Source organism: Pseudomonas sp. Irchel s3b6 (assembly GCF_900187415.1).
GTDB lineage: Bacteria > Pseudomonadota > Gammaproteobacteria > Pseudomonadales > Pseudomonadaceae > Aquipseudomonas.
Window position 1 is genome coordinate 111,906 of sequence record NZ_FYDM01000007.1, and the last position, 57,116, is coordinate 169,021.

Sequence of the window (57,116 nt, forward strand, 5' to 3'; positions counted from 1 at the left end):
AAGAGGATGTGCGGTGAAGAAGATCGCAGTGTTCGCCGATGTCCAGAACCTCTACTACACCGTGCGCCAGGCTTACGGCTGTCATTTCAACTATGCCGCCCTGTGGGCTGACATCAGCAAGCAGGGGCAAATCGTCGAGGCCTATGCCTACGCCATTGACCGCGGCGACAGCAAGCAGCAGCAGTTTCAGCAGATCCTGCGCAACCTCGGTTTCACCGTGAAGCTCAAACCCTACATCCAGCGCAGCGATGGCTCGGCCAAGGGCGACTGGGACGTGGGCATCACCCTCGATATCATGGACGCCGCCGATCACGTCGACGAAGTGGTACTGGCGTCGGGGGACGGTGATTTCGACATGCTGCTGGAGCGCATCATCAACAAGCACGGGGTAGAAGCCGTTGCCTACGGTGTGCCCGGGCTCACGGCCAACTCGCTGATTCGCGCGGCCACACGCTACGTGCCGATCGAAGGCGCGTTGCTGCTTAAAAACTGATTATTGAACGCAAGGAACAGGTTTGGAACGCATAGCCGTCATCGACTTTGAAACCACCGGGATCACCCCGAGCAGCAGCTGCCGGGCCACGGAAATTGCTGTGGTGATACTTGAACAGGGGCGCATTGTCGAGCGTTACCAAAGCCTGATGAACGCGGGCGTGCGGGTCCCGGCGTTTATCGAACAGTTGACCGGCATCAGCAATGCCATGCTGCGCACCGCGCCCAGTGCCGAACAGGTGATGAATGAGGTCAACGAATTCGTGGGCACCACACCACTGTTGGCGCACAACGCTGCGTTCGACCAGAAATTCTGGGACTTTGAGCTGGGGCGGATCAAGCGCACCCGCTTGCAGAACTTCGCCTGCTCGCTGCTACTGGCCCGGCGCCTGATGCCGACGGCACCGAACCACAAGCTCGGCACCTTGACCACTTTTGCTCGACTGCCCCACACCGGCCAGGCTCACCGGGCCATGGCCGACGCGGAAATGGCGGCCAACCTCGCCACGTATCTGGAGCAAGAGTTGCTGCAGAAGTATGGCGTGCGCGAGTTGTCCCATGATTTTCTGCGCAGTTTGCAGAAAGTCCCGGCGGCGAAAATCGACGAACACCTCAAGCGGCATCGCGGGCTCTAGCGGCAAACACGTCCACCGTGGGGCGAGCAGGCGCGCGCTCACGCGTGATCTATTTCCCGTTCCCCTCCAATTGCCCTAGCGGCACCCGCTTCTCGATGGCGCTGGACAACACAATCGAAGTCTTGCTGAACCCGAACGTGGCCACGCGGTTGATCAGCGCCTCCAGCTCCTGCATCGAACCCACGGCGGCTTGCATGATCACGCAGGGGTCACCCGTCACCCGGTGGCACTCGGTCAGCTGCGGGATTTTGATCAGATCATCGTAGGCTTTCTGGTTGCCGTGTTGGTTCAGGCGCAGTTCGATGACGCACTGGATAGGCAGCCCGAGCTTGGCCATGTCGACTTTTGCCGCGTAGCCGGTAATCACCCCGCAGGCTTCGAGCTTGGCCACGCGTTCGGCCACGGCCGGGGCGGACAGGTTTACTTTGCGCGCCAGCTCGGCGTAGGACGCACGACCGTTTTCCAACAGGGCGCTGAGCAACATGCGGTCGAATTTGTCCATTGTGCGGGTTCCTGAACATGACTGACTTTCGAAAGTACGGGTTACAGCGAAAATCTCCGTGCTTTTAAAAGTGTACTGGCCCGATAAACAGGTTTTGTAACTTATTTTCCAGTGTTGGCCTTTCTAGAATAGCTGCTCACATTGACCTGTCTTCGAGCTGACCATGCCTGGCCTACGTCGCTTTCCCTTACCGTTGATCGCCGCCTTTTTCGCGTTGTATGTGATTTGGGGGTCGACCTACCTGGTGATCCGCATCGGCGTGGAGTACTGGCCGCCGCTGCTGCTGGCCGGTATCCGCTTCGTGATCGCCGGGACATTGATGTACGCCTTCCTGCGTTGGAGAGGGGCGCCGGCACCGACCTGGGCGCAATGGAAAGCCGCCGGGATCATCGGGATTCTGCTGCTCAGCTGTGGCAATGGCGCGGTCAGCGTGGCCGAGCACATGGGCGTGGCCTCCGGGGTGGCGGCGTTGGCGGTGGCGACGGTACCGCTGTTTACCTTGCTCTGTGGCTATTTCTGGGGCGCACGTAATACCCGTCTCGAATGGGCCGGGATTGTGCTTGGCCTGATTGGCATTGCCATGCTCAACCTGGGGTCCAATCTGCAATCGAGTCCGTTGGGCGCGGCGCTGCTGATTTTCGCCGCAGCGACCTGGGCGTTCGGCTCGGTGTGGAGCAGACATTTGCCCTTGCCCCAGGGCGCAATGGCCAGCGCCGTAGAAATGCTGGTCGGTGGCGTGGTGTTGCTGATTGGCAGCGCGATTAGTGGTGAACGCCTGGAGAGCCTGCCGCCGATCGAAGGCTGGGCGGCGCTGGCTTACCTGACCGTGTTCGGTTCGATCATCGCCTTCAACGCCTACATGTACCTGTTGAAACACGTGCGGCCGGCGGCGGCCACCAGTTATGCCTACGTCAACCCGGCCGTGGCGGTGTTGCTGGGGATCGTGTTCGTCGGCGAGACCATCGGTATCGAGGAAGCGCTGGCCATGCTGGTGATCATCAGCGCCGTGGTGTTGATCGGCTTGCCGCAGTGGCGCCGGGGTGCCGATCGACCCGCCGCTGTCACGCCGACAGAATCCCGTGTGAATTAGGGTAAACTGCGCGCCATTGCATACCCGCGCTGATTTATTCCTACGGTACTCCCATGACTTTCGCCACTCTTGGCCTGATCGAACCCTTGCTGCGCGCCCTTGAGACGCTCGGCTACCAGACCCCGACCCCGGTGCAGGCGCAAGCCGTCCCGGCAGTGCTGGCCGGTCGCGACCTGATGGCCGCGGCCCAGACCGGCACCGGCAAGACCGCCGGTTTCGCCGTGCCGCTGTTGCAGTTGCTGGCCATGGAAGGGCCGAAAGTCACCAGCAACTCGGTGCGTGCGCTGATCCTGGTGCCGACCCGCGAGTTGGCCGAACAGGTCCATGAAAGCGTGCGCCAGTACGCCGAGCACCTGCCGTTGAGCACCTACGCGGTGTATGGCGGCGTCAGCATCAACCCGCAAATGATGAAGCTGCGCAAAGGCGTCGACCTGCTGGTGGCCACGCCGGGTCGCCTGCTGGACCTGTTCCGCCAGAACGCACTGAAGTTCAATCAGCTGCAAACCCTGGTGCTGGACGAAGCCGACCGCATGCTCGACCTGGGCTTTTCCGAAGAACTGGCGAACATTTACAAGGCGCTGCCGAAAAAGCGCCAGACCCTGCTGTTCTCCGCCACCTTCTCGGACCAGATCCGCCTGCTGGCCGGACAAATGCTCAACGATCCGCTGAGCATCGAAGTCAGCCCGCGCAACGTCGCCGCCAACACCGTCAAGCAATGGGTGGTGACGGTCGACAAGAAGCGCAAGCCGGAGCTGTTCGTTCACTTGATGCGCAAGAACAAGTGGAAGCAGGTGCTGGTGTTCGCCAAGACCCGTAATGGCGTGGACGCACTGGTGGAGAAGCTTCAGGGCCTGGGCGTGAATGCCGACGGTATTCACGGCGACAAGCCACAAGCCACTCGCCAACGTGCACTTGATCGTTTCAAGGCCAGTGAAATCCAGATACTGGTGGCCACTGATGTGGCTGCCCGTGGACTGGATATCGAAGACTTGCCGCTGGTGGTCAACTTCGACTTGCCGATCGTCGCCGAGGACTACATCCACCGTATCGGTCGTACCGGTCGTGCGGGTTCCACCGGCGAGGCCATTTCGCTGGTGTGCGCCGATGAGGTGAACCTGCTGTCGGCCATCGAGATGCTGACCCGTCAGGCCTTGACCCGCCACATGGAGCAGGACTTCGAACCGGAGCATCGGGTGCCGGACACCGACGCTAGCGGTCAGGTGATCAAAAAGCCGAAAAAGCCGAAGAAACCCAAGGCTTCGGGTGGCGGCAAACGCAACCTGGGCAAATGGGTGGACAGTGGCGAGACAGTGGCCGATGTGCCCGTCAAGCCGGTACGCAAGGTGCCGGTGTTCAACACCGGGCCGCGCAAGCGTAAGCCTTGAAAGCAGCGACAAGCGGCAAGTTTCAAGCTGCAAGAAAGGAGCAGGTCATGCGCCTGCTCTAGCTTATAGCTTGCCGCCGCTCCTCAGCCATTCGACCATCCCCATCCCCGCCGCGCGGCCACTGGCGAAGCAGGCTGTCAGTAGATAGCCGCCCGTCGGCGCTTCCCAGTCGAGCATTTCCCCGGCACAGAACACGCCGGGCAGTTGCTTGAGCATCAGCTGTTCATTCATGGCCTCGAAGGTCACGCCGCCGGCGCTGCTGATGGCCTCATCCAGCGGCCGGGTTCTGACCAGTGTCAGTGGCAGGGCCTTGATGGCATTGGCCAGTGCCAGCGGGTCGGCGAAGCATTCGGCGGCGGTCAGCTCACGCAGCAGTGCCGCCTTGACGCCGTCCAGACCCAGTTGGCTGTGCAAGTGCTTGGCCATGGAGCGTGAGCCGCGAGGCTTGTTCAATGCGGCCTGGATTTTATCCACAGGCCGGCCCGGCAGCAGGTCGAGGTGAACAGTGGCGCAAGCGTATTGATTGATGGCCTCGCGAATCGGTGCCGACAGTGCATAGATCAGGCTGCCTTCAATGCCGGTGGCGGTGATCACGCATTCCCCGAGTCGCGGCGTGTCGTCGTTCAAGCCCATGGCGATATTTTTCAGCGGCGCGCCGGCGAATTTGCTGACCATCAGCTCGCTCCAGGCGGTCACTTCGAACCCGCAATTGCTCGGCTGTAGCGGCGTCAGGTCGATACCTTGTTGTTCCAGCGCGAGCATCCATGCACCGTCCGAGCCTAGGCGCGACCAACTGCCGCCACCCAGTGCCAGCAACAGGGCATCGGCGTTGATCGTTTTCTCGCCGTCGGGGCTGTCGATGCGCAGGCTGCCATCGGCGTTCCAGCCCAGCCAGCGGTGGCGGGTGTGGATCGCCACGCCAGCATCACGCAAGCGTTTGAGCCAGGCACGCAACAGTGGGGCGGCTTTCATGTCCGTGGGAAACACGCGGCCAGAGCTGCCGACGAACGTGTCGATGCCCAGCCCGTGAATCCATTCACACAGCGCGGGCGCACCGAACTCACGCAGCAACGGCGCGATGTGCGGGGCGCGCTCGGCGTAACGCGAAAGGAACGCCGGGTAGGCTTCGGAGTGAGTGATGTTCATGCCACCGACACCGGCCAGCAGGAACTTGCGGCCCACCGAGGGCATGCCGTCGTAGAGGTCTACCTTGACGCCCGCCTGGCTCAATACCTCGGCGGCCATCAGGCCGGCAGGGCCGCCGCCGATGATGGCGACGTGATGAGGGCGGTTGGCGGAAGGCTGGGTCATGGCGTGCGCTGCGGTTCGGCGAAAGAGGGCCGGCATTCTATCAGCACCGCAATGTCATCGTCGTGGCGGCAGCTGATCAAAAAACACTCAGTGCCTTGCAGGCTATATAGGCTGTGGCCTGTAGGGACTTTCGCTCAGGTTATCCACAGGCCGTTACACAGACATTGTGGGTAAAGCATCCACAACTCAATGACAACCTGATGACTGCCAGACCCGTTGTGCACTGTGGTGCAGGATCCCGTGGCGTCGCGCCAGGGCTTGTCGATCCTTGCTGTAACCGCCGCCGATCACACCCATCACGGGAATATCCCGCCCCAGGCAATGGCGCAGTACGCTTTCATCACGTGCCGCGACGCCGGTATCGGTCAGTTTCAGGTAGCCCAGTGCATCGTCCTTGTGCACATCGACACCGGCGTCATACAGCACCAGGTCCGGCTGGTAGAGCGGCAGTAGGTAATTGAGCGCGTCATCCACCACCTTCAGATAGTCCGCATCGCCCATGCCCATGGGCAACGGAATGTCCCAGTCGCTTTTGGCCTTGCGTGCCGGAAAGTTCTTTTCGCAGTGCAGGGAAACCGTCACCGCATCCGGGGTATGTTCGAGAATCCGTGCAGTACCATCGCCCTGATGCACGTCGCAGTCAAAAATCAGCACCCGACCGACCCGGCCGCTTTCCAGCAGGTAATGGCTGATCACGGCCAGGTCATTGAAGATGCAGAAACCGGCGGGGTGATCGTAATGGGCGTGATGGGTGCCGCCGGCCAGATGGCAGGCCAATCCGTGTTCCAGTGCCTGCTCGGCGGCCAGCAATGAACCGCCGACCGCCCGCACGGTGCGCCGGGCCAGCGCTTCGTTCCAGGGCAGGCCGAGGCGCCGCTGGTCTTCGCGGGACAACTCGCCACCCATATAGCGTTCTATATAGGCAGGGTCGTGGGCCAGGGCGAGGATCTCGGGTGGGCAGATGTCGGGGCGCAGCAAGTGCCGGTCCTGGGTCAGGCCACTTTCTACCAGGTGATCGCGCAGCAACCGGAACTTGTCCATGGGGAAGCGGTGTTCCGCCGGGAATTCGGGGCTGTAGTCTTCGTGGTAGATCAGCGGTAGCGACATGGCAACTTCAGGGCGTGAATGAGTGAAGGATCCTACCAGCGATGTAGACTTGTTTGCAGGGAAACGGAAGGGGGGAAAGATGGAGCCGATACTGCAACTGGAGAGTGCGCGACTGTTGATGCGCCAGTGGCGCGACGACGATTTGCCGGCATTCGCGGCAATGTGTGCCGATCCGCAGGTCATGCGCTATTTCCCGGCACCCTTGAGCCGGCTGGAAAGTGCGGCATTGATCGGGCGAATCCGTGGGCATTTCGCTGAGCATGGTTTCGGTTTGTGGGCGCTGGAGCGCAAGGACACGGGGGCGTTCATCGGGTTTACCGGTTTAGGCGTGGTCGGGTTCGAGGCCTCCTTCACCCCCGCGACCGAAATCGGCTGGCGCCTGGCGCGCGAGCATTGGGGCCTGGGCTACGCCAGTGAGGCGGCCTGGACCGCTCTGCGTTGCGGCTTTGACCGGTTGCCCCTGGACGAAGTGGTGGCCTTTACCACTGAGACCAATTTGCCGTCGCAGAAAGTCATGCAGGCCATTGGCATGCAGCACGACCCGGCGGGGGATTTCGAGCACCCCAGGCTGGAGCCCGATCATCCGTTGCGCCGCCACGTGCTGTACCGCATCAGTCGCGAGCAATGGTTGGAAACCTTGCATGGCTAAGCTGGCCGGGATGTTTACAATGTGTCCATCAGTTGGCCCGGGCCAACGTCTGAATTGACCGACGCAGCCAAGACTGCGCGGCATTGCTCTGTGTGAGGAGAGTCTGAATGAGCCATGTGTTGGATGATCTGGTCGACTTGCTGACCCTGGAGCCGATCGAAGAAAACCTGTTTCGCGGTCGTAGCCAGGACCTGGGGTTTCGTCAGCTGTTCGGCGGCCAGGTGCTGGGCCAGTCCCTTTCCGCGGCCAGCCAGACGGTCGAGGAGGCACGTCACGTGCATTCGCTGCACGGCTATTTTCTGCGCCCGGGCGATGCCGGACTGCCGGTGGTCTACCAGGTGGACCGGGTGCGTGATGGCGGCAGTTTCAGCACGCGCCGCGTGACCGCCATTCAGAAAGGCAACCCGATCTTCACCTGCAGTGCATCGTTCCAGTACGACGAAGAAGGCTTCGATCACCAGACCGCAATGCCACAGGTGGTGGGTCCGGAAAACCTGCCCTCGGAACTGGAAATCACCCAGCAGCGCGCGCACCTGATCCCGGAGCACATGCGCGAGAAACTGTTGTGCCCCAAGCCGATCGAGGTGCGCCCGGTCACTGAAAAAGACCCGTACAACCCGCAAGCGGCCGACCCGATCAAATATGTCTGGTTCCGCGCCGATGGCACCTTGGCCGACTCGCCGGCCCTGCACAAGTATCTGCTGGCCTACGCCTCGGACTTCGGATTGCTGACCACGTCGATGTTGCCGCATGGCAAGTCGGTCTGGCAGAAAGACATGCAGGTCGCCAGCCTGGATCACGCCCTGTGGTTCCACGCCGACCTGCGCGCCGATGACTGGCTGCTCTATGCCATGGACAGCCCATGGGCCGGCAACTCGCGTGGTTTCTCCCGTGGCAGCGTGTACAACCGCGCGGGCAAGCTGGTGGCGTCGGTGACCCAGGAAGGCCTGATTCGTCATCGCAAGGATTGGGCATGAGCCTGTCCTGCGTGCAGCACTGGGTGTTCGACATGGACGGCACCCTGACGGTTGCCGTGCATGACTTTGCAGCGATTCGCCAGGCCCTGGCGATTCCTGCCGACCACGACATCCTCACCCACCTCGCCGCGCTGCCGGCCGATGAGGCGGCTGCCAAGCATGCCTGGTTGCTGGAACACGAGCGGGATCTGGCGCAGGGCTCAAAACCGGCCCCCGGGGCGGTTGAGCTGGTGCGGGAACTGGCAGGGCGCGGTTATCGCCTGGGGATCCTGACACGTAATGCGCGGGAACTGGCCCATGTCACGCTGGAGGCGATTGGCCTGGCTGACTGCTTTGCCGCCGAGGACGTACTGGGCCGTGACGAGGCCCCGCCAAAGCCCCATCCCGGTGGCTTGCTGAAGCTGGCCGAGGCCTGGGATGTCGCACCGAGCGAGATGGTGATGGTGGGGGACTACCGTTTCGATCTGGATTGCGGTCGCGCCGCGGGCACGCGAACGGTGCTGGTGAATCTGCCGGACAATCCGTGGCCCGAGTTGACGGACTGGCATGCGTCCGATTGTGTGGCGTTGCGGCAGATGCTGTTCGCCTGAGGGACTACGCCCTCCAGCACGACGTTGTTTACCCGCAAAACAACCCCGGCGACCCATCGGGCGAGGAAGGTTTCCTCGCCCCGGGTGTATGCCGTCAGAGGCTCTTCGAGGCGAAGGTGTCGCATTGGCCAATCTGGCCTTGGGCGAAACCGATCTTGAACCAGCGAACCCGCTGCGCTGAGGATCCATGGGTGAAGGAGTCGGGCACGACGCGGCCCTGACCCTGCTGCTGCAAGCGGTCGTCACCGATGGCGTTGGCGGCGTTCAGGGCTTCTTCGATATCCCCGGGTTCCAGCCAGTTCAAGCGTTGTTGGGCATTGTGAGCCCAGACCCCCGCCAGGCAGTCGGCCTGCAACTCCTGACGGACCAGCAAGCCACCGTCGCCCTCCATGCGCTGACCCTGCTGGCGAGCCGCCTGGATCTTGGCGGAAACGCCGAGCAGGGTTTGTACGTGGTGACCGACTTCGTGGGCGATGACATACGCCTGGGCAAAATCCCCGGCGGCGTTAAAACGCTGAGACATCTCCTGGAAGAAACTCATGTCCAGATACACCCGCTGATCGGCCGGGCAATAGAACGGACCGGTCGCCGATGACGCGCCACCGCAGGCCGAGTTGACCCGGCCGCTGAACAGCATCAGTTTGGGCGCCGCATATTGACGCCCGGCCTGCTGAAAGATCTGGCCCCAGGTGTCCTCAGTGTCGCCGAGGATCCGCGCCACGAACTCTGCCTGTTCGTCATTGGCCGGCGGCGTCTTGCGGGTTTGCGTGGTGGCCGGGGCCGACTGCTGATCCATCTGTCCGGTCAGTTGGCCAAGAATCTGCAGCGGATCCTGCCCGGTGATCCAGCCGATACCCACGATCAACAGGATGGCCGTCAGGCTCAACCCCTTGCCGCCGCCAAAACGCATCCCACCGCCGCCACCGCCAGCATCCTCTGCGCGTGAATCGACCACGTTGTCACTGCGGCGGCCTTTTTTCCATAGCATGTGGGAATCCTCTGTTTGAGCGTGGTGATGAGTGTTGATGCTGAGTGGGGTAGACGCCAGTCCGGTCGTCAGACGAAAGGCATATGCTACTCGACGACTGACGTTGTCGGGCTACAGTTGCGTGGCGCTGAGAGTCTTACCCGTGGTGTAGTGGTTTGTCGTGTGCTTGAGAGCGTCTTTAACGTTGTCGCTGGGGCGGGTTTTGTTCCATCGCGTGTTGACGTTCCTTGTAGGTTGAGGGGCATTCATTGCCTTCTGCATGGAAACCAGTTGTGGCGAAGGGTAGGGGTACAAATGTGTAAAAGCGCGTTAAGCGTTTATGGCGCACATGTCCGGTTCCAGATTTCGCATTCATCCACTTGTCTTTTAGAATCGGCCAAATGTCCTTTGGAACCCGACCATGGCCGGCAGTCAGATCGAACGTGTATTCAGTGTCCTGGAAAGCCTCACCGGTGAGCCGCGAGGCCTGCCGATGCAGGCGCTGGCCGAGCAACTGGGGATTCCGAAAAGCGCCACTCACCGTTTGCTCGCCGAACTGATTCGCCTGGGGTACGTGCGGCAGAACCCGGATAACCTGCGCTATCAGCTATCGACCCGGCTGGTTGCCATGGGCTTTCGCTACCTGACGTGCAGCGGCGCGGACATCGTGCAGCCGGTGCTGGATCGCCTGGCCCAGGAAACTGGCGAGCTGGTGCGCCTGGGTGTGATCGAAGGCGAGCGCCAGACCTGGATTGCCAAGTCGCAGGGTGCGCGCTCCGGCTTGCGTTATGACCCGGACATGGGGCGCGAGGCGCCGTTGTCCTGCACCGCGTCGGGGCATGCGTGGCTGGCCTGCCTGAGCGATGCCGAGGCCTTGTCGCTGGTGGAGCGTCAAGCCTCGGCCGTCGTGCAGGAGCCTGGACCGAATGCCCCTCGTTCCAGCATCGAACTGCTCGAGCGCCTGCGTCTGGCGCGCGAGCACGGTTATGCCTGGGTCCAGGAAAGCTCGGCGGTCGGCACATCGGCCATTGCCGCGGTGGTGCGCCATCCATTGAATGGGCGGGTTGTCGGTGTGCTCAGTGTGGCCGGGCCAAGCGCGCGACTGACTGAGCCCCGCCTGCACCAACTGGCGCCGCTGTTGTTGCAGTTCTCTGAAGAACTGTCGGTCGCCAGTCAGGCGTCGGAGCTGTTCAACTGAGCCATTACAGGCCGTAGCGAGCGTTAAAAATACTCACCCTCTAAAGCGGTGCGCTGTTCGAACACTATCGGCGTAAGCGTGTGTGAAAAAATGGAATCGAGTTCTAGATTGTTCGAATTCTAGGTCCTGCCTATCAACACGCGAGGCTGTACGGTGAGTTCACCCCTGTCCGGTATCAATCACCCCTTAAAGGGCATCCTGCTGATCGTTGTCGCGACCTTCCTGTTCTCCACTCACGACGCGTTGTCGAAGTACCTGTCGGGTTTCTACCCGGTGGTGATGGTGGTGTGGGCGCGTTATGTGGTTCATACCTTGCTGATGGCCGGGATTTTTCTGCCGCAGTCCGGGTTGCGCGTCCTGCGTACACGACGCCCGCTCCTGCAATTACTGCGGGCGTTGTGCTTGCTGGGCACCAGCCTGCTATTCACCACGGGGTTGCTGTATATCCCGCTGGCGGAAGCGACGGCGGTCAACTTTCTCGCACCGGTGCTGGTGACGGCATTGTCGGTGCCGCTACTGGGCGAGCGGGTCACGCGGGGGCAATGGCTGGCCGTGATCTGCGGGTTTGTCGGGGTGCTCATCATCGTTCACCCGGGCGGTGAACTGTTCACGCTGGCGGTGGCGCTGCCATTGGGCTCGGCACTGTTGTTCTGCTTCTACCAGTTGTTGACGCGCAAGCTCAGCGAGGTCGACAGCCCCACCACCAGTAACTTTTTCGCCGGGTTGTGCAATACCCTGGTGATGAGTGCGCTGGTGCCGATGTTCTGGCACGTGCCGAGCGTTACCCATGGCCTGCTGATGCTGGCGCTGGGCGGTTGCGGGATGACGGCGCATCTGTTTCTGACCCAGGCGTTCCGCTATGCGGCACCGGCGTTGCTGGCACCCTTTGGCTACTGTCAGATCGTGTTCGCCGGGCTGCTCGGCTGGCTGCTGTTTGCCCACACGCCAAGCCTGACCACGGTGATGGGTATCACGGTCATTTGCCTGAGTGGCTTGGCGGCGGCATGGCAACAGCGGCGTCAATGAGCGGGGGAGGTGCGCAGGCCCGGATCAGGCCTGCGCGAAGGGGGTTCAGTCTTGCAGGTCGGGGATCTTGCGCGGTGCCATGAAGTACATCCAGAGCAGCGCAATGAAGTACATCGCCGGGATCATGGTGAAGAGCACGGTGTAGTTGTTATGCGTGACGGTCAGAATGTGCCCGACCAGTTGGGTCATGAACATCCCGCCGATGGCGGCGCACATGCCGCCAAAACCGAACACCGTACTCATCATGTGCTTGGGCGTGTAGTCCATCACCAGGCTCCAGATGTTGGCGGTCCAGGCCTGGTGCGCGCCGATGGCCAGGGAAATGGCAAACACCGCGACCCACAGATGGCTGGAGCCGGCTGCCATGATCACGCCGATGATGCAGCAGGCGAACAGGAACATCGACATCAGGCGCGCCTTGATCGGGTTGATCCCGCGACCGATCAGGAACGATGACAGGATGCCGCCGCCCACGCTGCCGAAGTCGGCGGTCAGATAGATGACGATCAGCGGAATGCCCATTTGCGTGACGTTGATGCCCAGGTTGTATTGCTGGTTGAGGAACGGTGGTAGCCAGTACAGGTAGAACCAGAACACCGGAGCGGTCATCGAGTAGGCGAGGGCGAAGGCCCAGGTGCCGCGCATGCGCAGGATGCGGGAAAACGGGACGCGGATTTGCTCCGGTTCGACTTCGTTCTGGATGTAGGCCAGTTCAGAGGGCTTTACGCTCGGGTGATCTTCCGGGTTGAAATACTTCAGGCCCCAGAACACCAGCCAGATCCCGCCCAATGCCGACATGCACAGGAACGCCGCCTGCCAGCCCCAGACATGGAGGATCAGGGGCAGCAGCATGGGGGTGAACATGGCACCAACGTTGGTGCCGGCGTTGAAGATGCCGGTGGCCACGGCGCGTTCGCCAGCGGGGAACCACAAACGCGTGGTTTTCACGCAGGCCGGGTAGTTGGCCGCTTCGGTCAATCCCAGGATGAAGCGACAGACCATGAACCCCACGGCCGACGTGGCCAGGCCATGGGCGCCCGTGGCCAGGCTCCAGAGCAACACCGCGCAGAAGAACACGCGCTTGACGCCGACCCGGTCGATCAAGCGGCCTTGCAGCACAAAGCCGATGGCGTAACCCACCTGGAACCAGAAGTTGATGTTGGCGTAGTCCATCGCCGTCCAGCTCATTTCCTTGGCCAGGATCGGCTGCATGACGCCCAGCGCGGCACGGTCGATGTAGTTCAGGGTGGTGGCGAAAAACACCAGCGCGAGCATGCTCCAGCGTGTTTTGCCGACGGCCATCGCACCGCGGATCTTGTCGCCGATACCGGCGGTGCCGCCGCCCAGGCCCGGGGCCATGCGGGAACTTTGAGAAGGAATCATGTGTGCCATCCGTTCAATGACTGACAAGCAAGGCTCGTCGGGACTTCAAGGGCGCGTGATCAATCGTCGGCCTGCGTGCCGCGGCACGTGGCGTGATCGATCGGCTGAGTAGTGTTCATGACTCAGTGTGAGCCTTGGGCTCAGCGTGCGAACCGGGGTCGGTTGCAGGCGCCAGCAGGGTTCGATGGCGGCTGGCAGCGGGGCGCCAGGCACGGGAAATGGAGGGGTGTACCAAGGGGCAAGGCGTTGAATGCAAGCATGAGCGTGTACCCGATTTTTGAAATTCTTATGGTGTGTTCTGGGTCTTTGGCCATCGCGACCGGTGGTTCACGACCGGACTCGATGTGTTGTCGATGGTGCGCAGTGAGCGAAAAATCGTCAATTCGCCAACCGCCATTGTGTTCGATAATCGCACGTTAAACTAACTGGTTGGTACATATTGAATTGCTCAATCAACACGCCAGCCCAATACTTCCCTTCACCTGAAGCGCCGATATAAAGACGCAGCCTCAATACGATCAGCCCCTTCCTTCGGGAGTTCAAGCATGCAGCGTTCCATTGCCACCGTTTCCTTGAGCGGTACCCTGCCGGAAAAGCTCGAAGCTATTGCCGCCGCCGGTTTCGACGGGGTGGAGATTTTCGAGAACGATCTGCTGTACTACGACGGCAGCCCGCGGGAAATCAGGCAGCTGTGTGCTGACCTCGGCATTGCCATCACCTTGTTCCAGCCCTTCCGTGATTTCGAGGGCTGCCGCCGTGATCGTTTGTCACGCAACCTGGAACGCGCCGAGCGCAAGTTCGACCTGATGCAGGAGTTGGGTACCGATCTGGTGCTGGTGTGCAGCAATGTTTCGCCCGACAGCCTTGGCGATGAACAGATTCTGATAGATGACCTGCGCCAGCTGGCCGAGCGCGCTGGAGCAAGAGGTTTGCGAATCGGCTACGAAGCACTGGCCTGGGGCCGTCATGTGAACAGCTACCAGCAGGTCTGGAACATTGTGCGCCAGGCTGACCACCCGAGCCTTGGTGTCCTGCTGGACAGCTTTCACACCCTGTCGCTCAAGGGCGATCCCCGGGCGATCGCGGACATTCCTGGCGAGAAGATTTTCTTTGTGCAAATGGCCGACGCTCCGATCCTGGCCATGGATGTGCTGGAGTGGAGCCGGCATTTTCGCTGCTTCCCCGGGCAGGGCGAGTTCGACTTGCCGGGGTTCCTCGCACCGGTTATCCAGAGTGGCTACACCGGGCCTCTGTCGCTGGAAGTCTTCAACGACGGCTTTCGCGCCGCGCCACCCCGGGCCAATGCCGCCGATGGCTTGCGTTCCTTGCTGTATCTGGAGGAGAAGACCCGAGCGCGCCTGCAGCAGTTAGCCACTCCCGCGCCCACCCCGCAGCTGCTGTTCGATACACCGGCCGCCAGTGACTACGACGGGATCGAGTTTCTGGAGTTCGCGGTGGACGAAACCCTGGGGGCCAAACTCACTCATTGGCTTGAGCGATTGGGCTTCGTCAAAGCCGGGCAGCATCGCTCCAAGAGCGTCACGCTCCTGCGTCAGGGGGCGATCAACCTGATCCTCAACTCCGAGCCCTATTCGTTCGCCCACAGTTTTTTCGAGGCGCATGGGCCATCACTGTGCGCGACGGCGGTACGGGTCAAGGACAGCGCCAGTGCGCTGGCACGGGCGGTGGCCTACAAAGGGCAGCCGTATCGCGGGCTGGTCGGTCCCAACGAGCTGGAGTTGGCGGCCGTGCGGGCGCCGGACGGCAGCCTGATTTACCTGGTGGATGAACACGCCGATGTCTACGGCACTGACTTCCGGTTGCAAGCAACGGCAAGCGCCGGTGGCGGGCTCAAGCGGATCGACCATATGGCCATGGCCCTGCCGGCGGACAGCCTCGACACCTGGGTGCTGTTCTACAAAAGCCTGCTGGACTTTGAAGCGGACGATGAGGTGGTGTTGCCCGACCCCTATGGTCTGGTGAAAAGTCGCGCGCTACGTAGCCGTTGCAGCTCGATCCGCTTGCCATTGAACATTTCCGAGAACCGCAACACCGCCATCTCGCACGCGTTGTCCAGTTATCGCGGGTCGGGTGTGCACCACATTGCCTTTGATTGCGACGATATTTTTGCCGAAGTCAGCCGCGCCAAACAGGCCGGCGTACCGCTGCTGGATATCCCGCTCAACTATTACGACGATCTCGCGGCACGCTTTGACTTCGACGATGAGTTTCTCAGTGAGCTGGCCTACTTCAATGTGCTGTACGACCGCGACGCTCAGGGTGGTGAACTGTTCCACGTCTACACCGAGCCGTTTGAAGGGCGGTTTTTCTTCGAAATCATCCAGCGCAAAAACGGCTACGCAGGATACGGCGCGGCCAATGTCGCGGTACGTCTGGCGGCGATGGCGAAGTCACGCAGCGGTGCCGCTCGCCAGGCCAAGTTGTAGGAAAATCGTAAGCGTGGCAGCACGTGACCGTGACGGAGCTTCCTTCACTGCATCGTGCGGCCCATAATCGCCAGTCTGTGCAGTGATGGCCATGAGCCCGGAATGAGAATGACCACAGACCTCACCGTAGCGCCCGACCTGTCCCAGGTCGAGCCGCGCAAGAGTCGCAAGAACAACCCGGAAAAAAACCGCGAGAATATTCTTCAAGAAGCCATTGTCGAGTTCGTTCAGCAGGGGTTGTCCGGCGCGCGCGTGGACGCCATCGCCGAGCGAATTCACACCTCAAAACGCATGATCTATTACTACTTCGGGAGCAAGGAGCAGCTCTACGTTGAAGTGCTGGAGAAGCTGTACGGCGATATCCGCCGCACCGAAAGCCGCCTGCACCTGGCCGAGCTTGCCCCGCGCGACGCGATCCGGCGGCTAGTGGAGTTCACCTTCGATCACCATGACCGTAATGTCGATTTTGTGCGCATCGTCTGCATCGAGAATATTCACAACGCCGAGTACGTGAAGCAGTCCCAGGCGATCAAGGCGATGAACACCACCATCCTCGATTCGCTGGGCGTGATTTTGCGTCGCGGTGCTGAAGAGGGCGTGTTCCGTAGCGGGTTGAATGCGTTGGACGTTCACTTGCTGATCAGTTCGTTCTGTTTCTACCGGGTATCGAACCGCCATACCTTCGGTGAGCTTTTCCAGGTCGACCTGCCCAATGAAGCCATCAAGCAGCGTCATCGGGAAATGATCTGCGAATCGGTCCTGCGCTATTTGCAGGCCTGACCCGTGGCGAGGGGCTGGTCCCGTCGCCATGCTTGCCTGCGCAGTGGTTTACCCCGTCATACCGTGAAAGTGCGCGAGCATGCGCTGGGTGTCCGGCACGACGCCGCTGAACAATTCAAAGGCCTTCACGGCTTGAAATACCGCCATGTTGCCGCCATCGAGTGTCCGGCATCCCAGGCTGCGGGCGGTGCGTAGCAGTTCCGTTTCCAGTGGAAAGTAAACAATCTCCGCGACCCACAAGGGTGTGCGCAGCAGTGCCGCCGGCACCGGCATGCCAGGCAGCTTGGCCATGCCCATTGGGGTGGTGTTCACCAGGCCATCGGCCAGTGCCATCGCGCCTGGCAGGTCATGACCGGCGCAGGCCCGGTCCCTGCCGAAATGTTGATTGAGGTTCTGCGCCAGGCTGCGTGCGCGATCTTGGTCCACGTCGAAAATACTCAGCTGGCGGACGCCTTCACTCAGCAGGGCATGAGCCACCGCTGCCCCGGCGCCGCCAGCCCCCATTTGCACCACGCGCTCGCGAGCCACGCCTTCCAGGCCCCGGCGAAAACCTTCGGCAAACCCCAGGCAGTCGGTGTTGTGGCCGATACGCTTGCCATCCTTGAGCACCACGGTGTTCACCGCGCCGATGCTCTGGGCTTCGGGCGAGAGTTCGTCGAGCAGCGGGATGATGGCCTGCTTGCACGGAAACGTGATGTTCAAACCGGTGAAACTCATGCGCTCAGCGGCCATCAGCAGATCCGGCAGGGCCGAGCTGTCGAGGTGCAACTGATCGAGGTCGATCAACCGATAGACATAGCGCATGCCCTGGGCATCGCCTTCGTGCTCGTGCAGCGCGGGCGTTCGGGAGGCCTGGATGCCGGCGCCGATCAGCCCGGCGAGTACGCCTGTGTTCTGTGCCATGTCGATTACCCCTGCAAGCGCTGACTGAAGTGCTCCAGTGCCAGGCGATAGCCGTGGCTGCCAAACCCGCACAGCACGGCGGTCGCAATGGCGGAAACAAAGGAGTGATGACGAAAGGGCTCCCGCGCATGGACGTTGGACAAATGCACTTCGATCACCGGTAGCTCGCTGGCGATCAGGGCATCACGGATAGCCACCGAGGTGTGCGTCCAGGCGGCCGGGTTGATCACGATCCCGGCGCAACGACCACGGGCCGAGTGAATCCAGTCCAGCAGCTCGCCTTCATGGTTGGTCTGGCGAAACTCCACTTTCAGGCCGAACTCCTCGGCGGCGCGTCCACACAGGGCCGAGATATCGGCCAGGGTTTCGTGGCCATAAGTTGCCGGTTCGCGAGTGCCGAGCAGGTTCAGGTTAGGGCCGTTCAGCACCAGGATGATCGGGGGCATGGGGGTATCTCCATTGTTATTGTTGGCATCGGTCAAGTGGTGGACCGGCCTGTGGAGATAAAATGTACCGCTTGGTTACTTTTTACAATTGGCGCTGAGCGGCAGGGCTCATTCGTTCGCAATAAGTGTTCGCTGATCGGACAGCAGCAGTCGTCAGCGCACCGGGCTCTGTGTGTATGGACTAAGGTGCATTGTGATCGCCGACAAAAAAGCCGTCATCAAGACGGCTGTTTTGTGAGGGGCAAACTCAATCAGCGGCGGGTCAGCAAGACCCCGGATTCCATGTGGTGGGTCCACGGGAACTGATCGAACATTGCACAGCGGGTGATGCGGTGAGTGTCGTGCAACTGGGCGATGTTGGCGGCCAACGTTTCCGGGTTGCACGAGATGTACAGGATGTTCTCGAAGCGTCGGGTCAGCTCGCAGGTGTCCGGGTCCATGCCGGCGCGCGGCGGGTCGACGAACACGCTGCCGAACGCGTAGCTTTTCAGATCAATGCCATGCAGGCGACGGAACGGTCGCACTTCATTGAGGGCTTCGGTCAATTCCTCGGCAGACAAACGTACCAGCGTGACGTTATCCACAGCGTTTTCGCTGAGGTTACTGAGCGCGGCATTCACCGAGGTCTTGCTGATTTCGGTGGCCAGTACCTTGCGCACGCGCGTGGCCAGGGGCAGGGTGAAGTTGCCATTGCCGCAGTACAGCTCCAGCAAATCATCAGCGCGCGGGCCCAAGGCATCGTACGCCCAGTTGAGCATCTTCTGGTTCACCGTGCCGTTCGGTTGGGTAAACGCACCTTCCGGTTGGCGATAGCTGAAGGTACGACCGCCGACTTCAAGTTGTTCCACCACGTAATCGTGGCCGATCACTTCACGCTTGCCCTTGGAGCGACCGATCACGCTGACGTTGAGGTCTGTGGCCAGTTTGCTGGCCGCTGCGTGCCAGTGCTCGTCCAGCGGGCGGTGATAACACAGGGTGATCATCGCGTCGCCCGCCAGAGTGGTCAGGAACTCCACCTGGAACAGCTTGTGGCTCAGGGCCGCGCTGGCTTGCCAGGCTGCCTTGAGCTGCGGCATCAACTCATTGATGCGCAGACTGGCGATCGGGAACGCTTCGATCAGGATCGGCGTGCGTTTGTCTTCCTGGGAAAACATCGCGTAGTGTCGCTCGCCGGCTTCGCGCCACAGGCGGAACTCGGCCCGCAGGCGAAAATTGGCCAGCGGCGAGTCGAACACTGCAGGTTCTGGTGCATCGAACGGCGCCAGCAGGTCACGCAAGCGCGTGACCTTGTCCTGGAGCTGAGCGGCGTAGGCCTGGGAATCGAATGTCATGCGTTGAACCAACCCAACTTGATCACAAACAGAATCGACAGAATCACCAGGGCCGAGTTCAGCTCACGGCCACGACCGGAGAGCAGCTTGATCGCGGTCCAGGAGATAAAGCCGAATGCAATGCCGTTGGCAATGGAGTAGGTGAACGGCATCGCCAGGGCAGTAATGACCACCGGAGCGGCAACGGTGATGTCGTCCCAGTCTATTTCCGCCAGGCCCGAAGTCATCAGCACGGCGACGAACAGCAGGGCCGGCGCCGTGGCGAAGGCTGGCACGCTGCCGGCCAGCGGGGCGAAGAACAGGGCCAGCAAAAACAGGATGGCGACCACGACGGCCGTCAGGCCGGTACGGCCGCCGGCGCTGACACCCGCTGCCGATTCGATGTAACTGGTGGTAGTTGAGGTACCCAGCAGCGAACCGGCCATGGCGGCGGTACTGTCGGCGATCAGCGCACGGCCCATTTTCGGCATGTGACCGTCCTTGCCCATCAGGCCGGCGCGCTTGGCGACACCGATCAGGGTGCCGGAGTTATCGAACAGGTCGACGAACAGGAAGGCGAAGATCACGCTGACAAGGCCAATGTCCAGTGCGCCCATGATGTCCAGTTGCAGGAAGGTCGGCGCCAGCGAAGGCGGCATCGACATCACGCCACCGAACGGGGTGAAGCCCAGGGCAATGGAGGCGATGGTGACGGTCAGGATGCCGATCAGCACCGCACCGCGCACTTTCAGTGCCTCAAGGGCGACGATCATCGCAAAGCCCAGGGTCGCCAGGATCGGTGCCGGTTGTTTCAGGTCACCCAGGCCGACCATGGTGGCCGGGTTGCTGACCACGATGCCGGCGTTGTGCAGGGCGATCAGGGCCAGGAACAGGCCGATACCGGCGGCAATCGCCGAGCGCAGTGGCAGCGGGATGCTGTTGATGATCCATTCACGGATGCGGAAGATCGACAGCAGGAAGAACAGCACCGCGGAAATGAACACCGCGCCCAGTGCCACTTGCCAGGTGTGGCCCATGTGCAGCACGACGGTGTAGGTGAAGAACGCGTTCAATCCCATGCCCGGTGCCAGCGCAATCGGGTAGTTGGCGATCAGGCCCATGACGGTGGAGCCGATGGCGGCTGCCAGGCAGGTCGCGACAAACACCGCGCCCTTGTCCATGCCGGTCTCGCCGAGAATGCTCGGGTTGACGAACAGAATGTAGGCCATGGCCAGGAAGGTCGTGATACCGGCAAGAATCTCGGTACGCACGTTGGTGTTGTGTGCCTTGAGTTGAAACAGCCTTTCCAGCATCTCTGCTCCCCGTGGCGCGTCTTGCGCCGTGAATGTATCGACCTGAACAGCAAAGCACAGGCCGCTGAAGGCGCCTGGGAATTTTGTCTAGGTCGGAAAAAGCCGCGCATCATACCAGCAGCGTGGGGCAATGGCTGCTTAATGGCAGCGCTCGTCGTCGAAGTTTTGCAGTCAGGGGGAGTGGGGCATACTGCGCGCTGGCTTCGGGAGTGGTTATGTCGTCTATCAAGAGCAAGGTCGTTCGGGTATTTGGTGTGTTTGGCGCCGTGTTGCTGGGAACACAAGCCGCCACGGCGGCATCGGCACCACCGTTGACCGAAATCAAGGTGCTCAAGGTCCAGTCGCAGTCCTGTGGCCTTGAAGACATTGCCCAGGGGCAGGCGCAGACGAAGTGCGATCACCAGGGCCCCAACATCAAGCTCTATGTGCTGGAAGTCGGTTATGGACGTTCGCCCCAGGCGGGGCTGGATGGCGCTGACATCGACGGCGTGCGTACCCGGGTGTGTGCCTACGACAATGGCAACCTGACCGAGTGCTCCGGCATGGTCAGCAAAATCGTCGGCTACCTGTACATTTTTGACCTGGCTGGCAAACAGCGAGGTACGTTCACCTTCCGCAATACCTCGATCAATGCCCCGGGCCAGAGCCTGTCGACCCAGCTGTACATCAAATAGACGGCAGCGGGTCAGGACATTGACCGAACAGCTGTCGACAAAGCTGACTACGCTTTAAAGATCACCTTGTGGACGCAGACCATGACCTTTAGAGCCCTGATTACCCTTGCCGAAGGCATCGACGACCTGCAAACCGTCAGCCTGATTGACGTGTTGCGCCGGGCGAAAGTCGAAGTGGTGGTGGCCAGCATCGAGGCACGGCGCATGCTGACCTGTGCCCGAGGTACTCGCTTGACCGCCGACGCGATGCTGGTGGATGTGCTGGCACAACCGTTCGACCTGATTGTCCTGCCCGGCGGTGCCGTGGGTGCCCAGCACCTGGCGGCCCATCAACCTTTGCAGCAACTGCTCCAGGATCAGTCCGCCGCCGGACGCTGGTTCGCCGCCATCGCCGAGTCGCCGGCATTGGCTTTGCAGGCCTTTGGCGTACTGAGACAGCGGCGCATGACCTGCCTCCCCACCGTCAGCCAGCAGTTGTCCGGCTGCACCTTCATTGATCAACCCGTGGTAGTCGATGGCAATTGCATCACAGCCCAAGGCTCAGGCGCGGCCTTGGCGTTTGCCCTGATGCTGGTCGAGCAGGTGTGCGGCAAGGGGGTCAGGGCGAAGGTGGCAGGGGACTTGCTGGCCTGACCTCCACCGTTGATGCGCCGGCTTGCCCAGCCGGCATGTGCATGCGATCCCGATTGGCCAGGGTGGGGAACAACTTGATCCAGGCCCCGGTGACCAGCAGGGTGCCGATTCCGCCCATGACCACGGCCGGCACGGTGCCGAACCAGTGGGCCGTCACACCGGACTCGAACTCACCCAGCTGATTCGACGCACCAATGAACAAGCCGTTGACCGCGCTGACCCGACCACGCATCTCGTCGGGCGTCTCCAGTTGCACGAAGGAGGCGCGGATCACCATGCTGATCATGTCCGCCGCCCCCAGCACGACCAGCACCGCCAGGGAGAACCAGAACGAGGTCGACAGGCCGAAGGCAATGGTCGCCACACCGAATACACCCACGGCGCTGAACATCACCCGTCCCACCTTGCGCTCCACGGTAAACCGGGCCAGCCAGAGCGACATCAGCAAGGCGCCGACCGCCGGAGCCGAGCGCAACAGGCCCAGCCCCCATGGGCCGGTCAACAGGATGTCTTTGGCGAATACCGGCAGCAGGGCGGTGGCGCCACCGAGCAGTACCGCGAACAAGTCCAGCGAGATCGCCCCCAGAATGTCCGGCCGGCTGCGGATGAAACGCACGCCGGCGAGCAATGAATCCAGGGTCGCCTTGCCCTTGTTCAGCGGCGTCTGGCGGGCGGGCAGGTTGAGCATCAACGTGCAGGCGATGAGATACAGAATCACCGTCGGGCCGTAGACCCAGACACTGCCGAACGCATACAGCAAGCCACCCAGGGCCGGGGCCACGATGGTGGCCGATTGTTGCGCCGACTGCGCCGCGGCAACGGCGCGGGGGAACAGGGCGGAAGGCACGATACTGGGGAGCAGGGCCTGGGTGGTCGGCATTTCGAATGAACGAGCCGCACCGAGCACAAAGGCGAGGATAAAGATCATCTCGCGGGTGACATGGTCGGTGGCGCTGCCGATGGCCAGGGCGATGGCAATCATTGCCTGCAGCGACTGACAGAGGGCAGCGACCTGGCGCCGGTCATAGCGGTCCGCCACGTGCCCGGTGTGCAACATGAACAGCACCCGAGGGGCGAACTCCACCAGCCCGACCAGGCCCAGGTCCAGCACGTTGCCGGTGAGTTGGTAAAGGTTCCAACCGATGGCCACGGTGAGCATCTGGAAGCCGCTGGCGGTAAAAATCCGGGCGAGCCAGAACGCCATGAACGGTCGTTGGTGGCGTAACAGCAGAGGCTCTGGGCTGGGCATTGGCAGGCAGGTCCGAGCGGGAAGACGCCGAGATTATCATCAAGTTGTAACTAATGGTTGCGGTGATCGGCCTGCAGCTCGTTTGCCATTTAACGGACGGCACTGAGGCAACCTGTCACGCGGCAAAAGACCACACGCGTCAGCCGCGAAAATGGGACTACTCTTTCATCGTTACTTGATCCAGATCAAAGCCCTTGGCGGAATTGTTCTGACGGCCAGATGGCCAGACTCCCTGCGTTGTGATGCGTGTATAAAAAGAACGAAGTTGAATTCGCCACATTCCATATCCGTGGGGGCGGTGGGTGCAGGCCCGGTGTCTGCAGCCGTAATACCTGACAGAGGAAGACTTATGTTCGGTTTGGAGGCACTTGATCTCGCCCGAATTCAGTTCGCGTTCACCATCTCATTCCACATCCTGTTCCCGGCGATCACCATCGGCCTGGCGAGTTACCTGGCGGTGCTCGAAGGTCTGTGGCTGAAAACCCACAACAACACCTACCGCGACCTGTACCACTTCTGGTCGAAGATCTTTGCCGTCAACTTCGGCATGGGGGTCGTCTCCGGATTGGTCATGGCCTATCAGTTCGGTACCAACTGGAGTCGTTTCTCGGACTTCGCCGGTTCCGTCACGGGTCCCTTGCTGACCTATGAAGTGCTCACGGCGTTCTTCCTGGAAGCCGGTTTCCTGGGCGTCATGCTGTTCGGTTGGAACAAGGTGGGGCGCAAGCTGCACTTCTTCGCCACGGTCATGGTTGCCATCGGCACGCTGATCTCGACCTTCTGGATCCTGGCCTCCAACAGCTGGATGCAAACCCCGCAGGGTTACGAAATCGTCAACGGCCAGGTCATTCCAGTGGACTGGATCGCGGTGATTTTCAACCCCTCGTTCCCTTATCGCCTGATGCACATGGCCACGGCAGCCTTTGTCGCGACGGCGTTCTTTGTCGGCTCGTCAGCCGCCTGGCACCTGCTGCGCGGTCGTGATAACCCGGCGATCCGTACCATGCTGTCGATGGCCATGTGGATGGCCTTGATCGTCGCGCCGATCCAGGCGGTGATCGGTGACTTTCACGGGCTCAACACCCTCAAGCACCAACCCGCGAAAATCGCGGCGATCGAAGGCCACTGGGAAAACCATGGTAACGAAGCGACACCATTGATCCTGTTCGGCTGGCCGGACATGAAGGAAGAGAGAACCAAGTACGCGGTCGAGATTCCGTACCTGGGCAGCCTGATCCTGACCCACTCGCTGGACAAACAGGTCCCGGCGCTCAAGGAGTTCCCGCCTGAAGACCGGCCGAACTCGACCATCGTGTTCTGGTCGTTCCGGATCATGGTCGGGCTGGGCATGCTGATGATTTTCACCGGCCTGTGGAGCTTGTGGCTGCGCAAGCGCGACACGTTGTATTCCAACCGTGCGTTCCTGTACCTGACGTTGTGGATGGGACCTTCGGGCCTGATTGCGATTCTCGCGGGCTGGTTCACTACGGAAATCGGTCGTCAGCCGTGGGTGGTGTACGGGTTGATGCGTACCGCCGATGGCTCCTCCAACCATAGCGTGGTGCAAATGAGCATCACCCTGGCACTGTTTGTCGTGGTGTATTTCTCGCTGTTTGGTGCAGGGCTGGGCTACATGATGCGCCTGGTGCGCAAAGGTCCGGAACTCAACGAAGGTGCCGAACCGAGCCACGGTGGCCCCGGTCAGCATCGCACACCGGCCCGTCCGCTTTCCGCTGCCGATGGCGGTGCTGAAAGTGACCACGGCGACAGCCTGAACAAGGGGAACTGAGTCATGGGTATTGATCTTCCGCTGATCTGGGCCGTGATCATCATCTTCGGCATCATGATGTACGTGGTCATGGACGGCTTCGACCTGGGGATCGGGATTCTCTTCCCGTTCATCAAGGGTAAGAGCGACCGTGACGTGATGATGAACACCGTGGCGCCGGTCTGGGACGGTAATGAAACCTGGCTGGTGCTGGGCGGGGCGGCCTTGTTCGGGGCCTTCCCGCTGGCGTATTCGGTGGTGCTGTCGGCGTTGTACCTGCCGCTGATCCTGATGCTGGTCGGGCTGATTTTCCGGGGCGTGGCCTTCGAGTTCCGCTTCAAGGCCAAGGACGACAAGCGCCATCTCTGGGACAAGGCATTTATCGGTGGCTCGATCACCGCGACCTTCTTCCAGGGCGTGGCCCTCGGTGCATTCATCGACGGTTTCCCGGTGGTTGATCGGCAGTTCGCCGGCGGCACGCTGGACTGGCTCACGCCGTTCACGCTGTTCTGTGGCGTGGCACTGGTGGTGGCGTATGCACTGCTGGGGTGTACCTGGCTGATCATGAAAACCGAAGGCAAACTGCAGCAGCAGATGCATGACCTGGCACGGCCACTGGCGCTGGTACTACTGGCGGTGATCGGGATCGTCAGTATCTGGACCCCGCTGGCCCATGCCGAGATCGCCGCGCGCTGGTTCACCTTGCCTAACCTGTTCTGGTTCCTGCCGGTGCCGATCCTGGTGCTGGTCACCCTGTACGGATTACTGCGTGCCGTGGCCCGCAATGCCCACTACACGCCGTTCCTGCTGACCCTGGTGCTGATCTTCCTCGGCTACAGCGGTCTGGGTATCAGCCTGTGGCCGAATATCGTGCCACCGTCGATTTCGATCTGGGACGCCGCCGCGCCGCCACAAAGCCAGGGGTTCATGCTGGTCGGCACGTTGTTCATCATTCCGTTTATCCTGGGCTACACCTTCTGGAGCTACTACGTGTTCCGCGGCAAGGTGACCCATGAAGACGGTTACCACTAGTCACGCACACGCTGTAGGCGTTGGCCTGCCAGCGAAGGCGATCTGCGTGACGCCATCGCCGGCCAGCCGGCTCCCACACAGAACGCTCAACACGAGGCGTACGGTTATGGCTGACAAGCATTCTTTGCAGGAAATCGAACAGGCGGAAAAGAAGCCGCTCTGGCAGCGGCTCGGCTGGCTGGCAATGATCTGGACGGGCAGTGTGCTTGCGTTGTTTGTCGTGGCAAGCCTCATGCGCCTGTTCATGAATGCCGCAGGCCTGAGCACTCACTGAACACCCGAACATCCCATCCCGTTGCCTAACGGCGCGGATTTATAACCCTCCATTGGAGGGTTTTTTTTGCCTGGATGCCAGGCGTTATTTTCGGGCTTTGAGGATCACGAATTTCGGGGTGGCCGCGACTTGTTCGACGCCGCGGAACAGCCGTGCCAGCTTGCTGTGATAGCCCAGGTGCCGATTGCCGACGATGTACAATGCGCCCCCGACCACCAAGGCTTCGCGAGCTTGTTGAAACATGCGCCAGGCCAGGAAATCACCCACCACCTGTTGCTGGTGGAACGGTGGATTGCACAGCACCACGTCCAGCGATTGCGGCTCTTGCCCCGCCAGGCCATCGCCCGCCCGCACGATCACTTCGCGGTCACCCAGGGCGGCCTGCCAGTTTTCAGCGGCGGACTGCACGGCCATGAACGACTCGTCCACCAGCGTGTATTGGGCTTGCGGATTGTGCAGGGCGCTGGCGATGGCCAGTACACCGTTGCCGCACCCCAGGTCGGCGACTCGCGCGGTGCCAAGGTTTTTCGGCAAATGGGGGAGAAACGCCCGCGTACCGATGTCCAGGCCTTCGCGACAGAACACGTTGGCATGGTTGAGCAGTTCGATGGCGGGTTCGTCGAGCGTGTAACGCGTCGGGTACGGCGATGGCACAACGGGTCTGGCCTGCGGGGTAGCAATCAGCAAGCGGGCTTTCTTGACGGCAAGGGATGCCTGCATCGGACCGATGTAGCGTTCCAGCAGGTCTCCCGCCGCCCTTGGCAGGTGTTTGACCATGGCGGCGGCCACCACTTGAGCGCCGGGTGCCAGTTGCCCTTGCAGGCGAATCAGTTGCTCTTCCAGCAAGGCAAGGGTCTTGGGAACCCGGATCAGGACCCGGTCGAATGGGCCGACCAGCGGAGCGCTGGCAGGTAACACCGAGACGGCGTCAAAGGGCAGGCCATTACGAACCAGGTTCTTTTCCAGGGCCTGGGCGGCCAGGAACGAGTCGCCGCTGCTGGTGAGTGAAACCTTGCCGACCAGGCTCGCCGCCAATGCACCAAAACTGTCGTTGAGCACCAGAACCCGGGTAGTGGCGGCAGGTTGCTGCTCGGCCAGGTGGTTGAGCAAGTATTCGTCAGCCGCGTCGAAGGCTTGCAGCGGTTCGTTTTGCTGTTCCGGCTGGCGAATTAGGTCGAGTTGGGCGAAGGGCGTTTCAAGCAGGGGCATGGGGCGGGGGCTCTGGGTAATCAACGGGTGTCCCGCTGCTGTGCATGGGTGAAATGCTGGCGGACCGACTTGAGCGGACAGCGGTGTGTGACGTGGGGGGCATCACTCAGTCGGGGGGGCAAATGGTACGTTTTTTTCTTCAGGATTACTCGCAGGTTTTTCTCCTGCACCCTGTGCGCCTCAATGCTCGGAGGTGGGGAATAGCTTAAAACATATGATATTTGGCGGCCCGTACCACGGCGGAAATCTTGTTGTTCACCCCCAGTTTCTTGATCGCGCTGCTGACGTGGAAGTGCACCGTTCGTTCAGTCAGGCAGAGGATGATGGCGATTTCCGAGGCGGTCTTGCCATCAGCCGACCACTTCAGGACTTCAATTTCCCGTGGTGACAGATAAACCTGAGTGTCGCAGGCTGTGTGATTGCCTGACAGCTTTTCGATGGCCAAGGCATAGAGTTTTTGGCTGATGAGGGTCGCGTAGCCGAGGTGTTCATAGAGTTCGTAAACGCTCAGCCGACGATGACTGCGGGCCATGCTGAGAATTCCGATACTCGGGTTGTTCCGATCATGCGCGGGCTGTGACCAGCCGTTTTGCAAACCTTGATCCAGCAGCGCCTGCCAGAGGTCAGGGGTTTTTGCAAAAGTCGCGCTGTCCCAGAGAATGGGCAGCATCGAGTGGTTGCAATGAGCGACTATCGGGTCGATCGAGCAGTAGTTTTTCTGTTTGTATTGTGTGTTCCATTCGTGTGGGTAATTGTTGAGGTTTATAGTGTTTGAGCGGTGGTTCAGGCTGCAAGAAGTCATTGAAAAACAACAGTATTCATAACCAAGATTGTTGAGGAAGTTGAGTGCGGTCTTATAAGCCGATTCAATGCTTGATACGCAAGCCAATTGTTTCAGTTGCGTTTCTATCCAGATCTCCATTGATCACTCTCCGTGTGTCTGCTTCATGAGCGCTGATTGCGTCCTAATATTGGCAGGCCTGAGTGTAGGAGATGTCCCTCTGTGGTTGTACGATTTTTTAGCTATTGGATCCAAATTTTTTGTAGATGAATAGTTATTAGCGTGGAGGCTTTGTAACGGTCGTTTACATTTGTGTTTAATTTGGGTGTGGTGTGATTCGTTAGCTTTAAGAAATGACAGAGGGACGTCTGTTCGGTTGTTATTTTGTTAAGCGTTGGTCAGTGTTATTCGGGTTGATTGTTTATCTGTTTGGTTAATTTGTCGTTGTCTGAGGAGTAATGCCACTACAATTCGACGGTGTTCCTGCGCTTGGCTTTGCGGGACACTGGGCTCATCAGACCTACGGAGCCCCCCATGACCGCCAGCGAAGAGAAGTTCACCCGTCAGACCCTGCTTGATGTCCAGCCGCTGACTCCGAGTCTGTTCACCTTGCGCGCCACCCGGGATCCAGGCTTTCGCTTTCGGGCCGGGCAGTTTGCCCGCCTGGGCGTCACCAAGGCCGATGGCAGTACCGTGTGGCGCGCGTATTCCATGGTGTCTGCGCCCCATGACGAGTTTCTCGAATTCTTTTCCATTGTCGTACCCGGGGGCGAATTCACCAGCGAGCTCAGTCGCCTGGAGGCAGGCGATACGTTGATGGTCGATCGTCAGGCCTTTGGCTACCTGACCCTGGATCGATTTGTCGACGGGCGTGATCTGTGGCTGTTGTCCACGGGCACGGGGATTGCCCCTTTCCTGTCGATCCTGCAGGACTTCGAGGTGTGGGAGCGGTACGAGCGGATCATTCTGGTGTACAGCGTGCGCGAAGCCCGGGAGTTGGCGTACCAGGCATTGATCGAGGGGTTGGCCGGGCGTGAGTACCTGGCGGAATACGCGCACAAGTTGCAGTTCATTGCCACGGTGACCCGCGAGCAACACCCGGGGGCGCTGAGCGGTCGAATTACCCACTTGATCGAGAATGGCGAGCTGGAGCGGGCGGCGGGCGTCGAGCTGACGGCCGAGCACTCGCGGGTGATGCTGTGTGGCAATCCACAAATGATCGATGACACCCGTCAACTGCTCAAGGCGCGTGACATGCAACTGAGCCTGAGTCGTCGCCCGGGTCAGGTGGCGGTCGAGAACTACTGGTAATGGAAGAACGGCGCCACCAGGCGCCGTTTGTTGTGGCCCTCAGGGTTTGTTGTTTTGCGCCTTGAGCAGGTCGCGGATCTCACTCAGCAGGACTTCTTCCTGGGTCGGAACCGGTGGCGCGCTAGGGGCTGCGGCTTCTTCGCGCTTGAGCTGGTTGATGGCTTTCACGCCCATGAAGATGGCGAATGCAACGATCACGAAGTCGATGATGCTCTGGATGAATTTGCCGTAGGCCAGCATCACGGCCGGGGCTTCGCCCTGCGCCGCCTTCAGGGTGATGGCCAGGTCCCCGAAGTCCACCCCACCGATCAGCAGGCCGATGGGTGGCATGACCACGTCACCGACGAACGATGTAACGATTTTGCCGAACGCGGCGCCGATGATGATACCGACGGCCATGTCGACCACATTCCCTTTGACCGCGAAGGCCTTGAATTCACTTATCACGCCCATGGGTTAATCCTTGTTACAGATGAGGTTGGTGAACGCAGTGTAAATCAGCAAACCGGGTCTTGCTCGACCTGTGTGATCGCTGCGGGCGTAGCTATCGACCGGCTTGCTGGCAAATAGTTTACAAAGTGCCATCAGGTGGGCGTCGGGAACGAGGGCCATTTCCTTGGGTTCTGGTTGCTGAGTTGGGATCTTGGTGTGGGTTTGTTTGGCGTTATAGCGTGTCATGTTGGACAGGTAGGGGGGAAGCCGATGGCGCGAGTTGAAGTTACTATTGGGGGATAAACGCTCGGGTTTAACATGCACCAATAGTTACGCACAGAATGGAAGTGTTGGGTTTTTGTAAGGTGGCGATAAAAACTGTACATAAGTTAATTTGATTTTTAAGGTTTGTATAAGAATAATGGTCTGTTTGAGGAGGGGTGTTGACGGTTGTTAGACAGAAGTTTGACGAATAGGGTTGCTTTGTAGAACATTTGCCTGTGAGTGTGTCTCTGATTATGGGAGCGGATTAACCGCGTTATTTATAAGGTTTAGCGCTCGACACTCTCTTATGTTATTCACTGGCAATACACGCCAGTGAATAGGGCAGCGGCCATCCGGACATTGCACGGCACTTTGCCAACTGGGCTATCATCGCCTTTTTTTTCGGGGGTTCAGATGGCCAAGGCCAAGCGCATGTACGGCTGCACCGAGTGCGGCTCGACCTTTCCCAAGTGGGCCGGCCAATGTGGAGAATGCGGAGCCTGGAACACCCTGACCGAAACCCTGGTGGAAAGTGGTGGTGCGGCCGCACCCAGCGGTCGTACCGGCTGGGCCGGGCAACAGGCGCAGATCAAGACGCTGGCCGAAGTCAGTGTCGAGGAAATCCCGCGGTTTTCCACCGCGTCCGGTGAGCTGGACCGTGTGCTGGGTGGCGGCCTGGTTGACGGCTCTGTCGTACTGATTGGCGGCGACCCGGGCATCGGCAAGTCGACCATTCTCCTGCAAACCCTGTGCAACCTGGCGATGCGCATGCCGGCGCTCTATGTCACTGGCGAAGAATCCCAGCAGCAAGTGGCCATGCGTGCCCGGCGTCTGGGGCTGCCCCAGGACCAATTGCGGGTGATGACCGAAACCTGCATCGAAACCATCATCGCCACGGCGCGGGTGGAAAAGCCCAAGGTCATGGTGATCGATTCGATCCAGACGATTTTCACCGAGCAATTGCAGTCGGCGCCGGGCGGTGTGTCCCAGGTGCGCGAAAGTGCGGCGTTGCTGGTGCGTTATGCCAAGCAAAGTGGCACGGCGATCTTCCTGGTCGGTCACGTGACCAAGGAAGGCGCGTTGGCAGGGCCGCGGGTGCTGGAGCACATGGTCGACACCGTGCTGTATTTCGAAGGTGAGTCGGATGGGCGTTTGCGCCTGTTGCGCGCGGTGAAGAACCGTTTCGGGGCCGTCAACGAACTGGGCGTGTTCGGCATGACCGACAAGGGCTTGAAGGAAGTCTCCAACCCGTCGGCGATCTTTCTCACGCGGGCCCAGGAAGAAGTGCCGGGCAGCGTGGTGATGGCGACGTGGGAAGGGACCCGGCCCATGTTGGTTGAAGTGCAGGCGCTGGTGGACGACAGTCACCTGGCAAACCCGCGCCGGGTGACCCTGGGCCTGGATCAGAATCGCCTGGCCATGCTCCTGGCGGTCCTGCACCGCCACGGCGGAATCCCGACCCATGATCAGGATGTGTTCCTTAATGTGGTCGGTGGGGTCAAGGTGCTGGAGACGGCTTCGGACCTGGCGTTGATGGCGGCGGTCATGTCCAGTTTGCGCAACCGTCCATTGCCCCATGATCTGCTGGTGTTCGGCGAAGTCGGGCTGTCCGGTGAAGTACGGCCGGTGCCCAGCGGTCAGGAGCGTCTGAAGGAAGCGGCCAAGCACGGCTTCAAGCGTGCCATCGTGCCCAAGGGCAATGCGCCGAAGGAAGCCCCCGCCGGGTTGAAGATCATCGCGGTCAGCCGTCTGGAGCAGGCGCTGGACGCTTTGTTCGAATAGCGCTCAGGCGTCGATCAGCGCGCCCAGCTCTCGTTCCAGTTCGGTCGGGTCACCCAGGTTCAGTTCGATCAGCCGTCGCAGGCTGCTGACGGACTCCAGGCTGATGTAGCGGCAGACGAATCCGAGCTGGCCGTGCTCCTCATGGGTGAGTTGCACGTCCATGCGGATCTCGGCTTCCTCGCTCAAGTGGATATCGACCGAAAACATTTTGTTCGCGTCACCTGACCAGGGTTCCGGGCGTTCGACCAGCAACCCTTTGAGGGACAGGTCGATCAACTTCACCGGCCAATGGTTCGGACCCTGGATCAGTTCAGTCCTGGCATCGAAGGCGATGCGTTTGAAACGGCGACGATTGGCAGCGTGCTTGCTCATGGCGCAGTCCTCGGGTAGTACGCTGACTATAGACCGGCCTTTAGCCGGGCTGCCACCCAAGGAAGGACACTCGACCAATGTCGGGTATGGTCATTGGGGTAATCGGCGCTAAACTCGGGGTGGCTTTTTCTCAAGTCCACCTGGCTGGAATCAAAAAATGAAAAATAATAATAGCCTGCTACGCCACATTCCCTGGCTGCTGCTGGCAATCGTCGGGGCGTGCGCCCTTGGGGTAGTGGCATTGCGTCGGGGCGAGGCGATCAATGCCTTGTGGATTGTCGTTGCGGCGGTGGCCATCTATCTGGTCGCGTACCGCTACTACAGTCTGTTCATCGCCACCAAAGTGATGCAGCTCGACCCACGGCGGGCCACCCCCGCTGTACTCAACAACGATGGTCTGGACTATGTGCCGACCAACAAGCACATTCTTTTTGGTCACCACTTTGCGGCTATCGCAGGCGCAGGGCCATTGGTGGGTCCGGTACTGGCCGCGCAGATGGGCTATTTGCCAGGCACCCTGTGGTTGATCGCCGGCGTGGTGCTGGCGGGGGCCGTTCAGGACTTCATGGTCCTGTTCATGTCCACCCGGCGCAACGGTCGTTCTCTGGGTGACATGGTCCGTGAGGAAATGGGCCGTATCCCGGGCACCATCGCGCTGTTTGGCTGCTTCCTGATCATGATCATCATCCTTGCGGTGCTGGCGCTGATCGTGGTCAAGGCCCTGGCCGAAAGCCCGTGGGGCATCTTCACGGTCATGGCGACCATCCCGATCGCGATGTTCATGGGCATTTACATGCGCTACATCCGTCCGGGCCGCATTGGCGAAATCTCGGTCATCGGCGTATTGCTGCTGCTGGGCTCCATCTGGCTGGGCGGGCAGATTGCCGCTGATCCGGTATGGGCCAAGGCGTTCAGCTTCACCGGGATCCAGATCACCTGGATGCTGATCGGCTATGGTTTTGTTGCTGCGGTGTTGCCGGTATGGCTGATCCTGGCGCCGCGCGACTACCTGTCGACCTTCCTCAAGATCGGCACCATCGTGGCACTGGCCATCGGTATCCTGGTGACCATGCCCGAGCTGAAAATGCCCGCGCTGACCCAGTTCATCGATGGCACTGGCCCGGTGTGGAAAGGCGGTCTGTTCCCATTCCTGTTCATCACCATCGCCTGTGGCGCGGTGTCGGGCTTCCACGCGCTGATCTCCTCCGGCACTACGCCGAAGCTGCTGGATAACGAAACCAATGCTCGTTACATCGGTTACGGCGGCATGCTGATGGAGTCCTTCGTGGCCATCATGGCGATGGTTGCCGCTTCGGTGATCGAGCCAGGCGTGTACTTCGCCATGAACAGCCCGGCGGCCGTGGTCGGCAGTGATGTAATGACGGTGGCGCAGACGGTCAGCGGCTGGGGCTTTGCCATTACCCCGGAAGCCCTGCAGGCGGTGGCCCATGACATCGGTGAAACCACCATCCTGGCGCGCGCTGGCGGCGCACCGACGCTGGCAGTGGGGATTGCGCAGATCCTGCACAGTGTCCTGCCGGGTGAAAACACCATGGCATTCTGGTACCACTTCGCGATCCTGTTTGAAGCGCTGTTCATCCTGACCGCCGTGGACGCCGGTACCCGTGCCGGGCGTTTCATGTTGCAGGATCTGCTCGGCTCCTTCGTGCCCGCGCTCAAGCGCACTGAGTCCTGGACCGCGAACCTGATCGCGACCGCCGGTTGCGTGGCCATGTGGGGCTGGTTGCTGTATCAGGGCGTGATCGATCCACTGGGCGGTATCAACACCTTGTGGCCACTGTTCGGCATCTCCAACCAGATGCTGGCCGGTATCGCGCTCATGCTCAGCACCGTGGTGCTGATCAAAATGAAACGCCAGCGCTACATCTGGGTCACCATGCTGCCAGCGGTATGGCTGCTGATTTGCACCACCACCGCAGGCTTCATCAAGCTGTTCGACGCCAACCCGGCGATCGGCTTCCTGTCGCTGGCCAAGAAGTACAGCGATGCCCTGGCCAACGGTCAGGTGCTTGCACCGGCCAAGGACATCACGCAGATGCAGCACGTGATCTTCAATGCCTACACCAACGCAACGCTGACGGCATTGTTCCTGTTCGTGGTCTTCAGCATCCTGTTTTACGCGCTCAAGGTGGGTATCACCGCCTGGGGCCACAAGGAGCGTACGGATAAAGAGTCGCCATTCAAGGCTCTGCCGGACGCATGATCGAGGATTGCAAGCATGTTCAATGACCTGAGTCGCCTCGGTAAATACCTCGGTCAGGCCGCGCGCCTGATGGTCGGCATGCCCGACTACGACACCTACGTCGAGCATATGCAAACCAAACACCCGGACAAACCGGTGATGAGCTACGAGATGTTCTTTCGCGAACGTCAGGAGGCGCGTTACGGTGGCAAGGGTGGGCCCAAGTGCTGTTGACCCGCTGATAGCGGGTTAACAGACTTGATATGGGAGCAGGATTTTTGTGGGAGCGAGCCAGCTCGCTTCCACACAAGACTGCTCCCATTTTTATTTGTGCAGTTCAAAGGAGAAACCGTTTGTCCTCTCCCATCCCGGTAACAGTCCTCAGCGGCTTCCTCGGCGCCGGCAAAACCACGCTGCTGCGCCACCTGCTCAAAGCCGAGCACGGGCTGAAAATCGCCGTGATCGAAAACGAATTCAGTGACGCCGGTATCGACACCCAGCTCCTGGGCGATGAGCCGGTACAAGTGATGACGCTGTCCAATGGCTGCGTCTGCTGCACCATCCACACCGACTTGACCAAGGCCCTGTACCTGCTGCTCGAGCGCCTGGACAGTGGCGAGATTGCCTTTGATCGGCTGGTGATCGAATGCACCGGCCTGGCTGACCCGGCGCCGGTGGCGCAAACCTTCTTCATCGATGAAGAGCTTCGGGAGCGCTACATCCTCGACGGCATCATCACGTTGGTCGACGCCGCGCATGCCGACGTGCACCTGACCCAGACCATTGCCCAGGCGCAGATCGGCTTTGCCGACCGCCTGCTGGTGAGCAAGCGCGATCTGGTAGACGAGGCGACGTTCACGGCATTGAGCGAGCGCCTGACCCGGATCAATCGCCGCGCACCGATCCGGCTGGTTGAACACGGCAGGATCGATTTGGCCGAGCTGCTCGATGTGCGTGGCTTCAACCTCAATGCCGATCTCGGCGGCGGGGTCAGCCTGCGCCCGGTCAGCAAGGCCCCCACGATTGACCGCATTTCCAGCCTGGTGCTGCGCACCGATAAGGCGCTGGATATCGACCAGCTCAGCGGCTTCATGAACGAACTGCTGGAGGAGCATGGCAAGCAACTGCTGCGCTACAAAGGCGTGCTGAGCATTGTCGGCGAACCCCGGCGCCTGGTGTTTCAGGGCGTGTTGAAGCTGTATGGCTTCGACTGGGACACGGAGTGGTTAGAGGGGGAAGCGCGGGAAAGTGTGATGGTGTTTATTGCCGATGACTTGCCGGAAGAAAAAATCCGTGAAGGGTTTGCGCGGGTGGTGGCCGATCAAGGGCGGTGATCTTCAGCGTGTTTCAGGGCGCTATCGTCGGAACACCGTCCCGACGATGGCGAACTACCCAACAACACAGTGTCGAGCGGCTACGGGTTCCGGGTTGAGCAGTACTTCTGCCAGATGATCCAGATGCCGGTTGATCAGCGTCACCGCCATTGTCGCGTCCTGACGCTCCAGCGCATCGACCATCCCCGCCTGTTCCTGCCATACGCAATAAAAACCCGTCTGCGCATCATGCTGTGCAATGGCCAGCGACGTCAGGGGCACCAGGCTGCTGAGAAAATGCGCCAATGGTGCGTTCCCCGCCATTTCGGCCAGTTGCAGATGAAACTCTTCCGATAACCGGATCGAGGAACCTCGCTGTTTCCGCTCGGCGCATTGGCGCTGGCGCTCGATCAACCCTCGTAGGCGCTTCAGGTCTTCGGGGCGAGGCTGCTGACTGGCCAGTCGAACCAGTGTGCTCTCGGTCAATCGTCGGGCATGGAGAATTTGCCGGATTTGTTCGAGGTCCGGTGCGGCAATCTGAGGCTGGTGGTTCGGCCGCAGAATGAGGATCTGCTGATGGGACAGTCGCGTCAGTACCTGGCGAACGAGGCTGCGGCTGATGCCGAGCATCTCGATCAGCCTTTCCTCACTGAAGCGGCCGGTCGGGGCAAACCGCTGGTCGAGAATGGCGTCGAAGATCTGCGGGTAAATGTCATCCACCGAAGGAGGGCGATGACGCGTGCGCGAAAAGGGCAGGGCAACAGACGTATCAGGGTTGTGCTGCGCTGAAGCAAAGCTGTTCATGGCCTGTCTCCGGTTCGAAGAGGGTTCAACTGCCGAGGTTGTCGTCTGGAATGTTCAGTTCGATGCCCATGCGCTGACCTTCGCGAAGAATGTGCCGGCGCATTTCGGCGCTGGCCTGGGCGCTGTTCTTGCTGCGGATGGCGCGTACCACGGCTTCGTTTTCCTCAAGGCGTTCAGCCAGGTGCTCCGGAGAGTTGCGCAGCACCTGCGCGCTTTGCTTGAGGGCGACACTGGTCTGCTGCACCACGCTCTGGAAGATCGGGTTGGAGGTCAATGTGAACAGCTCTTCGTGGAAGGCGATGTAGGCGTTCACGCCGGCTTCGCTGTCATTGGCTTCCAGGGCCTCGCGCATGTCCATCAAGGTCAGGCGCAGTTGTCCGACTTCCTTGCTGCTGATGGACTGCGCCACCAGCCCGACGATGAACGGTTCGAGGGTGTAGCGCAGTTGCAGTACATCTTCCAGGCTTGCGCCGGCCACCGCGCTTTCATGGCCTTGGCTCTCACTGATGTCGGCCTCCAGCACCACCACGCCTTTACCCGGCATCGAGCGCACCAGCCCGAGGGTTTCCAGCACGATCACCGCTTCGCGCAGGCTCGGGCGGCTGATGCCCATTTGTTCGGCCAGTTCGCGCTGCCCCGGCAGCATTTCGCCGGAGCGCCACTGACCCCGGGCCAGCGCGGCCCGAAGTTTTTCTACCACTGAATTTACGACGGTTGACGAGCTGATCACGGTTCGCTTCCTGAGCATCGAAATGGATTAACGGTGGTGCCTGCCCTTGGGCAGGCACCGGGGTTGTTCAGAATTCCTGCTGATGGGCAGCGGTGGCTGGCTTTCTAGGCTGGAAGGTATAACCCTGCTGGCCAGAAAGCACCTTGTGCGCCCGTTGTACATCAATGTCCTTTTCCCAGCGGGCGATGGCCACTGTGGCGACGCAGTTGCCGATCAGGTTGGTCAGCGCCCGACCGATGCCCATGAACCAGTCCACAGCCAGCACCAGCACCAGGCCGACTACCGGAATCGCCGGGATCGCGGTCAGTGTGGCAGCCAGAATCACCAGCGCCGATCCGGGAATTCCGTGGGCACCTTTGGAGGTGATCAGCGAGACCAGCAGGATCGTCAGCAAATCGCTCATGGCCAGTGGGGTGCCAGTGGCATTGGCGATGAACACGATGGCCAGGGTCAGGTAGATCGAAAAGCCGTCGAGGTTGAACGAATAGCCGGTGGGAATGACCAGGCCAACCGTCGAGCTGCCAATGCCCAGGTGTTCCAGCTTGCGCATGATTTGCGGCAGCACGGCGTCCGAGGAGGCGGTCCCCAGGACAATCAGCAACTCTTCACGCAGGTACTTGAGGAACGGCAGCATGCGCAGGCCGGACAGGCGCATCACCAGGCCCAGGATCAGAGACACGAACGCGACACAGGTCAGGTAGAACAGGCCGATCAGGCTGCCAAGGTGTTGCAGGGAATCCAGGCCATATTTGCTGGTGGTGAAGGCTATCGCGCCGAACACGCCAATCGGCGCCAGGCGCACGATCATGCCCATGATACGGAAGATCACATGGCTGAGTTCGTTGATCAGCCGCGAGATGCCTGACGCCGACTCGCCCACCAGGTTCAGCGCACTGCCGAACAACACTGAAAACAGCAGCACTTGCAGGATGTTGTTGTCGGCAAAGGCACCAATCACCGAGCTTGGAATCAGGTCCATCAGGAACTGGGTGGTGGTGTGCATGTGCTCGCTGCGCTGGGCAATGTCGCCCATGTCACTGGCAGACAGTTGATCCAGATGGATGTTCGCACCACTGCCGATGCCGGTGCTGAAGGCGAACACCAGGCCGATCACCAGCGCAATGGTGGTCAGGATTTCGAAGTAGATAACCGATTTAAGGCCAATACGCCCGACCTTCTTCAGGTCGCCGGCACCGCTGATACCGCTGACCACCACGCAGAACACGATCAGGCCAATGAGCATCTTGATCAGCTTGATGAAGCCGTCGCCGAGGGGTTTGAGCTGGGCGGAGTATTCGGGAAGGGTCAGCCCGCAGACGATGCCGAGCACCAGGCCGAGCACCACTTGAAGGAAGATTGAACGCGAGCACCATCTGAGCATGGGAGGAATTCCTGGTCGGTGTCCTGGCTGCCGTGCGCTTGGGCATCAGATTCAGGACTTAATTATTGTGGTCTTACCGGTATGTCCAGTGCAGGCGCAGTCTAGGCCCTGTTTTCAGGGCTTCGCAAGTGAAAATTGACGATTTGGTTTTACCGGTCTTACCAGTTGCTGGGCAAGGCCCGGGCTTGAGCGGTTTTGCAGGCGAAAAAAAACCGGTCATGGCTGACCGGTTTTTCATGTGCTGCGGTTTTGCGGGCTGATTAAGCGCCGTATACCGGCAGCTTCTTGCAGATGGCCTTGACCTTCTCACGAACGGCGTCGATCACCGCGTCGTTGTTCAGGTCTGCCAGGATGTCGCAGATCCAGCCAGCCAGTTCCTTGCACTCTGCTTCCTTGAAGCCACGAGTGGTCACAGCCGGAGTACCGAAGCGCAGGCCGGAGGTGACGAACGGGGAGCGTGGATCGTTTGGTACGGAGTTCTTGTTCACGGTGATGAACGCTTTGCCCAGTGCGGCATCGGCGTCTTTACCGGAGATTTCCTGCTTGATCAGCGACAGCAGGAACAGGTGGTTCTCAGTACCGCCGGAAACCACGTCAAAACCGCGCTCGATGAACACGCCGGCCATGGCCTGGGCGTTTTTCACCACTTGTTGCTGGTAGGTCTTGAACTCAGGCTGCAGGGCTTCCTTGAAGCAGATCGCCTTGGCGGCGATCACGTGCTCCAGTGGGCCACCCTGGGCGCCCGGGAATACGGCGGAGTTCAGTTTCTTCTCGATGTCGGCGTTGGCGCGAGCCAGGATCAGGCCGCCACGTGGACCGCGCAGGGTCTTGTGGGTGGTGGTGGTCACGACGTCAGCGAATGGAACCGGGTTCGGGTAGACACCAGCGGCGACCAGACCGGCTACGTGAGCCATGTCGACGAACAGGTAGGCACCGACCTTGTCGGCGATTTCGCGGAAGCGCGGGAAGTCCAGGATCTGCGAGTAGGCAGAGAAACCGGCCACGATCATTTTTGGCTTGTGTTCAACAGCCAGGCGCTCGACTTCGTCGTAGTCGATCAGGCCATTGGCGTCGATGCCGTACTGGACAGCGTTGTACAGCTTGCCGGAGGAGGAAACGCTGGCACCGTGGGTCAGGTGACCACCGTGGGCCAGGCTCATGCCCAGGAGGGTGTCGCCAGCCGACAACAGGGCCAGGTAAACGGCACTGTTGGCTTGCGAGCCGGCGTGCGGCTGAACGTTGGCGTAATCGGCACCGAACAGTTCTTTTGCACGGTCGATGGCCAGTTGCTCAACCACGTCGACGTACTCGCAACCGCCGTAGTAGCGCTTGCCCGGGTAGCCTTCGGCGTACTTGTTGGTCAGTACCGAGCCTTGAGCTTCCATCACCGCTGGGCTGGTGTAGTTTTCCGAAGCGATCAGCTCGATGTGTTCTTCCTGGCGCTGAGCTTCTTGCTCCATGGCGGCAAAAAGGTCGGCGTCGTACTTGGCAATGGTCAAATCACGGCTGAACATGGCGGTCCTCAAGGATCGGGGGGCAGAAAAGGAGGGCATTCTAACCCAATGGGTTTTGTCTGGCATATGAAACGACATCATGTCGCAGACGAATGGGGCTCAAGCAGCTGCAAGCCTCAAGTCTCAAGCGGCAAGTTAAAGGCGGATTGGCTTCTGCTTGTAGCTTGAGGCTGCTTTCAGTCAAACATGAACAACGCATCATTGCTGAACTGCGCTTCGAAGTGTGGGGCCGGCATCGGCCGTCCGAACAGATAACCCTGTACCTCGTCGCAGCCATGCTCGCGCAGGAAGTCGAGTTGCTCATGGGTTTCCACGCCTTCGGCAATCACCGCCAGGTTGAGGCTGTGGGCCATGGCAATGATTGCCCGGGCAATTTGTGCGTCCTGCTCGCCGCTGGGCAGGCCGTCGACGAAGGTGCGGTCGATTTTCAGTACGTCGATCGGGAACTGCTTCAAGTAGTTGAGCGATGAGTACCCGGTGCCAAAGTCATCGACCGCAATGCTCAGTCCAAGGTTTTTCAGCCCGGCGAGGATCTGCATGGCCTCGCTGACTTCGCGCATCAGGATACTTTCGGTCAGCTCCAGTTCCAGGCAGGCGGGTGGCAGGCCCGTCTCCTTGAGGATGGTGGCGATGCGCGTGCCGAGTTGGCCGTCGGAGAACTGCCGGGCGGAGATGTTCACTGAAACTTTGGGGACGCGCACCTTGGCCTGGTGCCAGGCCTTGAGCTGACGGCAGGCTTCGCTGATCACCCAGTCGCCGACATCCACCACCAGACCGAGCTCTTCGAGCACCGGAATGAAATCCCCCGGCGGTACCAGTCCGCGCCGCGGATGACGCCAGCGCAGCAGGGCTTCGGCACCGGTCAAGCGCTTGCCGTCGCCACTGAATTGCGGTTGGTAGTAAAGCACGAACTCATTCTGTTCAAGCGCGTGACGCAGGTCGCTTTCCAGTTCCAGGCGCTCCAGGGCGCTGGCGTTCATGTCCGCCTGGTAGAACTGGAAGTTGTTCTTGCCGCGCTCCTTGGCGTGGTACATCGCGGTGTCGGCGTTCTTCATCAACTGACTCAGTTCGTTGCCGTCCTGCGGGCTCAGGGCAATGCCGATACTGGCGGTGACAAAGAACTCGCGGCCTTCGAGGACGAAGGGTTTCACCAGGCTGGCGAGAATCTGTTCGGCGACATGAATCGCCCGGTTCAGGGCGACTTCACGGTTGGCGCGCGGTTGCAGCAACAGGGTGAACTCGTCGCCCCCCATGCGCGCCACGGTGTCATCGTCATCGACGCACCCGAGCAGGCGCGTGGCCATTTCCTTGAGCATGCGATCGCCGGCGGCGTGGCCCAGGGAGTCGTTGATCGGTTTGAAACGGTCCAGGTCCAGGAACATCAGCACCACCCATGACTTCTGCCGTTCCGCCGACTGCAAGGCCGTGTGCAGGCGGTCCTGGAACAGCGTGCGGTTGGGCAGGTGAGTCAGGGCGTCGTAGTAGGCCAGGCGATGAATGCGCTGCTCGCTGGCCTTGCGTTCGCTGATGTCGCTGAAAAAGCACACGTAACTGGCCAGGTCACCTTCGTCGTCGAGTACGGCGGTGATGCCGACCCAGGCCGGGTAATGCTCGCCACTGCGGCGTTTGAGCCAGACTTCGCCCTCCCAGGTGCTGTGTTGATGCAATTGCTTGAGCACATAGCGCAGGTGGGCTTCCTGCTGGTCGTCGACGGTCAGCATGTTCGGCAGCTGGTCGAGCACCTGCGCCACCTCGTAGCCACTGACGCGGCTGAACGCTTCGTTGGCCTGCACGATGTAGCCGGCCGGATCGGTGATCAGAATGGCCGAGGTCGAGTGCTCGAATACGGTGGCCGCCATGCGCAGGTCTTTCTCGGCGCGGCGCTGCTGGCTGATATCACGACCGACCCCCAGCACACCCTCGAAGGCGCCGTGTTCGTCCCACACCAGGATCAGCCGCAGCTCGATCGGGATCTTGCGCCCGTCGGCGCGCAGGCAGTCGAACAGGAACAGTTGGGTCTGTACCTGGCCGCGCAATTGCGCCAGTTGCTCAGGTTTGTTCAGGGCCTTGCTGACCCGGTCCATCAGGCTGTAGATGCCGGTCAGCTGTTGCGGGTTGGCGATGATCGATTGCCAGCCGTTCTGGAATATCCAGTCAGCGTCATAGCCGAGTACAGCCTGTACGGACGGGCTGACATAGTTGAGCGAGAGTTTGTTGTCGGTGGAGAAAATGACGTCGCTGATGCTTTCGGCAAGCATCCGATAGCGTTGCTCGCTGTCGCGCAGGGATTCGCTGGCTGCGATCTGGTCGGTGATGTCCTTGGCCACGCCGATGATGCGAGTGACCTGATCGTGGGTGTCCCGTGCCAGCGCCTGCTCGCGAATATCGAAGCAGCGCCATTTGCCGTCGCGGTGACGGAAGCGCAGCAGGCACTGCAGCAGTTGGCTGTACCCGGCCTGGCGTTGTTCCTGGCGCAAGCGGTGGTAGTGATCCGCGTCTTCGGGGTGCAGCAGGATTTCCCAGAAGTACTCACCCATCTGGTGCAGTTCGGTTTTGTTGTACCCCAGGGTCTGCCCCAGGTGGTGGTTGCTGAAGATCATGCGCTGGCTGATCACATCCTGCACATACAGGTGATCGGGGACAGTGCGCACCACATCGGACCAGAAGCCTTCACGCTCCAGCAGCGAGAGTTCGACGAGCTTGCGGCTGGTGATGTCGTTGATGCTGAGGATGACCGCGTTGTAGTCGTGCTGTGCTTCCGGCAAGCGCAGGACCAGCCACAGGTGCTGATCGCGGCCCTGGGTGTCCTTGAGCTTGATTTCCAGTTCCAGCTGTTTCTGTTGGTTAACCACCGCCTCCAGCAGCGGAGTGCCGATGGCATTGCCAGCCAGTGGCCGGCCTTCGATCAACAGTTTCCAGGCTTGCTCGCATGACTGGACATTGAGCAGGCGCAAGGCGAGCTGGTTGACTTCAGTGATGCGCAATTCCTGTAGCAGTGGCTGGCGATGTTCGGGTTTTTCCAGCCATGAACGCAGCTGTTTGCCAGAGTGCAGGCCGGCTTTGTCGAGGGCGGCTCTGAGCCCGGAAAGGTCCAGCACGCACAGCGCGACACCGGTGCCATCGAAGATGTCCTGATAGCGTCGACGGCCTTCATGCAACTGGCGTTGCCGGCGACGCATGCTGAGCAAGGCGATGAACGGCAGCAGCGAAAAGGCCAGGCCCAGTAGGCACTTGCCAATAAAGGCCGGTAGCAGCTGTTCAATCACCCGTTGCCGGTCGAACAACCCACGCAGCTGCCAGTCGCTGCTGCTGAGGGGCACGATCAGGACGCTGTTGGTCTGGTCCTCGGGGGTCAACACGTTGGGCTGGGTCGACGGCATCAGGTCGTCGCGGCTGATGATCTGCTGGTTGATGCGGTTTTCCACCACCCACATCGGTCGGATGCCGGACTCGCCTTGTTTGGTCAGCGACGAGAAAAACGTCGGACGCAGGCGCAGAGCCCAGTAGCCGCGTGTGCTACCGCTGGCCTGACGCAGTAACAGGTGCACCACGGAGCCGTCGTTGGCGTTGCTGAAGTAATGCGCCTGAGCCCGACTGCGCTTGACCAGCTCACCCAGGTACTCGGCGTCCGAGCTGTCGTTGGCACTGTCGCTCAGCACCTTTCCCGAGGGGCTGAGCAGGGCCACGCTGAGCAGCTCCGGCAGGGACTGCTGCAGTTTGCGCAACACGGCCTGCAGCTGTTCATCGGTCTGCGGTTGTTCGACGATCGGTAGCAGGTTGAGCGCGATCTGGGCGTTGAGCGCCATGTTCAGGCTGACTTGCGCGGCCAGGTCGGCGGTGTAGTCAATGGTGTACTGGCGCTGGTTTTTCTGGGTCTCGCGAAGCTGGTCCAGCAACTGCCAGAACAACAGTCCGAGCAACAGCAGCACCAGCGTCGCCAGCGTGCCCTTGAGTGTTCCGCGCAGGGGCGATCCAGTCGCAGGATTCAGTGCGCGCATGGAGGTAGGCGGAGTGGCATTGGACAAACTGTAATCCTGCGATAGAGCTGCACTGGTGCGACGCGCACTATAAGCCGGACGCCCGGAGGGCGGCTAGCATGCCTTGAGTTGTGGCAAAGTGCCAGCCCCGTCCGGCTGGACGGTTATCCCGCATTGAGGTAGCTTTGCCGGTTACGCAGGGCGTTCCAGCCCCAGACATTCAGGTTTATTCTCGCCCGCAGGCATTGATCTCGATCCATGCCCGCGCCGCGCATGGCCTGGCACGGGCTTCGCCCGCTTTTATTCAACCGTTACTGACGCTAGGTTCTCCATGGCTCAATACGTCTTCACCATGCATCGGCTGGGCAAAGTTGTTCCGCCGAAGCGGGAAATCCTGAAAAATATTTCGCTGTCGTTCTTCCCTGGCGCGAAGATCGGCGTACTCGGCCTCAACGGTTCGGGTAAATCCACGCTGCTGAAAATCATGGCCGGCGTCGACACCGAGTTTGACGGTGAAGCCCGTCCAATGCCGGAGCTGAACATCGGCTACCTGCCACAGGAACCGATCCTGGACCCGACCAAGACCGTGCGTGAAGTGGTCGAGGAAGCCGTCAGCGTGATCAAGGACGCGCAAGCGCGCCTGGACGAGGTGTACGCCGCCTACGCCGAACCGGATGCCGACTTCGACAAACTGGCCGCCGAACAGGCCAAGCTCGAAGCCATCCTGCAAGCCGGCGACGGTCACAACCTGGAGCGCCAGCTGGAAGTTGCCGCCGATGCGCTGCGCCTGCCGGCCTGGGATGCCAAGGTCGAAGTCCTGTCCGGTGGTGAAAAGCGTCGTGTGGCCCTGTGCCGTCTGTTGCTGTCCGCGCCGGACATGCTGCTGCTCGACGAGCCGACCAACCACCTGGACGCCGATTCCGTAGCCTGGCTGGAGCACTTCCTGCACGACTTCCCGGGCACCGTGGTTGCGATCACGCACGACCGCTACTTCCTGGACAACGTTGCCGGCTGGATTCTGGAACTCGACCGCGGCGCGGGCATTCCTTACGAGGGTAACTATTCGGGTTGGCTGGAAGCCAAGTCCGACCGTCTGGCTGCCGAATCCAAGCAGCAGTCGGCCCACGAAAAGGCCATGAAAGAAGAACTGGAGTGGGTGCGCAAAGGCGCCAAGGCCCGCCAGTCGAAATCCAAGGCCCGTCTGCAACGCTTCGAAGAAATGCAGTCGCAGGAATTCCAGAAGCGCAGCGAAACCAACGAGATCTACATCCCGGCCGGTCCGCGCCTGGGTGACAAGGTCATCGAATTCAAGAACGTCACCAAGGGCTATGGCGACCGCGTGTTGATCGACAACCTGTCGTTCGCCATGCCTAAAGGTGCCATTGTTGGTGTGATCGGTGGTAACGGTGCGGGTAAATCCACACTGTTCCGCATGCTGATGGGTAAGGAAACACCGGATTCTGGCAGCATCGAAGTTGGTGAAACCGTGCAGCTTGCTTGCGTGGACCAGAGCCGCGAAGACCTGGACGGCAGCAAGACCGTGTTCCAGCAGATCTCCGACGGTTCCGACCAGATCCGCATCGGCAACTACGAGATCCCGTCGCGTACCTACGTCGGTCGCTTCAACTTCAAGGGCGGTGATCAGCAGAAGTTCGTCAAGGACCTGTCCGGTGGTGAGCGCGGTCGCTTGCACCTGGCCCTGACCCTGAAAGAGGGCGGCAACGTCCTGCTGCTCGACGAACCGTCCAACGACCTCGACGTTGAAACCCTGCGTTCCCTGGAAGAAGCCCTGCTGGACTTCCCGGGCGCCGCCATTGTGATCTCCCACGATCGGTGGTTTCTTGACCGCGTCGCGACGCACATCCTGGCGTACGAAGACGACTCGCAAGCGCTGTTCTTCGAAGGCAACTACACCGAGTACGAAGCCGATCGCAAGAAACGCCTTGGCGAAGCCGCGGCCCAGCCACACCGGGTACGCCACAAGAAACTGGCCTGATTTGGGGTTGGTTGCATAGAGAGACGGAGCCTTCGCGGGCTCCGTTTTTTTTTGGCATTTGTAGGAGCAGCCGGTCGATGTTCGAGCGCTCGCGATGAACTCAAGGGCGACGTGTTTAATCAGAAAACACGCGTTATCGTTAACGTCCATCGCGAGCGCGCTCGCTCCTACAGAACGATTGTGAACTTCCTGATGGTGCAGGGCTCGCCTTTATAGTCCCTGTTTTTGTGCACAAATGGCTTTGAATTTGGATTAAATTATATCCATTGCACCATTTAATTTCATAAGTGCGACATTTTGCGCTGTTCCGGTGCTCCTGTCGTTTGCTACAGTCCGGCTCAATCTCTCCAACGACAATAAATTTGCCGAGACTTTTCCATGATCGAATCCGTCGAATCCTTCCTTGCCCGCTTGAAAAAACGTGACCCGGACCAACCCGAATTCCATCAGGCGGTGGAAGAAGTCCTGCGCAGCCTGTGGCCGTTTCTCGAAGCCAATCCACATTACCTGACCTCCGGCATTCTGGAGCGGATTTGCGAGCCGGAGCGTGCCGTGGCGTTTCGGGTTTCCTGGGTCGACGATCAGGGCAAGGTGCAGGTCAATCGCGGGTTCCGCATCCAGATGAACAGCGCCATCGGCCCGTACAAGGGCGGCCTGCGTTTCCATCCGTCGGTGAACCTGGGAGTGTTGAAGTTTCTCGCGTTCGAGCAGACCTTCAAGAATTCCCTGACCTCCCTGCCGATGGGCGGTGGCAAGGGCGGCTCGGACTTCGATCCTAAGGGCAAGAGCGACGCGGAGGTGATGCGTTTCTGCCAGGCTTTCATGAGCGAGCTGTACCGCCACATTGGCTCGGATGTCGACGTTCCGGCCGGTGACATCGGCGTCGGTGCGCGGGAGATCGGTTTCCTGTTCGGCCAATACAAGCGCCTGAGCAACCAGTTCACCAGCGTGCTGACCGGCAAGGGCATGAGCTATGGCGGCAGCCTGATTCGTCCGGAAGCCACCGGTTTCGGCTGCGTGTACTTCGCCGAAGAAATGCTCAAGCGCAGCGGTGATAAGGTCGAAGGCAAGCGCGTGGCGATCTCGGGGTCGGGTAACGTGGCGCAGTACGCGGCCCGCAAGGTCATGGACCTGGGGGGCAAGGTGATCTCGCTGTCCGACTCCGAGGGTACCTTGTTCTGCGAGGCCGGCTTGACCGAGGAGCAATGGCAGGCACTGCTGGAGCTGAAGAACGTCACCCGTGGGCGGATCAGCGAGCTGGCCGCGCGTTTCGGCCTGGAGTTCCGCGCCGGGCAACGTCCGTGGAGCCTGGCCTGCGACATCGCCCTGCCATGCGCCACACAGAACGAGCTGGATGCCGATGACGCCCGCACGCTGCTGCGTAACGGCTGTATCTGCGTGGCGGAAGGCGCGAACATGCCGACCACCCTGGCGGCTGTGGATATCTTTATCGAGGCCGGCACCCTGTTTGCCCCGGGCAAGGCGTCCAATGCCGGTGGTGTCGCGGTCAGCGGCCTGGAAATGTCGCAGAACGCCATGCGCCTGTTGTGGAGCGCGGGTGAGGTCGACAGTAAATTGCACAACATCATGCAGTCGATTCACCACGCCTGCGTGCATTACGGCGAAGAGAACGGGCGGATCAACTACGTGAAGGGCGCGAACATCGCAGGCTTCGTCAAAGTCGCTGACGCGATGTTGGCCCAGGGTGTGGTCTAACCCGGCTCGATGCGGATGACTTCAATCAGTTGATCGCCCGCCGGGCGCTGCCAGAGCACTTCGTCGTTCAGTTGCGCGCCCAGCAGCGCACGCCCAAGCGGTGAAGCCCAGTTGATCAGGCCCTTGGCGGCAACGGCCTGGTCTTCACCCACCAATTGCACGCGGCGCTCGGTGCCCAACTCATCGGCGTAGGTCACCCAACTGCCAATCTGCACCTTGCGGGTGGAGGTGGCTGGCGACACGACCTGGGCGCTTTGCAGGCGGTGGATGTAGTAGCGCAGGTCGCGGTCAAGTTCGGCCAGGCGCTGCTTGTCGGCCTGCTCACCCTGCGCCGATTGTTCGTCATGCGCGGCGTGCAGCTCGGCGACCTTGCCTTGCAGCAAGTTCAGGCCTTCGGGTGTGACGTAGTTGGGCTGGCTACTGACCTGGCGTTCTACCGGCAGGTCAGTTTGTTCACCAGCAATATCTTCATTGACGAAAGCGCGGCTCATGGCAGTTCCCCCTGTGTGGAGTTTAGGCCATGCTCGCAGGCTTTGGGTTTTCCCGGTTATCCGAAAACGACCTGTTGCGTGCGATAAATCCATGCCTTCCAGGCATCAGTAGTGATACCACTTCAGCTCCAGCAGCACTTCGTTCTCGGGCGAAGCGACGTGGCTGAATTCACGCTGGGCGCTCAGGCGCAGGCCGAGGTTGCGTGACAGTTCCCATTGCTGGTTCAGGCTCAGGCTACGGCGTACTTCGCCATTGATGAAGAAGTCGCCGCGGGTTTCCAGGCTCAGGTTGCCCAGCGGATTTTTCCACAGCACGCCGCTGTTGAAGCCGGCCGCCGGGGAGAGGAACTGCGCGACATCATTGTTGTGCTCGACACGTACCGTGCCCAGGGCGAAACCCAGCACATCCTCGCCCAACTGCCAGGTACCGCCACCGCCGCCATTGACGTGACTGACCAGGGTTTCGTCGTCGTGCTTGCCCGGCACACGCTCCAGGCCGCCGGTCACTTGCCATGACCAGGGTTGCAGCAGTTCATTGCGCGGGGTCAGCGAGCGAATCGTCGCCAGATCGAATTGTTGCAGCTGCCACTCGTTGCCTTCGTACTGGCGCAGCTTCATCTGCAGGATTTCAATCTGTGCACCGAGCGGGAAGCTCTCGGCATTGTCGTTGAGGTCGTGATAGGCCATGCGCAGGCCGTACTCACCAAAAGCCTTGTCGCCACGGGTGCCAAGGCCCGCCTGCCAGGTTCGCGACTGATGACCGTCCTCCGGCAGTCCCGGGCGTTCGATGGACAACTCCGGCGGCGGGTTCTGGTTAATTGCCCGCAGTAGCTCGAAACTGCGTTGCGCGCGCGCCGGGTCTCGCTCCTGGCCGTTGGCCCGGTAGCGCTCGAGGCGATAGGCGGCATCGATAATCAGCGCCTGGCGGTCCCGTGGCAGGGCCTTGAAGGTTGGCGCCTGCAGCTGTTTCTGGTCGGCGCTGACCTTCAGCACCCACTGTTGTTCGTCGTCGGACAGCGGCTCGGCCCGGCTCAGCAACTCTCGTTCGCGGGACGGGCGGTAATCGATCTTTTCCACCAGCCCTGCATCTTTCACGGCCTTGACCGTGTCGGTAGGGATCGCGGTCAACGGGAATTGTTCGGTGAGCCTGAGGCCAGGTCGCGCGACTTGCAGCAGTTCCAGCAAGCGGTAGGAGCAGTTCTCATCGAAGAAGAAATAGTCGAACTGGATCTGCTTGAGCTCCCAGACGTGTTCAACCATGCGCTCGGTTTCGACCTGCGTCAGGTTCAGTCGGTACTCCCACAGGTCACGGTTCTCCAGGCTGCGGTATTCCGAGAGTTTTTCCTGGTAGGGCACCAGTGCAAACAGTCCCGGATAACCGCCCATCAGGCCTTTCCAGGCGTACAAAATGCTGTTGTCCGAGCCTTCGATGTAGGCGCCGAAGTTGATCGCGTAGCTGAGCAGGGCGGTGTTGTTGCTTTGCACGTCGGCCTGGTCGATACGCAGCAGCGTATGACCGAACATCGAGGAGGGGCTGTTGAGGTAGGCCGCGGGGAAAATCATCACTGCGCTGTGGGGCGAGACGTCCTTGAACCATTGCTTGAATTCACTGCAGTCCACCGCCGGCAAGTCGGTGAGGTTGAGCTGCGCTTTCAGCCAGCGGGTACGGGCCGGGTAAACGCATTGGGCGTGCTGCTGGCCCAGGCTGGCCGGGCCGTAGAGCGCCTGCACAGTGGCCGCCAGTTCCGCATCGGGGTGCTCGGCACCCTGGGCTGCCAGGAAGAACTTTTTATCGCTGATGTAGCTGCGCCAGCCACCCAGTTTGGCGGTTTCGTAATGCCCCAGGGAAATCCAGAACGGGTCGTTGGCCAGTTGCTGCAAGCGTTGGTTGTCGAAGTGAGGCGCAGCGGAAAGCGGGGCGCAGACAAACAGCGCCAGACAGGCAAGGCGTTTGAGCATGGTGGGCAACTTGAGTCGAAAAAATAAAGACCAAAGGCAGTCAGGTCCAAAAAATAAAGCCCGCTCCGGTGACGGAGCGGGCGAGGTCGAGCTTAAGCAGGGGTCGCGTATTTGGCCAGGCGGGCGTCGCCCTTGAGCACAGCCAGGGTGTTGGTATGCACATCTTCAGCGGTCACGTCAGCTTTGCTGAAGATCTGCTGGAAGTGCTCGTGAGTGACGGCGGCGAAATGTGCACGGTCTTCTGGTGCGACGCCCAGGACCACCGCGTAGGTGGTCAGCGCTTCGCCCTGGCCCTTGGCCATGTCTTCGGAGAGCTCGTTCATCATGCCGTTCATGGCGACCCAGGACTTGCCGCCATAGGTCAGCGCAGCGTTGGTGGCGCAGCCGTTGGTGCCCGAGGTCATGCCGAAGGTAGCGTTGCCGGAGGTGCCGTTGGTGGTGGAAGCCAGGAAGTGCGCCGGGGTGCCGCGCTGACCTTCGAACAGCATGTTGCCCCAGCCGCAATCCGGCCCGCCTGGCGCCTGGGCCATGGCGTTGAGGGATGCAACGGTGAAGAGAGTACCAAGAAGAATCCGTTTCATAGCTGTGTTCTCTTTTATGTGCGTACCAATGGACAGGAGTTCTGAGGCCAATTTGGCATCAGTGGGCCGGTTATTAGTCCAGCCGCGCAGGATGGAGTTTAGGCACGATCCGCCGGATCTGTGTAGTTTTGCATGACTCTCCTGCATAACCATTGATTTGACCCCCGCTGCGCTGGGGGGGCGGCGCTTGGCGATGCTTTTAGCCAAGGCGCGCCTTGCCAGTCTGGTGCGGGCGGCGCCAGAATGCCTCAACTGCCCCGCCTGAAGTAAGGAAGCCCGATGCCTGATCCTGTTGCTGCCAGTTTGCGTCTAGCGCCTGAAGCGCTGACTCGTCCGTTTTCCGCTGAACAGTTCAGCTTCTCTACCACCAATGAACTGGAACCTTTTCGCGGTGTGCTCGGCCAGGAACGTGCGGTCGAAGCCTTGCAGTTCGGTGTGGCCATGCCCCGCCCCGGTTACAACGTGTTTGTCATGGGCGAACCCGGCACGGGTCGCTTCTCGTTCGTCAAACGCTACCTCAAGGCCGAAGGCAAGCGCCTGCAGACCCCGGCGGACTGGGTCTACGTCAACAATTTCGATGAGCCGCGCGAGCCCCGGGCGCTGGAGTTGCCATCAGGCACGGCGGGTGCGTTTATTGCGGACATCAATGGCTTGATCGACAACCTGCTGGCGACCTTTCCGGCAGTCTTCGAACACCCGTCCTACCAGCAAAAGAAAAGCGCCATCGACCGGGCCTTCAACCAGCGCTACGACCGCGCCCTGGATGTGATCGAGCGCCTGGCACTGGAAAAGGAAGTCGCGCTGTACCGTGACAGCAGCAACATTGCCTTTACCCCGATGAGTGAAGGCAAGGCGTTGGACGAGGCGGAATTCGCCCAACTGCCGGAAGCCGTTCGCGAGCGCTTTCATGAAGACATTTCCGTCCTGGAAGAGCGTCTGAACGAAGAGTTGGCCAGTTTGCCGCAGTGGAAGCGTGAGTCGAGCAACCAGTTGCGCCAGCTCAACGAAGAGACCATCACCCTGGCCCTGCAGCCGTTGCTTTCGCCACTATCGGAAAAGTACGCGGAAAACGCGGCGGTGTGCGGCTACCTGCAAGCGATGCAGGTGTACCTGCTCAAGACCGTCGTCGAGCAATTGGTCGACGACAGCAAGACCGACGCAGTCGCGCGCAAAATGCTGGAAGAGCAATACGGCCCTAGCCTGGTGGTGGGGCATCCGTTCAGCGGTGGCGCACCGGTGGTGTTCGAGCCGCATCCTACCTATGACAACCTGTTTGGCCGCATCGAATACAGCACCGATCAAGGCGCGCTGTATACCACCTATCGGCAATTGCGCCCGGGCGCACTGCACCGCGCCAACGGCGGCTTCCTGATTCTCGAAGCTGAAAAGATGCTCAGCGAGCCCTTTGTCTGGGATGCGCTGAAGCGGGCCCTGCAGTCACGCAAACTGAAAATGGAGTCGCCGCTGGGCGAACTGGGTCGGCTGGCCACGGTGACCCTGTCGCCGCAACATATCCCGTTGCAGGTCAAGGTCGTCATCATCGGTGCGCGCCAGTTGTACTACACGCTGCAGGACCTGGATCCGGACTTCCAGGAGATGTTCCGGGTGCTGGTGGACTTCGACGAAGACATCCCGTTGGTTGACGAGAGCCTGGAGCAGTTCGCCCAGTTGCTCAAGACCCGCACCTCGGAAGAGGGCATGGCGCCGCTGACGGCCGATGCGGTCGCGCGTCTGGCGACTTACAGTGCGCGCCTGGCCGAACACCAGGGGCGTTTGTCGGCACGTATTGGTGATCTGTTCCAACTGGTCAGCGAGGCGGACTTCATTCGTCACCTGGCGGCTGACGAGATGACCGACGCCGGGCACATCGAGCGTGCGCTCAAGGCCAAGGCCACCCGTACCGGGCGTGTGTCGGCGCGGATTCTCGATGACATGCTGGCCGGAATCATCCTGATCGACACCGATGGTGCAGCGGTGGGCAAGTGTAACGGCCTGACCGTGCTGGAAGTCGGTGACTCGGCCTTCGGTATACCGGCGCGGATCTCCGCCACGGTCTACCCGGGGGGCAGCGGTATTGTCGACATCGAGCGAGAGGTCAACCTCGGCCAGCCGATTCACTCCAAGGGCGTGATGATTCTCACCGGGTATCTGGGCAGCCGTTATGCCCAGGAATTCCCCTTGGCGATCTCGGCGAGTATTGCGCTGGAGCAGTCCTACGGTTATGTCGACGGTGACAGCGCGTCCCTGGGCGAGGCCTGCACGCTGATTTCGGCCTTGTCGAAAACCCCGCTCAAGCAGTGCTTTGCCATCACCGGCTCGATCAACCAGTTCGGTGAAGTGCAGGCGGTGGGTGGGGTCAACGAGAAGATCGAAGGCTTCTTCCGGCTCTGTGAAGCGCGGGGTTTGACCGGCGAGCAGGGTGCGATCATTCCCCAGGCCAACGTGGCCACGCTGATGCTTGATGAGCGGGTGCTGGCGGCCGTACGTGCCGGTTTGTTCCATGTCTATGCGGTGCGTCAGGCCGACGAGGCATTGAGCCTGCTGGTGGGCGAAGCGGCCGGTGATCCGGATGAAGAGGGCCAATTCCCCGAGGGCAGCGTCAACGCGCGGGTGGTGGAGCGCTTGCGGGTGATTGCCGAGATGATCAGCGAAGAGGACTTGAAAGAGGCCGAGAAGGAACTGGCCCACGAAGCCCTGATCGCGGCCAAGCCGGCCAGACTCTAGAAACATGGCATTGCCATTGTGGCGAGGGAGCTTGCTCCCGCTCGACCGGTCCGCGCTCGGGCAAAGCAGTCGTAAACGGGTATCTGCGGGTTGACTGAACATCCGCGTTGCCCGTTTTAGGACCGCTTTGCGGTCCAGCGGGAGCAAGCTCCTTCGCCACGGGTTTGTTGTGGGCCCTAACAGGTTCGCTGATTGCCACCCAGGTGGCGACAATAAAACAGCAAATGACCATTCGGCGCCTTCCTGGCGCCGTCAACCTGCTGATTCCGCTTTTCTTCTATGCTCAGCTCAAGGACATCGACAGTCATCACTGGATCGAGCCAGCCTTCGCGTGGAGGCTGAACACCGGATCTACCGAGGGTCGCCGCTATGTCGCGCAACCTCTGCCTCACCCGTCAGTGCCTGGGCCTGGTCACCCGTATCGAATGCAGTATTCGCCCGCTAGCCGGGGATACGGGCATGTGGACCTTGTTGTTTGCCGCCGGCATGGCCGGTGAGCAGCCTTCGGCAATCAAGGCCCAAGGCCCGTTTCATGGTCCGTTCGTGGCTGAATCCATCCTCGATACCATCGTTGAAAGCCTGACGATGCATGGTTACCAGTTGACTGATGATCCGCAAATCTGGTGCTTGCACCTGCAGGCCCAACTGCGGGAAATCAACGGTGGCCGTTGCCGCAACCCGAGTGGTTTCGAGTTCCATCCCGAGCATTAGGCGGCTACTCGGCAGGGCTTGGGGGGGGAGCCTTGTCGAGTTTGACCTCGAATCCATATTCGACCGTCTCGAGGTCGGTGCGCTGGTACGTTTCCAGGCTGGTCGGCTGGCCGTAGAAATAGTGCGCATCGAACGCTGCGATTCCTTTCTGGCCGGTGTCGTGGCGGACCTTCAGAATCTCCTTCAGGTAGAGACCGCTCGCGTCCTTGGCAAAGAAGCGCCAGTCTGGCGCGGGGAACAGCTTCTGGTCCACCACCAGAACGTTGCCCTTGAGTGTCAGGCCTTTGGGCAGCTTGCCTGCGCTGAGGCTGTTTTTTTCAATGATGGCGAGAAACAGTGGCATCGAGCCGACAACGTAGGCGGGGGGCTGGGGGAACAGCGTCAGGTCGTACGTAATGGTCGCCCGCAGAGGGTCGACGGCAAAGGCTTCGGGGGGCAGGTCGACGGGTTTGCCACGGCTGCCTTTTTCATCCTGGGTGAAGAAGGTCACGGGTGTATCGCCGGGGCTGAAGGTGTTGCCGAGCAGTTCGTCGTTAAAGCTTCTGGGGTGGTCAAACTCGATGCGTGCAGCGCTGGGATCCTCCACCGATTGGCTGATACGAACACTTTTTTTCAGTTGCTCCTCATTCAGCGAGGCACCTTTGAGCCAGCTGCCGGCCTGATCGTCATACACCGTGACCGGAAGTTTCAGGCTTTGGATGGTTTTGTCGGTGGTGGTGCGGTCAAGGCGTCGTACCGGCAAGTCCAGGTCCTTGCGGGTGACCGTGACGGTTGAAAAGTCCGCGACGTGGACGTCCAGGCTGTCGATCGGGCCGTTGAAATACACTTTGGCGTACTGGTGCGTTTGTTGTTGCTCAAAGCTGCGAAGCTCGTCGTTGAGCTTTTTTTCCAGGGCATCACTCCAGGCTGCTTGCTGCTGCATCCTGGCGAGCTGTTTCTGGTAGAAGGCAATTTGCGTGGGGTCTTGATTGATCGAGCCGGCGCGGGAAAGAAATTGCCCGGTCTGGTCTTTGGCCTGGACGATCAGCGGGTTGACCGAGATGCCCTTGACTTCGAGGGCCAGTGCGGCATGGTTGTTGAACTCGATTTCGGCGTAGTGCTTGTCCAGGGCGCGCAAGACGAGGCTGATGTTGCCGTCGCTGCGCGCTTGCCCGATATCCTTTTTCGTCAGGTTGAAGGTCACCACCTCGCGAGGTGCGATGACTTTGATCTTGCCCTGCAGTGTCTGCGGTTGCGGCTGGTTCTTGTTGTCGACCTTCAGCCCCTCGGTAAAGGGATAAGCGACAGTCAGGACATCCGGATCGGTCAGGTTGGCGCTGGACGGGCTCAACTGAATGCCGGGGTTGGTTTCCGACCACTCGGGCCGGAAGGGGATGACCTGCCTGTTATTCAGCGTGACGGATTGCCATTCCAGGCGATAAGGGAGGGGAAGGCCGGAAGGCGTGTTGAAGCTGAAGGGGAAGACCGGTTGCAGGTCGGTCAGGTAATCGGAGCTGGAGTGCTTGCGCAGTACAAACAGGCCATTGATGTAGGTGTCGACCAGCGCTTGCAGGCTGGGGTAGTGCCTGAGCGGCGCCAGGGTGTCTTCGGCGTATTCGGTTTCGATCGGCTTGCTGTCGAGCGCTTGCTGTGCGCGTTCGAGCAGGAGCAGTGAGCTACCGAGGTGGCTCACGGCATCCTTGAGCTTGGGGTCCTGAATCGCGTCCAGCGACTTTTCGAACTGCGCGGTCTTGTCCTCAAGGCTCTGCGGTGGGGTGTCAGCGCTGGGCGAGCAGCCACCCATCAGCGCCGCGAGGCAAAGGCCGATAGTCGTCGAGGGCAATCGCCAATCCATTTTCCGGTTTCCTGTACGGCGCCACGCAGCGGTGCGGATGCTTTGGACGTTAGCAGAAATTCGCTTTGCCACACTCGCAGGTTGTGGATTTGTCTGCGGTTTATGGGGATTTGAGCGGCTGATATACTCGCCGCCATTTTCAGCCCTGACGTGAGATTCAATGGAACGCTTTATCGAAAATACAATGTACGCGTCGCGCTGGTTGCTGGCGCCGATCTACTTCGGCCTGTCCCTGGGCTTGCTGGCCTTGGCCCTGAAGTTCTTCCAGGAAGTCTTTCACGTTATTCCCAACGTGTTCACGATGGCCGAGTCCGACCTGATCCTGGTGCTGCTGTCGCTGATCGACATGGCGCTGGTGGGGGGGCTGCTGGTGATGGTGATGATCTCCGGGTACGAAAACTTCGTGTCCCAGCTCGACATCGATGAATCCAAGGAAAAGCTCAACTGGTTGGGCACGATGGACTCTTCTTCGCTGAAGATGAAAGTCGCGGCCTCCATCGTGGCGATTTCCTCGATCCACCTGCTGCGTATCTTCATGGACGCCAAGAACGTCGATCCCGAGCACCTGAAGTGGTACGTGATCATCCACATGACGTTCGTGATTTCTGCGTTCGCCATGGGTTATCTGGACAAGCTGACCAAGCACTGATTGCTCGCCCCTGCGCAGTGCCTTGCCGCCCGGCCGTTGAGAAACGGACGGGCGGTGGCGTTTCTGGCTTGTGCTTTGCGGCGCCGGGGAATATCCCTGTAAGGGCTCGGGGTCGCCATTGCGCGGGGTGCATTCATGAATCTGCAGGAGTTGAACGCCTATGCCATCGCCCGGAAAGTCGATGAGCTGAACCTGATCTCCATGGAAGGCGGGATCTACGTGCTTGAAGCCCGAATGCACG

The 57,116-nt window shown here is 60.5% G+C and carries 50 protein-coding genes (1 of these 50 only partly in view); 27 read left to right on the top strand and 23 right to left on the bottom strand.

The window, feature by feature from the left end; genetic code table 11:
- Positions 1-13: 13 nt before the first annotated feature.
- Positions 14-493, top strand: coding sequence for an NYN domain-containing protein (locus tag CKW07_RS14000; protein WP_095080658.1), 480 nt, complete (start codon positions 14-16; stop codon positions 491-493).
- A gap of 22 nt (positions 494-515) precedes the next feature.
- Positions 516-1,127 (top strand): PolC-type DNA polymerase III, encoded by a 612-nt coding sequence (locus CKW07_RS14005; RefSeq protein ID WP_095145429.1) that lies wholly within the window; start codon positions 516-518, stop codon positions 1,125-1,127.
- 49 nt (positions 1,128-1,176) lie between these two features.
- Here the strand turns inward: CKW07_RS14005 and CKW07_RS14010 are convergent, their stop codons facing one another.
- On the bottom strand, positions 1,177-1,629 hold the full coding sequence (locus CKW07_RS14010; RefSeq protein ID WP_095145430.1) for an Lrp/AsnC family transcriptional regulator: 453 nt from the start codon (positions 1,627-1,629) through the stop codon (positions 1,177-1,179).
- A gap of 163 nt (positions 1,630-1,792) precedes the next feature.
- On the opposite strand from CKW07_RS14010, the gene yedA reads away from it, so the two are divergent.
- Together yedA and CKW07_RS14020 are read left to right on the top strand one after the other, a co-directional pair.
- Positions 1,793-2,719, top strand: coding sequence for a drug/metabolite exporter YedA (yedA, locus tag CKW07_RS14015; protein ID WP_095145431.1), 927 nt, complete (start codon positions 1,793-1,795; stop codon positions 2,717-2,719).
- 53 nt (positions 2,720-2,772) lie between these two features.
- Positions 2,773-4,104 (top strand): DEAD/DEAH box helicase, encoded by a 1,332-nt coding sequence (locus CKW07_RS14020; protein ID WP_095145432.1) that lies wholly within the window; start codon positions 2,773-2,775, stop codon positions 4,102-4,104.
- 63 nt (positions 4,105-4,167) lie between these two features.
- Here CKW07_RS14020 and CKW07_RS14025 read toward each other — a convergent pair whose 3' ends face one another.
- A complete protein-coding gene (locus CKW07_RS14025; RefSeq protein ID WP_176465319.1) occupies positions 4,168-5,415 on the bottom strand; it encodes a TIGR03862 family flavoprotein in 1,248 nt (415 codons plus the stop codon).
- Between the two features lie 186 nt (positions 5,416-5,601).
- Positions 5,602-6,522 (bottom strand): histone deacetylase, encoded by a 921-nt coding sequence (locus CKW07_RS14030; RefSeq protein ID WP_095080665.1) that lies wholly within the window; start codon positions 6,520-6,522, stop codon positions 5,602-5,604.
- A gap of 79 nt (positions 6,523-6,601) precedes the next feature.
- Here CKW07_RS14030 and CKW07_RS14035 point away from each other — a divergent pair, with 79 nt between their 5' ends.
- From CKW07_RS14035 to CKW07_RS14045, 3 genes are all read left to right on the top strand, one after another.
- The gene (locus CKW07_RS14035) at positions 6,602-7,171 is read left to right on the top strand and encodes a GNAT family N-acetyltransferase (RefSeq protein ID WP_095145434.1); all 570 of its coding nucleotides are present in this window, start codon (positions 6,602-6,604) and stop codon (positions 7,169-7,171) included.
- Between the two features lie 107 nt (positions 7,172-7,278).
- Positions 7,279-8,148 carry an acyl-CoA thioesterase II gene (tesB, locus tag CKW07_RS14040; protein WP_095145435.1) on the top strand — a complete coding sequence of 290 codons (870 nt, stop codon included), beginning with the start codon at positions 7,279-7,281 and terminating at the stop codon, positions 8,146-8,148.
- Entirely contained in the window at positions 8,145-8,738 is a 594-nt protein-coding gene (locus CKW07_RS14045; protein WP_095145436.1) for an HAD family hydrolase, read from the top strand. Before tesB ends, CKW07_RS14045 begins: the two co-directional genes overlap by 4 nt.
- 94 nt (positions 8,739-8,832) lie before the next feature.
- On the opposite strand, the gene CKW07_RS14050 is transcribed toward CKW07_RS14045, so the two are convergent.
- Positions 8,833-9,726, bottom strand: coding sequence for a neutral zinc metallopeptidase (locus CKW07_RS14050; RefSeq protein WP_095145437.1), 894 nt, complete (start codon positions 9,724-9,726; stop codon positions 8,833-8,835).
- 400 nt (positions 9,727-10,126) lie between these two features.
- On the opposite strand from CKW07_RS14050, the gene CKW07_RS14055 reads away from it, so the two are divergent.
- Both CKW07_RS14055 and CKW07_RS14060 read left to right on the top strand, forming a co-directional pair.
- On the top strand, positions 10,127-10,903 hold the full coding sequence (locus CKW07_RS14055) for an IclR family transcriptional regulator (protein WP_095145438.1): 777 nt from the start codon (positions 10,127-10,129) through the stop codon (positions 10,901-10,903).
- 153 nt (positions 10,904-11,056) lie between these two features.
- On the top strand, positions 11,057-11,929 hold the full coding sequence (locus CKW07_RS14060; RefSeq protein WP_256577050.1) for a DMT family transporter: 873 nt from the start codon (positions 11,057-11,059) through the stop codon (positions 11,927-11,929).
- Positions 11,930-11,974: 45 nt separating this feature from the next.
- Here the strand turns inward: CKW07_RS14060 and CKW07_RS14065 are convergent, their stop codons facing one another.
- A complete protein-coding gene (locus tag CKW07_RS14065; RefSeq protein WP_095145440.1) occupies positions 11,975-13,312 on the bottom strand; it encodes an MFS transporter in 1,338 nt (445 codons plus the stop codon).
- Positions 13,313-13,857: 545 nt separating this feature from the next.
- Between CKW07_RS14065 and quiC the strand changes: the two genes are divergently transcribed.
- The gene (gene quiC / locus CKW07_RS14070; RefSeq protein ID WP_095145441.1) at positions 13,858-15,759 is read left to right on the top strand and encodes a 3-dehydroshikimate dehydratase QuiC; all 1,902 of its coding nucleotides are present in this window, start codon (positions 13,858-13,860) and stop codon (positions 15,757-15,759) included.
- Between the two features lie 102 nt (positions 15,760-15,861).
- On the top strand, positions 15,862-16,539 hold the full coding sequence (locus CKW07_RS14075; protein ID WP_095145442.1) for a TetR family transcriptional regulator: 678 nt from the start codon (positions 15,862-15,864) through the stop codon (positions 16,537-16,539).
- 48 nt (positions 16,540-16,587) lie between these two features.
- On the opposite strand, the gene CKW07_RS14080 is transcribed toward CKW07_RS14075, so the two are convergent.
- The 4 genes from CKW07_RS14080 to CKW07_RS14095 form a co-directional block, all read right to left on the bottom strand.
- Positions 16,588-17,442: a shikimate dehydrogenase gene (locus tag CKW07_RS14080; protein ID WP_095145443.1), complete on the bottom strand. Its 855-nt coding sequence runs from the start codon at positions 17,440-17,442 to the stop codon at positions 16,588-16,590.
- A gap of 5 nt (positions 17,443-17,447) precedes the next feature.
- On the bottom strand, positions 17,448-17,888 hold the full coding sequence (gene aroQ / locus CKW07_RS14085; protein WP_095080675.1) for a type II 3-dehydroquinate dehydratase: 441 nt from the start codon (positions 17,886-17,888) through the stop codon (positions 17,448-17,450).
- A 251-nt stretch (positions 17,889-18,139) separates the two neighbouring features.
- The gene (trmA, locus tag CKW07_RS14090; RefSeq protein WP_095145444.1) at positions 18,140-19,219 is read right to left on the bottom strand and encodes a tRNA (uridine(54)-C5)-methyltransferase TrmA; all 1,080 of its coding nucleotides are present in this window, start codon (positions 19,217-19,219) and stop codon (positions 18,140-18,142) included.
- Positions 19,216-20,511, bottom strand: coding sequence for an NCS2 family permease (locus CKW07_RS14095; RefSeq protein ID WP_095145445.1), 1,296 nt, complete (start codon positions 20,509-20,511; stop codon positions 19,216-19,218). The genes trmA and CKW07_RS14095 overlap by 4 nt, the downstream gene beginning before the upstream one ends.
- A 215-nt stretch (positions 20,512-20,726) precedes the next feature.
- Between CKW07_RS14095 and CKW07_RS14100 the strand changes: the two genes are divergently transcribed.
- Both CKW07_RS14100 and CKW07_RS14105 read left to right on the top strand, forming a co-directional pair.
- Positions 20,727-21,185: a DUF4879 domain-containing protein gene (locus CKW07_RS14100; RefSeq protein WP_095145446.1), complete on the top strand. Its 459-nt coding sequence runs from the start codon at positions 20,727-20,729 to the stop codon at positions 21,183-21,185.
- 81 nt (positions 21,186-21,266) lie between these two features.
- Positions 21,267-21,818, top strand: coding sequence for a DJ-1 family glyoxalase III (locus tag CKW07_RS14105; protein WP_095145447.1), 552 nt, complete (start codon positions 21,267-21,269; stop codon positions 21,816-21,818).
- Here CKW07_RS14105 and CKW07_RS14110 read toward each other — a convergent pair.
- Positions 21,784-23,067, bottom strand: a complete 1,284-nt coding sequence (locus CKW07_RS14110; RefSeq protein ID WP_095145448.1) for an MFS transporter — start codon at positions 23,065-23,067, stop codon at positions 21,784-21,786. The two genes, CKW07_RS14105 and CKW07_RS14110, sit on opposite strands and share 35 nt — an antisense overlap.
- A gap of 349 nt (positions 23,068-23,416) precedes the next feature.
- Here CKW07_RS14110 and CKW07_RS14115 point away from each other — a divergent pair, with 349 nt between their 5' ends.
- From CKW07_RS14115 to CKW07_RS14125, 3 genes are all read left to right on the top strand, one after another.
- Complete coding sequence (locus tag CKW07_RS14115) at positions 23,417-24,856, top strand: cytochrome ubiquinol oxidase subunit I (protein WP_095145449.1); 1,440 nt, start codon at positions 23,417-23,419, stop codon at positions 24,854-24,856.
- A 3-nt stretch (positions 24,857-24,859) separates the two neighbouring features.
- On the top strand, positions 24,860-25,867 hold the full coding sequence (gene cydB / locus CKW07_RS14120) for a cytochrome d ubiquinol oxidase subunit II (protein WP_095145450.1): 1,008 nt from the start codon (positions 24,860-24,862) through the stop codon (positions 25,865-25,867).
- Between the two features lie 106 nt (positions 25,868-25,973).
- Entirely contained in the window at positions 25,974-26,141 is a 168-nt protein-coding gene (locus tag CKW07_RS14125; protein WP_095145451.1) for a DUF2474 domain-containing protein, read from the top strand.
- 84 nt (positions 26,142-26,225) lie between these two features.
- Here the strand turns inward: CKW07_RS14125 and CKW07_RS14130 are convergent, their stop codons facing one another.
- Both CKW07_RS14130 and CKW07_RS14135 read right to left on the bottom strand, forming a co-directional pair.
- Positions 26,226-27,350 carry a methyltransferase gene (locus tag CKW07_RS14130; RefSeq protein WP_095145452.1) on the bottom strand — a complete coding sequence of 375 codons (1,125 nt, stop codon included), beginning with the start codon at positions 27,348-27,350 and terminating at the stop codon, positions 26,226-26,228.
- A gap of 205 nt (positions 27,351-27,555) precedes the next feature.
- Positions 27,556-28,272: an autoinducer binding domain-containing protein gene (locus CKW07_RS14135; RefSeq protein WP_095145453.1), complete on the bottom strand. Its 717-nt coding sequence runs from the start codon at positions 28,270-28,272 to the stop codon at positions 27,556-27,558.
- Between the two features lie 393 nt (positions 28,273-28,665).
- Here CKW07_RS14135 and CKW07_RS14140 point away from each other — a divergent pair, with 393 nt between their 5' ends.
- A complete protein-coding gene (locus tag CKW07_RS14140; protein ID WP_095145454.1) occupies positions 28,666-29,442 on the top strand; it encodes a ferredoxin--NADP reductase in 777 nt (258 codons plus the stop codon).
- A gap of 39 nt (positions 29,443-29,481) precedes the next feature.
- On the opposite strand, the gene mscL is transcribed toward CKW07_RS14140, so the two are convergent.
- Positions 29,482-29,895: a large-conductance mechanosensitive channel protein MscL gene (mscL, locus tag CKW07_RS14145; RefSeq protein ID WP_095145455.1), complete on the bottom strand. Its 414-nt coding sequence runs from the start codon at positions 29,893-29,895 to the stop codon at positions 29,482-29,484.
- 657 nt (positions 29,896-30,552) lie between these two features.
- Between mscL and radA the strand changes: the two genes are divergently transcribed.
- A complete protein-coding gene (gene radA, locus CKW07_RS14150) occupies positions 30,553-31,920 on the top strand; it encodes a DNA repair protein RadA (protein ID WP_095080693.1) in 1,368 nt (455 codons plus the stop codon).
- Positions 31,921-31,923: 3 nt separating this feature from the next.
- Here the strand turns inward: radA and CKW07_RS14155 are convergent, their stop codons facing one another.
- Positions 31,924-32,292, bottom strand: coding sequence for a PilZ domain-containing protein (locus CKW07_RS14155; RefSeq protein WP_095145456.1), 369 nt, complete (start codon positions 32,290-32,292; stop codon positions 31,924-31,926).
- Between the two features lie 157 nt (positions 32,293-32,449).
- Between CKW07_RS14155 and CKW07_RS14160 the strand changes: the two genes are divergently transcribed.
- The 3 genes from CKW07_RS14160 (at position 32,450) to yjiA (ending at position 35,829) form a co-directional block, all read left to right on the top strand.
- On the top strand, positions 32,450-34,516 hold the full coding sequence (locus CKW07_RS14160; protein WP_095080696.1) for a carbon starvation CstA family protein: 2,067 nt from the start codon (positions 32,450-32,452) through the stop codon (positions 34,514-34,516).
- Between the two features lie 15 nt (positions 34,517-34,531).
- Positions 34,532-34,729 carry a YbdD/YjiX family protein gene (locus tag CKW07_RS14165; RefSeq protein ID WP_003228401.1) on the top strand — a complete coding sequence of 66 codons (198 nt, stop codon included), beginning with the start codon at positions 34,532-34,534 and terminating at the stop codon, positions 34,727-34,729.
- Positions 34,730-34,848: 119 nt separating this feature from the next.
- Entirely contained in the window at positions 34,849-35,829 is a 981-nt protein-coding gene (yjiA, locus tag CKW07_RS14170) for a GTPase (protein ID WP_095145457.1), read from the top strand.
- 54 nt (positions 35,830-35,883) lie between these two features.
- On the opposite strand, the gene CKW07_RS14175 is transcribed toward yjiA, so the two are convergent.
- From CKW07_RS14175 to CKW07_RS14195, 5 genes are all read right to left on the bottom strand, one after another.
- The gene (locus CKW07_RS14175; RefSeq protein WP_095145458.1) at positions 35,884-36,612 is read right to left on the bottom strand and encodes a GntR family transcriptional regulator; all 729 of its coding nucleotides are present in this window, start codon (positions 36,610-36,612) and stop codon (positions 35,884-35,886) included.
- A gap of 25 nt (positions 36,613-36,637) precedes the next feature.
- The gene (locus CKW07_RS14180) at positions 36,638-37,342 is read right to left on the bottom strand and encodes a FadR/GntR family transcriptional regulator (protein WP_095080702.1); all 705 of its coding nucleotides are present in this window, start codon (positions 37,340-37,342) and stop codon (positions 36,638-36,640) included.
- A gap of 67 nt (positions 37,343-37,409) precedes the next feature.
- Positions 37,410-38,723 carry a C4-dicarboxylate transporter DctA gene (locus CKW07_RS14185; RefSeq protein ID WP_095145459.1) on the bottom strand — a complete coding sequence of 438 codons (1,314 nt, stop codon included), beginning with the start codon at positions 38,721-38,723 and terminating at the stop codon, positions 37,410-37,412.
- 260 nt (positions 38,724-38,983) lie between these two features.
- Positions 38,984-40,237, bottom strand: coding sequence for a serine hydroxymethyltransferase (glyA, locus tag CKW07_RS14190; protein WP_095080711.1), 1,254 nt, complete (start codon positions 40,235-40,237; stop codon positions 38,984-38,986).
- Between the two features lie 176 nt (positions 40,238-40,413).
- Complete coding sequence (locus tag CKW07_RS14195; RefSeq protein ID WP_095145460.1) at positions 40,414-44,262, bottom strand: bifunctional diguanylate cyclase/phosphodiesterase; 3,849 nt, start codon at positions 44,260-44,262, stop codon at positions 40,414-40,416.
- A gap of 283 nt (positions 44,263-44,545) precedes the next feature.
- Here CKW07_RS14195 and ettA point away from each other — a divergent pair, with 283 nt between their 5' ends.
- Both ettA and gdhA read left to right on the top strand, forming a co-directional pair.
- Complete coding sequence (gene ettA / locus CKW07_RS14200) at positions 44,546-46,210, top strand: energy-dependent translational throttle protein EttA (RefSeq protein WP_095145461.1); 1,665 nt, start codon at positions 44,546-44,548, stop codon at positions 46,208-46,210.
- A gap of 378 nt (positions 46,211-46,588) precedes the next feature.
- Positions 46,589-47,926 carry an NADP-specific glutamate dehydrogenase gene (gene gdhA / locus CKW07_RS14205; RefSeq protein WP_095145462.1) on the top strand — a complete coding sequence of 446 codons (1,338 nt, stop codon included), beginning with the start codon at positions 46,589-46,591 and terminating at the stop codon, positions 47,924-47,926.
- Here the strand turns inward: gdhA and CKW07_RS14210 are convergent.
- The 3 genes from CKW07_RS14210 to CKW07_RS14220 form a co-directional block, all read right to left on the bottom strand.
- Positions 47,923-48,417 carry a GreA/GreB family elongation factor gene (locus CKW07_RS14210; protein ID WP_095080717.1) on the bottom strand — a complete coding sequence of 165 codons (495 nt, stop codon included), beginning with the start codon at positions 48,415-48,417 and terminating at the stop codon, positions 47,923-47,925. The two genes, gdhA and CKW07_RS14210, sit on opposite strands and share 4 nt — an antisense overlap.
- Positions 48,418-48,522: 105 nt before the next feature.
- Positions 48,523-50,376 (bottom strand): DUF4105 domain-containing protein, encoded by a 1,854-nt coding sequence (locus CKW07_RS14215; protein WP_095145463.1) that lies wholly within the window; start codon positions 50,374-50,376, stop codon positions 48,523-48,525.
- Between the two features lie 92 nt (positions 50,377-50,468).
- Positions 50,469-50,957, bottom strand: coding sequence for a DUF3015 domain-containing protein (locus CKW07_RS14220; protein WP_095145464.1), 489 nt, complete (start codon positions 50,955-50,957; stop codon positions 50,469-50,471).
- A gap of 279 nt (positions 50,958-51,236) precedes the next feature.
- On the opposite strand from CKW07_RS14220, the gene CKW07_RS14225 reads away from it, so the two are divergent.
- Both CKW07_RS14225 and CKW07_RS14230 read left to right on the top strand, forming a co-directional pair.
- Positions 51,237-53,681: a Lon protease family protein gene (locus tag CKW07_RS14225; RefSeq protein ID WP_095145465.1), complete on the top strand. Its 2,445-nt coding sequence runs from the start codon at positions 51,237-51,239 to the stop codon at positions 53,679-53,681.
- 369 nt (positions 53,682-54,050) lie between these two features.
- Positions 54,051-54,392 (top strand): hypothetical protein, encoded by a 342-nt coding sequence (locus tag CKW07_RS14230; RefSeq protein ID WP_095145466.1) that lies wholly within the window; start codon positions 54,051-54,053, stop codon positions 54,390-54,392.
- A gap of 4 nt (positions 54,393-54,396) precedes the next feature.
- Here the strand turns inward: CKW07_RS14230 and CKW07_RS14235 are convergent, their stop codons facing one another.
- Positions 54,397-56,226 carry a hypothetical protein gene (locus CKW07_RS14235; protein ID WP_095145467.1) on the bottom strand — a complete coding sequence of 610 codons (1,830 nt, stop codon included), beginning with the start codon at positions 56,224-56,226 and terminating at the stop codon, positions 54,397-54,399.
- A 160-nt stretch (positions 56,227-56,386) separates the two neighbouring features.
- On the opposite strand from CKW07_RS14235, the gene CKW07_RS14240 reads away from it, so the two are divergent.
- Both CKW07_RS14240 and CKW07_RS14245 read left to right on the top strand, forming a co-directional pair.
- Entirely contained in the window at positions 56,387-56,875 is a 489-nt protein-coding gene (locus CKW07_RS14240; protein ID WP_095145468.1) for a TIGR00645 family protein, read from the top strand.
- A gap of 135 nt (positions 56,876-57,010) precedes the next feature.
- A protein-coding gene (locus CKW07_RS14245) for a DUF6482 family protein (RefSeq protein WP_095080730.1) crosses the window boundary here: on the top strand, positions 57,011-57,116 show its start. It continues 182 nt past the right edge of the window; only the first 106 of its 288 coding nucleotides appear in the window; its start codon is at positions 57,011-57,013; its stop codon lies beyond the right edge, outside the window.

Bases quoted from the DNA above. Each gene is read 5' to 3' on its own strand.
- CKW07_RS14010 (WP_095145430.1), bottom strand. From the start codon at position 1,629: ATGGACAAATTCGACCGCATGTTGCTCAGCGCCCTGTTGGAAAACGGT.
- yedA (WP_095145431.1), top strand. From the start codon at position 1,793: ATGCCTGGCCTACGTCGCTTTCCCTTACCGTTGATCGCCGCCTTTTTC.
- CKW07_RS14020 (WP_095145432.1), top strand. From the start codon at position 2,773: ATGACTTTCGCCACTCTTGGCCTGATCGAACCCTTGCTGCGCGCCCTT.
- CKW07_RS14025 (WP_176465319.1), bottom strand. From the start codon at position 5,415: ATGACCCAGCCTTCCGCCAACCGCCCTCATCACGTCGCCATCATCGGC.
- CKW07_RS14030 (WP_095080665.1), bottom strand. From the start codon at position 6,522: ATGTCGCTACCGCTGATCTACCACGAAGACTACAGCCCCGAATTCCCG.
- CKW07_RS14035 (WP_095145434.1), top strand. From the start codon at position 6,602: ATGGAGCCGATACTGCAACTGGAGAGTGCGCGACTGTTGATGCGCCAG.
- tesB (WP_095145435.1), top strand. From the start codon at position 7,279: ATGAGCCATGTGTTGGATGATCTGGTCGACTTGCTGACCCTGGAGCCG.
- CKW07_RS14045 (WP_095145436.1), top strand. From the start codon at position 8,145: ATGAGCCTGTCCTGCGTGCAGCACTGGGTGTTCGACATGGACGGCACC.
- CKW07_RS14050 (WP_095145437.1), bottom strand. From the start codon at position 9,726: ATGCTATGGAAAAAAGGCCGCCGCAGTGACAACGTGGTCGATTCACGC.
- CKW07_RS14055 (WP_095145438.1), top strand. From the start codon at position 10,127: ATGGCCGGCAGTCAGATCGAACGTGTATTCAGTGTCCTGGAAAGCCTC.
- CKW07_RS14065 (WP_095145440.1), bottom strand. From the start codon at position 13,312: ATGATTCCTTCTCAAAGTTCCCGCATGGCCCCGGGCCTGGGCGGCGGC.
- quiC (WP_095145441.1), top strand. From the start codon at position 13,858: ATGCAGCGTTCCATTGCCACCGTTTCCTTGAGCGGTACCCTGCCGGAA.
- CKW07_RS14075 (WP_095145442.1), top strand. From the start codon at position 15,862: ATGAGAATGACCACAGACCTCACCGTAGCGCCCGACCTGTCCCAGGTC.
- CKW07_RS14080 (WP_095145443.1), bottom strand. From the start codon at position 17,442: ATGGCACAGAACACAGGCGTACTCGCCGGGCTGATCGGCGCCGGCATC.
- aroQ (WP_095080675.1), bottom strand. From the start codon at position 17,888: ATGCCCCCGATCATCCTGGTGCTGAACGGCCCTAACCTGAACCTGCTC.
- trmA (WP_095145444.1), bottom strand. From the start codon at position 19,219: ATGACATTCGATTCCCAGGCCTACGCCGCTCAGCTCCAGGACAAGGTC.
- CKW07_RS14095 (WP_095145445.1), bottom strand. From the start codon at position 20,511: ATGCTGGAAAGGCTGTTTCAACTCAAGGCACACAACACCAACGTGCGT.
- CKW07_RS14100 (WP_095145446.1), top strand. From the start codon at position 20,727: ATGTCGTCTATCAAGAGCAAGGTCGTTCGGGTATTTGGTGTGTTTGGC.
- CKW07_RS14105 (WP_095145447.1), top strand. From the start codon at position 21,267: ATGACCTTTAGAGCCCTGATTACCCTTGCCGAAGGCATCGACGACCTG.
- CKW07_RS14110 (WP_095145448.1), bottom strand. From the start codon at position 23,067: ATGCCCAGCCCAGAGCCTCTGCTGTTACGCCACCAACGACCGTTCATG.
- CKW07_RS14115 (WP_095145449.1), top strand. From the start codon at position 23,417: ATGTTCGGTTTGGAGGCACTTGATCTCGCCCGAATTCAGTTCGCGTTC.
- cydB (WP_095145450.1), top strand. From the start codon at position 24,860: ATGGGTATTGATCTTCCGCTGATCTGGGCCGTGATCATCATCTTCGGC.
- CKW07_RS14125 (WP_095145451.1), top strand. From the start codon at position 25,974: ATGGCTGACAAGCATTCTTTGCAGGAAATCGAACAGGCGGAAAAGAAG.
- CKW07_RS14130 (WP_095145452.1), bottom strand. From the start codon at position 27,350: ATGCCCCTGCTTGAAACGCCCTTCGCCCAACTCGACCTAATTCGCCAG.
- CKW07_RS14135 (WP_095145453.1), bottom strand. From the start codon at position 28,272: ATGGAGATCTGGATAGAAACGCAACTGAAACAATTGGCTTGCGTATCA.
- CKW07_RS14140 (WP_095145454.1), top strand. From the start codon at position 28,666: ATGACCGCCAGCGAAGAGAAGTTCACCCGTCAGACCCTGCTTGATGTC.
- mscL (WP_095145455.1), bottom strand. From the start codon at position 29,895: ATGGGCGTGATAAGTGAATTCAAGGCCTTCGCGGTCAAAGGGAATGTG.
- radA (WP_095080693.1), top strand. From the start codon at position 30,553: ATGGCCAAGGCCAAGCGCATGTACGGCTGCACCGAGTGCGGCTCGACC.
- CKW07_RS14155 (WP_095145456.1), bottom strand. From the start codon at position 32,292: ATGAGCAAGCACGCTGCCAATCGTCGCCGTTTCAAACGCATCGCCTTC.
- CKW07_RS14160 (WP_095080696.1), top strand. From the start codon at position 32,450: ATGAAAAATAATAATAGCCTGCTACGCCACATTCCCTGGCTGCTGCTG.
- CKW07_RS14165 (WP_003228401.1), top strand. From the start codon at position 34,532: ATGTTCAATGACCTGAGTCGCCTCGGTAAATACCTCGGTCAGGCCGCG.
- CKW07_RS14175 (WP_095145458.1), bottom strand. From the start codon at position 36,612: ATGAACAGCTTTGCTTCAGCGCAGCACAACCCTGATACGTCTGTTGCC.
- CKW07_RS14185 (WP_095145459.1), bottom strand. From the start codon at position 38,723: ATGCTCAGATGGTGCTCGCGTTCAATCTTCCTTCAAGTGGTGCTCGGC.
- glyA (WP_095080711.1), bottom strand. From the start codon at position 40,237: ATGTTCAGCCGTGATTTGACCATTGCCAAGTACGACGCCGACCTTTTT.
- ettA (WP_095145461.1), top strand. From the start codon at position 44,546: ATGGCTCAATACGTCTTCACCATGCATCGGCTGGGCAAAGTTGTTCCG.
- gdhA (WP_095145462.1), top strand. From the start codon at position 46,589: ATGATCGAATCCGTCGAATCCTTCCTTGCCCGCTTGAAAAAACGTGAC.
- CKW07_RS14210 (WP_095080717.1), bottom strand. From the start codon at position 48,417: ATGAGCCGCGCTTTCGTCAATGAAGATATTGCTGGTGAACAAACTGAC.
- CKW07_RS14215 (WP_095145463.1), bottom strand. From the start codon at position 50,376: ATGCTCAAACGCCTTGCCTGTCTGGCGCTGTTTGTCTGCGCCCCGCTT.
- CKW07_RS14220 (WP_095145464.1), bottom strand. From the start codon at position 50,957: ATGAAACGGATTCTTCTTGGTACTCTCTTCACCGTTGCATCCCTCAAC.
- CKW07_RS14225 (WP_095145465.1), top strand. From the start codon at position 51,237: ATGCCTGATCCTGTTGCTGCCAGTTTGCGTCTAGCGCCTGAAGCGCTG.
- CKW07_RS14230 (WP_095145466.1), top strand. From the start codon at position 54,051: ATGTCGCGCAACCTCTGCCTCACCCGTCAGTGCCTGGGCCTGGTCACC.
- CKW07_RS14235 (WP_095145467.1), bottom strand. From the start codon at position 56,226: ATGGATTGGCGATTGCCCTCGACGACTATCGGCCTTTGCCTCGCGGCG.
- CKW07_RS14240 (WP_095145468.1), top strand. From the start codon at position 56,387: ATGGAACGCTTTATCGAAAATACAATGTACGCGTCGCGCTGGTTGCTG.